This is a genomic window from Salmonella sp. 2018103, assembly GCF_026247685.1.
Classification (GTDB): domain Bacteria; phylum Pseudomonadota; class Gammaproteobacteria; order Enterobacterales; family Enterobacteriaceae; genus Salmonella; species Salmonella enterica.
On the sequence record NZ_CP111029.1, the window covers coordinates 1,606,640 to 1,664,310 of the forward strand.

At 52.4% G+C, this 57,671-nt stretch carries 55 protein-coding genes (2 of these 55 running past the window's edge); 28 read left to right on the top strand and 27 right to left on the bottom strand.

Going from position 1 to position 57,671, the window contains the following annotated elements; genetic code table 11:
• On the bottom strand, positions 1-310 hold the start of the coding sequence (gene yejM / locus OLG56_RS07635) for an LPS biosynthesis-modulating metalloenzyme YejM (RefSeq protein ID WP_001645270.1). 1,451 nt of this gene lie to the left of the window's left edge; 310 of the gene's 1,761 nt are visible here — the first part of the coding sequence; it begins with the start codon at positions 308-310; its stop codon lies off the left edge, out of view.
• A 31-nt stretch (positions 311-341) separates the two neighbouring features.
• On the bottom strand, positions 342-569 hold the full coding sequence (locus OLG56_RS07640) for a YejL family protein (RefSeq protein ID WP_001135904.1): 228 nt from the start codon (positions 567-569) through the stop codon (positions 342-344).
• A gap of 179 nt (positions 570-748) precedes the next feature.
• Here OLG56_RS07640 and yejK point away from each other — a divergent pair, with 179 nt between their 5' ends.
• Both yejK and tnpA read left to right on the top strand, forming a co-directional pair.
• On the top strand, positions 749-1,756 hold the full coding sequence (yejK, locus tag OLG56_RS07645) for a nucleoid-associated protein YejK (RefSeq protein ID WP_000050806.1): 1,008 nt from the start codon (positions 749-751) through the stop codon (positions 1,754-1,756).
• Between the two features lie 249 nt (positions 1,757-2,005).
• Positions 2,006-2,464 carry an IS200/IS605-like element IS200F family transposase gene (gene tnpA / locus OLG56_RS07650; RefSeq protein ID WP_000502119.1) on the top strand — a complete coding sequence of 153 codons (459 nt, stop codon included), beginning with the start codon at positions 2,006-2,008 and terminating at the stop codon, positions 2,462-2,464.
• Positions 2,465-2,587: 123 nt separating this feature from the next.
• On the opposite strand, the gene rplY is transcribed toward tnpA, so the two are convergent.
• Entirely contained in the window at positions 2,588-2,872 is a 285-nt protein-coding gene (gene rplY / locus OLG56_RS07655; RefSeq protein ID WP_000494192.1) for a 50S ribosomal protein L25, read from the bottom strand.
• 124 nt (positions 2,873-2,996) lie between these two features.
• Complete coding sequence (radD, locus tag OLG56_RS07660; RefSeq protein WP_000578121.1) at positions 2,997-4,757, bottom strand: DNA repair helicase RadD; 1,761 nt, start codon at positions 4,755-4,757, stop codon at positions 2,997-2,999.
• A gap of 151 nt (positions 4,758-4,908) precedes the next feature.
• On the opposite strand from radD, the gene rsuA reads away from it, so the two are divergent.
• From rsuA to OLG56_RS07675, 3 genes are all read left to right on the top strand, one after another.
• Positions 4,909-5,604 (top strand): 16S rRNA pseudouridine(516) synthase RsuA, encoded by a 696-nt coding sequence (gene rsuA / locus OLG56_RS07665; protein ID WP_001234836.1) that lies wholly within the window; start codon positions 4,909-4,911, stop codon positions 5,602-5,604.
• Between the two features lie 27 nt (positions 5,605-5,631).
• Complete coding sequence (locus OLG56_RS07670) at positions 5,632-6,822, top strand: Bcr/CflA family multidrug efflux MFS transporter (protein WP_000213344.1); 1,191 nt, start codon at positions 5,632-5,634, stop codon at positions 6,820-6,822.
• Positions 6,823-7,212: 390 nt separating this feature from the next.
• Positions 7,213-7,557, top strand: a complete 345-nt coding sequence (locus OLG56_RS07675) for a YejG family protein (protein ID WP_001094639.1) — start codon at positions 7,213-7,215, stop codon at positions 7,555-7,557.
• A gap of 3 nt (positions 7,558-7,560) precedes the next feature.
• Here OLG56_RS07675 and yejF read toward each other — a convergent pair whose 3' ends face one another.
• The 9 genes from yejF to yeiP all read right to left on the bottom strand — a co-directional run bounded on the left by yejF (position 7,561) and on the right by yeiP (position 18,580).
• Positions 7,561-9,150 carry a microcin C ABC transporter ATP-binding protein YejF gene (yejF, locus tag OLG56_RS07680; RefSeq protein WP_000203619.1) on the bottom strand — a complete coding sequence of 530 codons (1,590 nt, stop codon included), beginning with the start codon at positions 9,148-9,150 and terminating at the stop codon, positions 7,561-7,563.
• A gap of 1 nt (position 9,151) precedes the next feature.
• Positions 9,152-10,177 carry an ABC transporter permease gene (locus OLG56_RS07685; RefSeq protein ID WP_001137748.1) on the bottom strand — a complete coding sequence of 342 codons (1,026 nt, stop codon included), beginning with the start codon at positions 10,175-10,177 and terminating at the stop codon, positions 9,152-9,154.
• Positions 10,177-11,271: a microcin C ABC transporter permease YejB gene (locus tag OLG56_RS07690; RefSeq protein WP_000501623.1), complete on the bottom strand. Its 1,095-nt coding sequence runs from the start codon at positions 11,269-11,271 to the stop codon at positions 10,177-10,179. Before OLG56_RS07690 ends, OLG56_RS07685 begins: the two co-directional genes overlap by 1 nt.
• Positions 11,272-11,280: 9 nt before the next feature.
• Entirely contained in the window at positions 11,281-13,086 is a 1,806-nt protein-coding gene (locus tag OLG56_RS07695) for an extracellular solute-binding protein (RefSeq protein ID WP_000561742.1), read from the bottom strand.
• 106 nt (positions 13,087-13,192) lie between these two features.
• On the bottom strand, positions 13,193-14,749 hold the full coding sequence (locus OLG56_RS07700) for a cyclic di-GMP phosphodiesterase (RefSeq protein ID WP_000957762.1): 1,557 nt from the start codon (positions 14,747-14,749) through the stop codon (positions 13,193-13,195).
• Positions 14,750-15,074: 325 nt separating this feature from the next.
• Positions 15,075-15,647, bottom strand: a complete 573-nt coding sequence (mepS, locus tag OLG56_RS07705; RefSeq protein ID WP_000241015.1) for a bifunctional murein DD-endopeptidase/murein LD-carboxypeptidase — start codon at positions 15,645-15,647, stop codon at positions 15,075-15,077.
• 413 nt (positions 15,648-16,060) lie between these two features.
• Positions 16,061-16,780: a phosphatase PAP2 family protein gene (locus tag OLG56_RS07710; RefSeq protein WP_000178091.1), complete on the bottom strand. Its 720-nt coding sequence runs from the start codon at positions 16,778-16,780 to the stop codon at positions 16,061-16,063.
• Between the two features lie 29 nt (positions 16,781-16,809).
• On the bottom strand, positions 16,810-17,796 hold the full coding sequence (locus OLG56_RS07715; protein WP_023136829.1) for a CobW family GTP-binding protein: 987 nt from the start codon (positions 17,794-17,796) through the stop codon (positions 16,810-16,812).
• A 211-nt stretch (positions 17,797-18,007) separates the two neighbouring features.
• Entirely contained in the window at positions 18,008-18,580 is a 573-nt protein-coding gene (gene yeiP, locus OLG56_RS07720; RefSeq protein ID WP_001136822.1) for an elongation factor P-like protein YeiP, read from the bottom strand.
• A 324-nt stretch (positions 18,581-18,904) separates the two neighbouring features.
• On the opposite strand from yeiP, the gene OLG56_RS07725 reads away from it, so the two are divergent.
• The 3 genes from OLG56_RS07725 to OLG56_RS07735 all read left to right on the top strand — a co-directional run bounded on the left by OLG56_RS07725 (position 18,905) and on the right by OLG56_RS07735 (position 20,336).
• Positions 18,905-19,159 (top strand): YkgJ family cysteine cluster protein, encoded by a 255-nt coding sequence (locus OLG56_RS07725; protein WP_001528509.1) that lies wholly within the window; start codon positions 18,905-18,907, stop codon positions 19,157-19,159.
• Positions 19,160-19,546: 387 nt separating this feature from the next.
• Complete coding sequence (locus OLG56_RS07730) at positions 19,547-19,669, top strand: membrane protein (protein WP_001519564.1); 123 nt, start codon at positions 19,547-19,549, stop codon at positions 19,667-19,669.
• Between the two features lies 1 nt (position 19,670).
• The gene (locus OLG56_RS07735; protein WP_061377517.1) at positions 19,671-20,336 is read left to right on the top strand and encodes a GNVR domain-containing protein; all 666 of its coding nucleotides are present in this window, start codon (positions 19,671-19,673) and stop codon (positions 20,334-20,336) included.
• 64 nt (positions 20,337-20,400) lie between these two features.
• Here OLG56_RS07735 and setB read toward each other — a convergent pair whose 3' ends face one another.
• On the bottom strand, positions 20,401-21,582 hold the full coding sequence (setB, locus tag OLG56_RS07740; protein WP_000551934.1) for a sugar efflux transporter SetB: 1,182 nt from the start codon (positions 21,580-21,582) through the stop codon (positions 20,401-20,403).
• A gap of 368 nt (positions 21,583-21,950) precedes the next feature.
• On the opposite strand from setB, the gene fruB reads away from it, so the two are divergent.
• The 3 genes from fruB to fruA are packed head-to-tail and all read left to right on the top strand — an operon-like array spanning position 21,951 to position 25,718.
• Positions 21,951-23,081 (top strand): fused PTS fructose transporter subunit IIA/HPr protein, encoded by a 1,131-nt coding sequence (gene fruB, locus OLG56_RS07745; RefSeq protein WP_000487287.1) that lies wholly within the window; start codon positions 21,951-21,953, stop codon positions 23,079-23,081.
• Positions 23,081-24,019: a 1-phosphofructokinase gene (gene fruK, locus OLG56_RS07750; RefSeq protein ID WP_000091249.1), complete on the top strand. Its 939-nt coding sequence runs from the start codon at positions 23,081-23,083 to the stop codon at positions 24,017-24,019. Before fruB ends, fruK begins: the two co-directional genes overlap by 1 nt.
• Positions 24,020-24,035: 16 nt before the next feature.
• Positions 24,036-25,718, top strand: coding sequence for a PTS fructose transporter subunit IIBC (gene fruA / locus OLG56_RS07755; RefSeq protein WP_001634697.1), 1,683 nt, complete (start codon positions 24,036-24,038; stop codon positions 25,716-25,718).
• 64 nt (positions 25,719-25,782) lie between these two features.
• Here the strand turns inward: fruA and nfo are convergent, their stop codons facing one another.
• Together nfo and OLG56_RS07765 are read right to left on the bottom strand one after the other, a co-directional pair.
• A complete protein-coding gene (nfo, locus tag OLG56_RS07760) occupies positions 25,783-26,640 on the bottom strand; it encodes a deoxyribonuclease IV (protein WP_000873912.1) in 858 nt (285 codons plus the stop codon).
• A 78-nt stretch (positions 26,641-26,718) separates the two neighbouring features.
• The gene (locus OLG56_RS07765; protein WP_000137966.1) at positions 26,719-27,768 is read right to left on the bottom strand and encodes a YeiH family protein; all 1,050 of its coding nucleotides are present in this window, start codon (positions 27,766-27,768) and stop codon (positions 26,719-26,721) included.
• Positions 27,769-27,888: 120 nt separating this feature from the next.
• Between OLG56_RS07765 and yieE the strand changes: the two genes are divergently transcribed.
• The 3 genes from yieE (at position 27,889) to cirA (ending at position 32,746) form a co-directional block, all read left to right on the top strand.
• Entirely contained in the window at positions 27,889-28,752 is an 864-nt protein-coding gene (gene yieE / locus OLG56_RS07770; RefSeq protein ID WP_000548316.1) for a DNA-binding transcriptional regulator YeiE, read from the top strand.
• Positions 28,753-28,941: 189 nt separating this feature from the next.
• Complete coding sequence (lysP, locus tag OLG56_RS07775) at positions 28,942-30,411, top strand: lysine-specific permease (protein WP_000534999.1); 1,470 nt, start codon at positions 28,942-28,944, stop codon at positions 30,409-30,411.
• A gap of 343 nt (positions 30,412-30,754) precedes the next feature.
• On the top strand, positions 30,755-32,746 hold the full coding sequence (gene cirA, locus OLG56_RS07780; protein ID WP_061377519.1) for a catecholate siderophore receptor CirA: 1,992 nt from the start codon (positions 30,755-30,757) through the stop codon (positions 32,744-32,746).
• 43 nt (positions 32,747-32,789) lie between these two features.
• Here the strand turns inward: cirA and OLG56_RS07785 are convergent, their stop codons facing one another.
• Together OLG56_RS07785 and serB are read right to left on the bottom strand one after the other, a co-directional pair.
• Positions 32,790-34,112, bottom strand: coding sequence for an MFS transporter (locus OLG56_RS07785; RefSeq protein ID WP_000023812.1), 1,323 nt, complete (start codon positions 34,110-34,112; stop codon positions 32,790-32,792).
• Positions 34,113-34,144: 32 nt separating this feature from the next.
• The gene (gene serB / locus OLG56_RS07790; protein ID WP_023262920.1) at positions 34,145-35,032 is read right to left on the bottom strand and encodes a phosphoserine phosphatase SerB; all 888 of its coding nucleotides are present in this window, start codon (positions 35,030-35,032) and stop codon (positions 34,145-34,147) included.
• A gap of 216 nt (positions 35,033-35,248) precedes the next feature.
• On the opposite strand from serB, the gene OLG56_RS07795 reads away from it, so the two are divergent.
• Together OLG56_RS07795 and OLG56_RS07800 are read left to right on the top strand one after the other, a co-directional pair.
• Complete coding sequence (locus OLG56_RS07795) at positions 35,249-36,616, top strand: L-serine ammonia-lyase (protein WP_021000519.1); 1,368 nt, start codon at positions 35,249-35,251, stop codon at positions 36,614-36,616.
• 4 nt (positions 36,617-36,620) lie between these two features.
• Complete coding sequence (locus OLG56_RS07800; protein WP_000876817.1) at positions 36,621-37,010, top strand: helix-turn-helix domain-containing protein; 390 nt, start codon at positions 36,621-36,623, stop codon at positions 37,008-37,010.
• Here the strand turns inward: OLG56_RS07800 and fghA are convergent.
• Entirely contained in the window at positions 36,999-37,856 is an 858-nt protein-coding gene (gene fghA, locus OLG56_RS07805; protein ID WP_000425490.1) for an S-formylglutathione hydrolase, read from the bottom strand. The genes OLG56_RS07800 and fghA overlap by 12 nt on opposite strands.
• Before the next feature lie 329 nt (positions 37,857-38,185).
• On the opposite strand from fghA, the gene folE reads away from it, so the two are divergent.
• From folE to mglC, 6 genes are all read left to right on the top strand, one after another.
• A complete protein-coding gene (gene folE, locus OLG56_RS07810) occupies positions 38,186-38,854 on the top strand; it encodes a GTP cyclohydrolase I FolE (protein ID WP_001139611.1) in 669 nt (222 codons plus the stop codon).
• Positions 38,855-38,868: 14 nt separating this feature from the next.
• Positions 38,869-40,011: a DUF418 domain-containing protein YeiB gene (yeiB, locus tag OLG56_RS07815; RefSeq protein ID WP_001612136.1), complete on the top strand. Its 1,143-nt coding sequence runs from the start codon at positions 38,869-38,871 to the stop codon at positions 40,009-40,011.
• Between the two features lie 149 nt (positions 40,012-40,160).
• Positions 40,161-41,183, top strand: a complete 1,023-nt coding sequence (gene galS / locus OLG56_RS07820) for an HTH-type transcriptional regulator GalS (RefSeq protein ID WP_000628634.1) — start codon at positions 40,161-40,163, stop codon at positions 41,181-41,183.
• Between the two features lie 498 nt (positions 41,184-41,681).
• Positions 41,682-42,680, top strand: a complete 999-nt coding sequence (gene mglB, locus OLG56_RS07825; protein ID WP_001036937.1) for a galactose/glucose ABC transporter substrate-binding protein MglB — start codon at positions 41,682-41,684, stop codon at positions 42,678-42,680.
• Between the two features lie 133 nt (positions 42,681-42,813).
• Positions 42,814-44,334 carry a galactose/methyl galactoside ABC transporter ATP-binding protein MglA gene (mglA, locus tag OLG56_RS07830; protein ID WP_000535914.1) on the top strand — a complete coding sequence of 507 codons (1,521 nt, stop codon included), beginning with the start codon at positions 42,814-42,816 and terminating at the stop codon, positions 44,332-44,334.
• 15 nt (positions 44,335-44,349) lie between these two features.
• Positions 44,350-45,360: a galactose/methyl galactoside ABC transporter permease MglC gene (mglC, locus tag OLG56_RS07835; protein ID WP_001275101.1), complete on the top strand. Its 1,011-nt coding sequence runs from the start codon at positions 44,350-44,352 to the stop codon at positions 45,358-45,360.
• A 74-nt stretch (positions 45,361-45,434) separates the two neighbouring features.
• Here mglC and preA read toward each other — a convergent pair whose 3' ends face one another.
• From preA to OLG56_RS07875, 8 genes are all read right to left on the bottom strand, one after another.
• On the bottom strand, positions 45,435-46,670 hold the full coding sequence (gene preA, locus OLG56_RS07840) for an NAD-dependent dihydropyrimidine dehydrogenase subunit PreA (protein WP_000956092.1): 1,236 nt from the start codon (positions 46,668-46,670) through the stop codon (positions 45,435-45,437).
• Entirely contained in the window at positions 46,664-47,905 is a 1,242-nt protein-coding gene (locus tag OLG56_RS07845) for an NAD(P)-dependent oxidoreductase (RefSeq protein ID WP_001136398.1), read from the bottom strand. Before OLG56_RS07845 ends, preA begins: the two co-directional genes overlap by 7 nt.
• 204 nt (positions 47,906-48,109) lie before the next feature.
• Positions 48,110-48,355 (bottom strand): DUF2542 family protein, encoded by a 246-nt coding sequence (locus tag OLG56_RS07850; RefSeq protein ID WP_000605187.1) that lies wholly within the window; start codon positions 48,353-48,355, stop codon positions 48,110-48,112.
• Positions 48,352-49,071, bottom strand: coding sequence for an outer membrane permeability protein SanA (gene sanA, locus OLG56_RS07855; protein WP_000920081.1), 720 nt, complete (start codon positions 49,069-49,071; stop codon positions 48,352-48,354). The genes OLG56_RS07850 and sanA overlap by 4 nt, the downstream gene beginning before the upstream one ends.
• 176 nt (positions 49,072-49,247) lie before the next feature.
• Entirely contained in the window at positions 49,248-50,132 is an 885-nt protein-coding gene (gene cdd, locus OLG56_RS07860; RefSeq protein ID WP_000553526.1) for a cytidine deaminase, read from the bottom strand.
• 153 nt (positions 50,133-50,285) lie between these two features.
• Positions 50,286-50,981 carry a CidB/LrgB family autolysis modulator gene (locus OLG56_RS07865; protein WP_000989296.1) on the bottom strand — a complete coding sequence of 232 codons (696 nt, stop codon included), beginning with the start codon at positions 50,979-50,981 and terminating at the stop codon, positions 50,286-50,288.
• Positions 50,978-51,376 (bottom strand): CidA/LrgA family protein, encoded by a 399-nt coding sequence (locus OLG56_RS07870; RefSeq protein ID WP_000045719.1) that lies wholly within the window; start codon positions 51,374-51,376, stop codon positions 50,978-50,980. Before OLG56_RS07870 ends, OLG56_RS07865 begins: the two co-directional genes overlap by 4 nt.
• 131 nt (positions 51,377-51,507) lie before the next feature.
• Positions 51,508-52,416, bottom strand: coding sequence for a LysR substrate-binding domain-containing protein (locus tag OLG56_RS07875; protein WP_000024658.1), 909 nt, complete (start codon positions 52,414-52,416; stop codon positions 51,508-51,510).
• A 125-nt stretch (positions 52,417-52,541) separates the two neighbouring features.
• On the opposite strand from OLG56_RS07875, the gene mhbT reads away from it, so the two are divergent.
• The 6 genes from mhbT to dusC all read left to right on the top strand — a co-directional run.
• Positions 52,542-53,900: a 3-hydroxybenzoate transporter MhbT gene (gene mhbT / locus OLG56_RS07880; RefSeq protein WP_000194217.1), complete on the top strand. Its 1,359-nt coding sequence runs from the start codon at positions 52,542-52,544 to the stop codon at positions 53,898-53,900.
• Positions 53,901-53,911: 11 nt separating this feature from the next.
• Positions 53,912-54,949, top strand: coding sequence for a gentisate 1,2-dioxygenase (gtdA, locus tag OLG56_RS07885; RefSeq protein WP_001289857.1), 1,038 nt, complete (start codon positions 53,912-53,914; stop codon positions 54,947-54,949).
• A 15-nt stretch (positions 54,950-54,964) separates the two neighbouring features.
• The gene (locus tag OLG56_RS07890; RefSeq protein WP_000170621.1) at positions 54,965-55,666 is read left to right on the top strand and encodes a fumarylacetoacetate hydrolase family protein; all 702 of its coding nucleotides are present in this window, start codon (positions 54,965-54,967) and stop codon (positions 55,664-55,666) included.
• 8 nt (positions 55,667-55,674) lie between these two features.
• Positions 55,675-56,319: a maleylacetoacetate isomerase gene (gene maiA, locus OLG56_RS07895; RefSeq protein WP_000781183.1), complete on the top strand. Its 645-nt coding sequence runs from the start codon at positions 55,675-55,677 to the stop codon at positions 56,317-56,319.
• A gap of 14 nt (positions 56,320-56,333) precedes the next feature.
• Positions 56,334-57,527, top strand: coding sequence for a 3-hydroxybenzoate 6-monooxygenase (locus OLG56_RS07900; RefSeq protein WP_000150103.1), 1,194 nt, complete (start codon positions 56,334-56,336; stop codon positions 57,525-57,527).
• Positions 57,528-57,635: 108 nt separating this feature from the next.
• On the top strand, positions 57,636-57,671 hold the start of the coding sequence (gene dusC, locus OLG56_RS07905) for a tRNA dihydrouridine(16) synthase DusC (RefSeq protein WP_023212310.1). It continues 903 nt past the right edge of the window; the window shows 36 of its 939 coding nt (coding positions 1-36); its start codon is at positions 57,636-57,638; the stop codon falls past the right edge of the window.

The following is a 57,671-nucleotide window of genomic DNA, read 5'->3' on the forward strand; positions in this document are numbered from 1 at the left end:
CGATAAGCAACAACGTCATACCCGCGGTCGCCAGAATGGCTGATAAAAACCGCATCAGCCGCTGGGACATCACGATAAACGTGAGCGGAAAAAGAATAAGCAAATAGGTGGCGAACACCAGAAAGCTAAAGTGCCCGACAATGCTCAGGTAGGAGTATATGCGACCCGCAAGCGTTGTCGGCCAGTCGGCGACAAACAGGTAACGGCTGCCGAGCAACGTAGCCAACAGTATATTGAACAGAGCGAACCAGTGCCCCCAGCTAACCATCTGGGAGACTTTTTCACGGTAGCGCTGACGATGAGTTACCATACCTGTCGCTTGTTTCTCCGGAGTCGGCTTTTTAGTGCGCGTTGTCTTCGCTAATCGAAGACTGCAAGGCGCGGGCAAAAGAGTTCGCAATCGCCTGGCGCTGAGCCGGCGCAACGCTGGTGTTGATAAGGTTGGTGACCATATTTCCCAGCACCATCAGGGAAAGATCGGTCGGCGCCTTATGTTTTTCCAGTACACTGAGCAGTTCGCTCAGCAGTTGTTCAACATGTTCATCACTATAGCGGGAGAGTTGTGGCATAAATCAAAATCTGTTTGTTCATGAAAGGGCAACATATTACCGTAGCAACAGTTTTTTTTCTGCATTTTTATCCCCTAAATCATTCGCGTTACGGATAACGCCTGAAATGGCAGGGCGATTGCTTGCGTCTTCCGGCAGGCGGTGGTTGAATACCGCCCGGTCTTAAAGGAGAGTTTATCATGAGTCTGGATATCAACCAGATTGCCCTGCACCAGCTTATCAAGCGCGATGAGCAAAATCTTGAGCTGGTCTTGCGCGATTCATTGCTGGAGCCGACAACCACCGTTGTCGAGATGGTGGCTGAACTGCATCGGGTCTATAGCGCCAAGAATAAGGCGTATGGCCTGTTTAATGAAGAGAGTGAACTGGCGCAAGCGCTGCGGTTGCAACGTCAGGGGGAAGAAGATTTTCTTGCCTTTAGCCGGGCGGCGACCGGACGCCTGCGTGACGAACTGGCGAAATATCCCTTTGCGGACGGCGGCATTGTATTGTTCTGCCATTATCGTTACCTGGCGGTGGAGTATCTGCTGGTTACGGTACTGAACAACCTGAGCAGTATGCGGGTCAATGAAAATCTGGACATTAACCCGACGCATTATCTTGATATCAATCATGCGGATATCGTGGCGCGTATCGATCTTACCGAGTGGGAAACTAATCCGCAATCGACCCGCTATCTGACGTTCCTGAAAGGTCGGGTAGGGCGCAAGGTCGCTGACTTCTTTATGGATTTCCTCGGCGCCAGCGAAGGGTTGAACGCCAAAGCGCAGAATCGCGGCCTGTTGCAGGCAGTGGATGATTTCACCGCAGAAGCGCAGTTGGATAAAGCAGAACGTCAGAACGTGCGCCAGCAGGTATACAGCTATTGCAACGAGCAATTACAAGCAGGGGAAGAGATTGAGCTGGAATCGCTGTCTAAAGAGCTTTCCGGCGTCAGTGAAGTCAGCTTCAGCGAATTTACCGCCGAAAAAGGCTATGAGCTGGAAGAGAGCTTCCCGGCAGATCGCAGTACGCTACGCCAGTTAACCAAATATGCCGGCAGCGGCGGCGGGTTAACGATTAACTTTGATGCGATGCTGCTGGGCGAGCGGATTTTCTGGGACCCGGCGACCGATACCCTGACTATCAAAGGGACGCCGCCGAATCTGCGCGATCAGTTGCAGCGACGCACGTCGGGCGGGAAATAAAGTCGCTTGCCGGATGGGGGAGGAAACGCCTTATCCGGCAAGTGTGATTCATCTTTACCGCGAACTAAATTCCATAAAAAAACCCCGCCGGGGCGGGGTTTTTCTTGTCTATGGAAAACCCCCAGCTAGGCTGGGGGTTCCGGAAAGCTTTCAGCTTTAAGCCAGTTATTAAAACCCCTTTTGATTTGTTAAAACATCTTGCGGTCTGGCAACTGCAAAAGTTCAACAAGAAATCAAAAGGGGGTCCCAATGGGGGACGAAAAGAGCTTAGCGCACACCCGATGGAACTGTAAATATCACATAGTTTTCGCGCCCAAATACCGAAGACAAGCGTTCTATGGAGAGAAGCGTAGGGCAGTAGGCAGCATATTAAGAAAATTGTGTGAATGGAAAAACGTACGAATTCTGGAAGCGGAATGTTGTGCAGATCATATTCACATGCTTCTGGAGATCCCGCCGAAGATGAGTGTGTCGAGCTTCATGGGATATCTGAAGGGTAAAAGTAGTCTGATGCTTTACGAGCAGTTTGGGGATCTAAAATTCAAATACAGGAACAGGGAGTTCTGGTGCAGAGGGTACTATGTCGATACGGTGGGTAAGAACACGGCGAAGATACAGGACTACATAAAGCACCAGCTTGAAGAGGATAAAATGGGTGAGCAATTATCGATCCCTTATCCGGGCAGCCCGTTTACGGGCCGTAAGTAACGAAGTTTGATGCAAATGTCAGATCGTATGCGCCTGTTAGGGCGCGGCTGGTAAGAGAGCCTTACAGGCGCATCTGAAAAACCTCCGGCTATGCCGGAGGATATTTATTCAACTTCCAGGTGATTACGCGCGAACGAAGTCGATGTGAGTCAGCTTCGGTTTGTAAGCGTGACGCTGTACAGCCTGAGCTTTAACTTTTACTTCTTTACCGTCAACAACGAGGGTCAGAACTTCGCTGTAGAATTCAGCTTTAGCTTGCATGTTCATCACCTGGTCGTGGTCCAGTTCGATAGCAATCGGGGCTTCAGAACCGCCGTAGATGATTGCCGGGAACTTGTTAGCGGCGCGCAGGCGGCGGCTCGCACCCTTACCCTGCTCTTTACGTACTTCTGCGTTGATAGTAAACATTTAAATCTCTCTTTAATAATTCCTGCTACAGGCGACCCAGCAACAGGTAAGTGATCTGCTTTGCGTATGCAAAGGCGGGCGGGATTCTATACTCAAATCGCCGTTACATCAATGAAAAGTACAATTAACCACGTAATTCGTGCGCCCGGCGGAAGCGGCCTTCATAGTCGAACACTTTTTCACGCACCTGCCAGTACTGGCCTTTCATCCGCGCGACCACAAAATCGGGATGCCGCAACAGCGCCTGCTGCGCGACAATATCCGCCGCCGTGATCCAGCGTAAAGGAACGCCAGGCGTGCGCGTATGCGGGCGAATAAATAGCTGTTCGAAAGCGGTACGCTGGGCGGGCGTGTGCAAGCGGAAGCGCTCACTGACATCCGCGCCGTCCTCGTCATAGTAAGTGATTTTCAGCCATTCGCCTTTCTCATCCTGCCCATGCTGCATCGTCATTCCGCTACAGCGCAGGACTAACGCATCCTTGAGCCTGAGCGCCGCTTTTAACATATCGTCCGGGTCGACCAGAATGGCGTCACATTCCCGGCAGCGTCGGGCGGCAATATCGTTTTCGGCATTACACTGCGGGCAGTTTTTGAAGCGAAAGCGAAAATCGCACTGCTCGCGATGGCCGTCGTCATCCTCAAACCAGCCCTGGCAGCGACGGCCAAAGTGTTCAATCAGCGTGCCGTCGGCAGTGGTTTTCCCCCAGAAGGTGTTGGCAAAGCCGCAGGCCGGGCAAAATACCTGGACAGGGACGTTATCGCTTTTTCCCTTCGGGCTACCGACCTCCGGGGCATACAGGTCGTGCGGGTTGCCTGCGTAATCAAGAATCAGGCAATCGGTCTTTCCCGGCGCAAGGCGCAGACCACGCCCGACAATTTGTTGGTAAAGACTAACTGACTCGGTGGGACGTAGAATCGCGATGAGATCAACGTGTGGGGCGTCAAAGCCGGTGGTCAGCACCGAGACGTTAACCAGATAGCGAAAACGCTGCGCCTTGAAATTATCAATCAGCGCGTCGCGCTCGGGCCCTGGCGTATCGCCGGTAATCAGCGCCGCGTCGTCCGCCGGAAGCAGACCGACAATCTCTTTCGCATGTTCGACCGTGGCGGCGAAAATCATCACGCCTTTGCGCGTTTGCGCAAATTCCATAATCTGGCTGATGATGTGCGGCGTAATCCGCTGCTGCTTTTTCAGCTCGCGGTTCAGGTCGGCTTCGCTGAACAGCCCATTGCTTTGGGCCTGCAGGCGGCTGAAATCGTATTGGACCACTGGCATATCAAGCCGCTCAGGCGGCGTCAGATAGCCGTGTTTAATCATATAGCGCAGCGGCAGTTCATAAATACAGTCGCGAAACAGAGCGTTGTCGTTGCCGCGCACCATACCGTGATAATGAAATTGATAAATCCAGCCTTTTCCGAGGCGGAAGGGCGTGGCGGTGAGCCCAAGCAGACGTAAGTGAGGATTAACTTTACTCAGGTGAGTGAGGATTTGCTGATACTGACTGTCTTCATCGTCACCGATGCGGTGGCATTCATCGACAATCAACAGCGAAAACTCCTCCTGGAAGGCGTCAAGATTACGCGCCACCGACTGTACGCTGCCGAACACGACTTTGCCCTGACTCTCTTTACGTTTGAGTCCGGCGGCGAAAATATCCGCTTCCAGCCCCAGCGCGCAATATTTGGCGTGGTTCTGCGCGACCAACTCTTTCACATGCGCCAGCACCAGTACCCGTCCGCGGGCGACGCGCGCCAGTTCGGCGATCACCAGGCTTTTACCTGCGCCGGTCGGCAGAACAATCACGGCGGGCGTACGGTGGCGGCGAAAGTGGCTGAGCGTGGCGTCTACGGCTTCTTGCTGGTAGGGGCGGAGTGTAAAAATCATGGTCTCACTACGTTAAACGGTTCCGGGAATAGTATGCCATGAATCATTTCCCTTGAGGGATATAGTTAGCCCGCTATACTGAGCGGATAGCAATTCCCTTTTTTCGGGTAGAATGCCCGATTTCCGTATTATTACAGGCTAAATCACACACATGCGACTTGATAAATTTATCGCTCAGCAGCTTGGCGTCAGCCGCGCTATTGCCGGGCGTGAAATTCGTGGTAACCGCGTTACCGTCGATGGCGACATCATTAAAAATGCGGCCTTCAAACTGCTCCCGGAACATGCGGTTGCGTATGACGGCAATCCCTTAGCGCAGCAACACGGGCCACGCTATTTTATGCTTAACAAGCCGCAGGGATACGTTTGTTCAACCGATGATCCCGATCATCCAACGGTGCTGTATTTCCTGGATGAGCCGGTGGCGTATAAGCTGCATGCCGCAGGACGTCTGGATATCGATACTACCGGTCTGGTGTTAATGACAGATGACGGTCAGTGGTCGCACCGTATTACGTCGCCGCGCCATCACTGTGAAAAAACCTATCTGGTGACCCTGGAGTCGCCGGTGGCCGACGATACGGCAGCGCAATTTGCGAAAGGCGTGCAGTTGCATAATGAAAAAGATCTCACTAAACCCGCTACGCTGGAGGTGATAACGCCTGTGCAGGTCCGTCTGACCATCAGCGAAGGCCGTTATCATCAGGTGAAGCGGATGTTTGCCGCAGTAGGCAATCGCGTTGTGGAACTGCACCGCGAACGGATTGGCGCCATTACGCTGGATGAGAATCTGGCTCCCGGCGAGTACCGCCCGTTGACTGAAGAAGAAATCGCCAGCGTCGGCTAACTATCTCGTTAAATTCAGGAGTTCGATGTGACCACCCGGCAGCACTCTTCCTTTGCCATTGTCTTTATTCTTGGCCTGTTGGCCATGTTAATGCCGCTGTCGATTGATATGTATCTTCCAGCGCTGCCGGTGATTTCTGCGCAATTCGGCGTGCCTGCCGGTAGCGCGCAGATGACGCTCAGTACCTATATTCTGGGGTTTGCGCTGGGTCAGCTTATCTATGGACCGATGGCAGATAGCCTCGGGCGTAAGCCGGTCATCCTGGGCGGGACGCTGGTATTTGCCGCTGCGGCGGTCGCCTGTGCGTTGGCGCAGACTATCGATCAACTGATCGTGATGCGTTTCTTTCACGGTTTGGCGGCCGCAGCGGCAAGCGTCGTCATCAATGCGCTGATGCGGGATATTTATCCAAAGGAAGAGTTTTCGCGCATGATGTCATTTGTCATGCTGGTCACTACGATAGCGCCGTTAATGGCGCCCATTGTCGGCGGCTGGGTGTTGGTATGGTTAAGCTGGCACTATATCTTCTGGATACTGGCCATTGCGGCGATTCTGGCGTCAGTCATGATCTTTGCTTTGATTAAAGAGACGCTGCCCATTGAGCGGCGTCAGCCTTTTCATATTCGTACCACAATAGGTAACTTTGCCGCGTTGTTTCGCCACAAACGCGTACTGAGCTATATGCTGGCGAGCGGGTTTAGTTTTGCCGGTATGTTCTCTTTTTTGAGCGCGGGGCCGTTTGTTTATATCGAAATTAATCATGTTCCGCCGCAGGATTTCGGCTACTACTTCGCGTTGAACATCGTATTTCTGTTTGTGATGACGATTATCAACAGCCGTTTTGTCAGACGGGTAGGGGCGCTAAACATGTTTCGGGCCGGGCTATGGATTCAGTTTGCGATGGCGGTGTGGATGGTTTTCAGCGCGCTGATGGGCATTGGATTCTGGGCGCTGGTGGTCGGCGTTGCGGCGTTTGTCGGCTGTGTGTCGATGGTTTCGTCCAATGCGATGGCGGTCATTTTGGATGAGTTTCCGCATATGGCCGGAACGGCGTCTTCGTTGGCGGGCACTTTCCGCTTTGGTATTGGCGCTATCGTCGGCGCGTTGCTGTCGCTGGCTACCTTTACCAGTGCGTGGCCGATGATCTGGTCGATTGCGCTTTGCGCCGCCTGTTCCATTCTGTTTTATCTCTACGCCAGCCGTCCCAAAAAACGGTGACGGGCGCGCTGTCCCTCAATGGCGACTGAGAATGCGCAGGCGGCGTTGGGGGACGCTATCCGCTACACGATGGCAAAGCCAAACGGCTTTCATAGTTGATGCATATCAATTACCAATTCATCATTTTCCTCATTTATGTTTATTTTATGTAAAATCCATTTATGTAAAAAGTCACATCATTGTAGTTAAAAAGGTTGAGTTAGATCGCAGAAACGGGTACATATAGCCCGCCGCTATCTCCGCGTCGGTAAAACTATTTTAACTCCCGCTTGCTGTAGAGCCACTGACGGAGAGAAGGGCGTTAGCAATCTGTTTAAGGACGGGTTGTCAATGATGTGTTAATATAAATGTAATTAAATTGTGAAGTAATTGTGCTTCCGGGGAAAGAAAGTGAATACATTACAGCTCTCAATTGTTCACCGTCTGCCGCAAAACTATCGCTGGTCGGCGGGTTTTGCGGGGTCAAAGGTTGAACCGATTCCGCAAAACGGGCAGAGCACCGAGAATAGTCTGGTGGCGCTTAAACTGTTGAGTCCGGCAGGCGATAGCGCGTGGTCAGTGATGCATAAGCTCAGCCAGGCGCTAAGCGATATTGAAGTTCCTTGCTCCGTGCTGGAGTGCGAAGGGGAACCGTGCCTGTTCGTTAATCGTCAGGATGAGTTTGCCGCCACCTGTCGGCTGAAAAATTTCGGCGTAGCGATAGCGGAACCTTTTTCTAACAATAATCCTTTTTAGGCGTCAGCTTAACGCGAGTAGCTGACGTGTATAGGCCTGTTGCGGTGCGGTAAACACGCGCTCGCATTGCCCCTGTTCAACCACCTCCCCCTGTCGCAGCACGATAACCTGATGGCACAGCGCGCGTACTACATGCAGATCGTGGCTAATGAAGATATAGGCCAGACGGTGCTTTTGCTGGAGCGATTTCAGGAGGGCAAGAATCTGCGCCTGAACGGTTTTATCCAGCGATGAGGTCGGTTCATCCAGAATAATAAGCGAAGGTTTTAAAATCAGTGCCCTGGCGACGGCGATACGTTGACGCTGGCCGCCGGAAAACTCAGCGGGGTAACGATGCCGCGTTTCCGGGTCCAGGCCGACTTCCATCATGACCGCTTTCACCTGCTGTTCGCGCTGCGCGCCTGAAAGCGTAGGCTGGTGGACGCGCAGGCCTTCTTCGATAATTTGCAAGACGTTTAAACGCGGGTTTAGCGATGAGTTCGGGTCCTGGAATACGACCTGGATACGGTGGCGAACAGGTAAAAGCTGGCGGCGGTTTAACGTATCCAGCGATTGACCGTCAAACACGATGCGGCCTTCGGAGCGGATAAGCCGTAACAGCGCCAGACCGGTGGTACTTTTTCCCGATCCTGACTCGCCGACCAGACCCAGCGTTTCGCCTGGATGCAGGGTGAAACTGATATTGTTAACCACCACATTATGATCCACGACGCGCTTCAGAATGCCTTTGCGGATCGGGAAGGCGACGCGCAGCCTGTCCACCTCCAGCAACGGCGTCTGCCCGGCGGGGAGCGGAACCGGATCGCCTGTGGGTTCGCTGTTGAGTAGTTTTTGCGTGTACGGATGGGTCGGCGCGGAGAGCAGCGTGTCGGCGCGTTGGTTCTCTACGCACTTGCCGTGTTGCATTACCGCCACCGAATCCGCCAGTTTTTTTACAATGCTGAGGTTATGGGTGATAAACAGCAATCCCATATTGAGCTCGCGCTGGAGTTCCCGCAGTAGAGATAAAATCTGCGCCTGTACGGAGACGTCGAGGGCGGTGGTCGGCTCATCGGCGATCAGTAATTCCGGCCGTGTTAACAGCGCCATGGCTATCATGACGCGCTGGCGTTCGCCGCCGGAAAGCTGATGCGGATAATCGCGCAGACGCTGGCTCGCCTGGCGGATACCGACCCGATCCAGACAACCGATCATCTCCGCCCTTGCCGCCTCCCGACGCATTCCCCGATGGAGCGACAGCACTTCATAGAGCTGTTTTTCCAGCGTATGCAGCGGGTTAAGTGAAACCATCGGTTCCTGAAAAATCATGGCGATTTTATTGCCGCGTACGCCGCGTAGCGTCTGCTCGCTGGCATGAAGCAATGATTCGCCGTGAAAGCGAATATCGCCGGAGAGGTAGACGGCGGGAGGGGTAGGCAAAAGACGCAGAATGGAAAGCGCCGTCACGCTTTTTCCTGACCCGGACTCGCCGACCAGCGCCAGCGTTTCCCCGGCGTTCACCTGTAACGAAATGGCGTTAACGACAGGGCGCACGTGCTGTTGCTGACGGAAACCTACCGATAAATTTTCAATCGCAAGCAATGGAGATGTCATCTTATACCGCCTTAGCAGGATCAAAGGCGTCGCGTACCGCTTCGCCGATAAAAATCAGCAGCGATAGCAGAATGGCGACAGACAGAAAGGCGGCGATCCCCAGCCAGGGAGCCTGTAAGTTGTTTTTCCCCTGTAAAAGAAGTTCGCCGAGAGAAGGGGAGCCAAGCGGTAGACCAAATCCCAGAAAATCCAGCGACGTCAGGGTGGTGATGGAGCTACATAAAATGAACGGTAAAAATGTCAGGGTAGCGACCATCGCATTAGGCAACATATGGCGCAGGATAATGTCACGATCGCTGACGCCAAGCGCCTGCGCGGCGCGGATATAGTCAAAATTGCGGGTCCGTAAAAACTCGGCGCGCACCACGCCCACCAGACTCATCCAGCCAAACAGTACGGTTATGGCCAGCAGCCACCAGAAGTTAGGCTGCACTACGCTGGAAAGTAAAATAATCAGAAACAGGGTCGGCATCCCCGACCAGACTTCGATGAGACGTTGCCCCCATAAATCGACTTTGCCGCCATAATAGCCCTGTAGCGCGCCCGCCAGTACGCCCATGACGCTGGAGCAAATCGTTAACATCAGGCCGAATAAAATAGAAATGCGGGTGCCGTACAGGATGCGGGCGAAAACGTCGCCGCCATTCGCATCGGTGCCCAGCCAGTTTTTCGCCGAAGGCGGGGAGGGGAAAGGCTGCGTGGTGGCAAAATTAATGGTATTGGCGCCAAAGCGTACGGGGGCCCACAACACCCAGCCCCGATTCTCAAGCTGCCGTTGTAGCCAGGGGTCCTGATAATCTGCCGTTGTCGCCAGCGGGCCGCCGAAATCGCGCTCGCTGTAATTTTTTACCAACGGAAAATACCACTGGCCTTCATAGCGCACCAGCAATGGCTTATCGTTAGCAATCAGTTCCGCGCATAAGCTCAGGCTGAACACGATCAGGAAAATCCATAGTGACCAATAGCCCCGGCGATTATGGCGGAAACGCGCCCAGCGGGCCTGATTGACCGGGCTTAATCGCGGCATTATCGTCCCTCAAAATCAATGCGTGGATCGACCAGCGTATAGCTGATATCGCTCAGGATATTCAGTAATAAGCCAATCAGGGTAAAGATATAAAGCGTGCCGAACATCACCGGATAGTCGCGCGAAACAGTTGCTTCATAACCCAGCAGCCCCAGGCCGTTGAGTGAGAACATGACTTCAATTAGCAGCGAGCCGGTGAAAAACATACTGATAAAAGTGGCGGGAAACCCGGCGATCACCAGCAGCATGGCGTTACGAAAAACATGTTTCCAGAGAATGTTTTTTTCACTCACGCCTTTAGCGCGAGCGGTAACGACATACTGTTTACGCACCTCGTCGAGAAACGAATTTTTCGTCAGCATCGTCAGGGCGGCAAAACCGCCGATGACGGTCGCCAACACAGGCAGCGTAATATGCCACAAATAATCGGTGATTTTTTGGTACCACGGTAATGTGTCAAAGTTGGCGGAGACCAGGCCACGTAGCGGAAAAATATCGTAGTAGCTGCCGCCGGCAAAAAAGACGATTAATAAAATAGCGAACAGAAAGGCGGGGATCGCATAACCAATAATGATAAACGCGCTGCTCCACACATCAAAGCGACTGCCGTTATGGACGGCTTTGCGAATCCCCAGCGGGATAGACACCAGATAAATAATCAGCGTGCTCCATAATCCCAGGGTAATGGAGACGGGAAGGCTGTCTTTGATTAGCGTCAGTACGGATGCGCTGCGAAACAGACTGTCGCCGAAGTCAAAAGAGAGATAGTCCCGTAGCATCTTGAAATAACGCTCATGCAGCGGTTTGTCGAAGCCGTAGCGATGGGTGATCTCCGCGATCACCTCCGGATCGAGTCCCCGGCCGCCGCGATAATGGCTGTCGCTGATATTGCCGACGCCGGTTTGCGCATGACTGGCGCGAACGCCTTCGCCGCTGGCGCCGGGCAACGCGCCGCCCTGACCAAATTCAATCGCGGCAATCGCTTGATCGACAGGGCCGCCGGGAGCGATCTGCACGATAAAAAAGTTAATGGTAATAATGGCCCATAGCGTGGGGATCACCAGTAACAGACGGCGGATAAGATAGGCGCCCATTGATTCTTACTACCTCCTGGCTGCCGGTAGTTTGGCGGCTTTGTTGACATCATACCACCAGGTATCTAACCCGATGGTATATACCGGGCGAATCGCCGGATGGGAGAATTTATCCCACCAGGCGAGCCTGTCTTGCGCCATATACCACATCGGCAGCATGTAATAGTTCCAGGTCAGCACGCGATCCAGCGCCCGTCCCAGCGGCACCAGTTTCGCTTTATCACCCTGCGCTGCGATAATTTGCGCGATCAGTTTATCCACCACCGGGCTTTGTACGCCGGGAGCGTTATAACTGGAGTCAATGTATTCCGACGCCCATGAGATTTGTAGATCGGAGCTGGGCCAGGGCATCGCCCGCCATAGCCTCGGCATCATGTCATAGTCGCGGCTACGCATCCGGTTGGTGAGTTGAGAATTATCAACCTGACGGATAGTCATCGTAATGCCCAGACGCTGAAGATTATGCTGGAAGGGCAGAACCCACTGGCTATTACTGCTGGCAGGAAGGAGAAGTTCAAACGTCAGAGGCTTACCGGTGACGCTATTGACCCGTTGCTGTCCGTTGATCACCCATCCGGCCTGCGTCAACAAGGCGTCAGCTTTAAGAAGATTTTCGCGATCGTAGCCGTCGCCGTTAGAGACCGGCGGCTGATAGATCTGAGTGAAGACTTCAGGAGGAAGATCTTTTTTCATCGGCGCGAGTAATACCAGCTCATCGGCGTCAGGATAATTTCTGGCGGCGTACTCGGTATTCTGGAAGTAACTGTTGGTTCGGCTCCAGGCATTATAGAACAGCGCTTTATTCATCCACTCAAAATCGAAAGCCAGGGTGACAGCTTCACGTACCCGCCGGTCTTTAAATACCGGGCGCTGAATATTAAAGGCCAGCCAGCGTGTGTCCTGCGCCGACTCGTTTTTCTGCTCTTCTTTAATGATGTAATGATTATCGAAATTTTTACCGATGTAGCGCGTTGCCCAGTTTTTAGCGTCGTTTTCCAGCCGTAGATCAAATGCGCCCGCTTTAAACGCCTCGAAAGCGACATTGTCATCAAGGTAGTAATCGTAGCGGATAGTGTCGAGGTTAAAACGTCCACGATTGACCGGCAGATTAGCCGCCCAGTAGTTTTTGACGCGTGAATAGACAATGTACTGGCCCATTTTCCACTGAGTAATCCGGTATGGCCCGCTGGCTAAGGGCGGCGTTGAAAGCGGATCGCTGAGTTTGTGATTTTTCCAGAATTTTTCGGGCATGATCGGTAGTGAAAACAGACTAAGCATGTCTTCTTTACCAGGCTTCGCCAGCTCAATTCGCACGGTTAAAGGCGCAATCGCCTTCACGGTAGTACCTTTATAGACCAGACGGAACTGCGGTACGCCTTCGGTCATAAACTTATGAAAGGTAAAGGCCACATCGCGGGCGGTAATGGGCGTGCCATCGTGAAAACGAGCACGGGGATTAATCGAGATTTCCACCCAGGAATAGTCGGCGGCATAGCGGGCATGGTCGGCAATCAGCGGATAATAGCTTCCGGGTTCATCATCCGAGGTGGTAAAAAGCGTATCGTAAAGGGCTTCGGTACGTACGCCGGGATTGCCGCGCAGCGAATAGCGATTGAAATTATCGAACGTACCAATGGCGGAAAGCGTCATCTGACCGCCTTTCGGCGCAGCAGGATTCACATAATCAAAGTGATCAAAGTTAAAAGCATACTTAGGTTCGCCGAGTACGGCGAAAGCGTAGCTTTCTTTGATTTCCTGGGCCTGGGCGCCAGCGCTAACCAGTGCGACAAGCAGAAGCATTACGCGCGCAATCATCTGAAGGCGGTTTCCTTATCGTATTGCCCGCTGCAAACCGGCAGGCGTTTCGCTGAATAATAAGTGACGTTGCGTCTGATGTGAATCCGTTAAAACCGTAAGGGGACTACCATTCAGGCACGGAAGGCGCCGACATCCACAGCACGAAATCTTTTAGGGGTAAAGGACGGCTAATCCAGTACCCCTGCAAGTAATTAACCCCATGATCGCGTAGCCAACGGGCCTGCTCCGGCGTTTCAACGCCCTCGGCCACCGTCAGCATATTCAGGCGTCTGGAAAGCGTCAGCACGGTATCCAGAACCGGAGACGTGACGGTTTCCGTGCCGATCGCCTGGATAAAGCCGCGATCGATTTTCAGATAATCTAAAGTAAATCGCTCCAGATAAATCAGGGCGCTATGGCCTGTACCGAAATCATCTATAGCGATTTCAAACCCGGCGGAATGCAGCCATTCGAACAGTTTGGCCGCTTCATACTGCTGGAGCATATCGCGTTCAGTGATTTCCAGCACGATATGAAAATGGTGCGCGGGCAGGGCGTCCCTGAGCCGGTGCATATCCTCTTTAAAACTGTCGCTGTGCAGATGTTCCGGCGCGATGTTAATGCCAAATTTGGCACCGACGGGCATCACCTTCTGTAGCGTGGGCGCGTCGCGGGCGATCAGCTCGAACAGATGCTGCGTTAACGGTACGATAAGTTGCTGCGCTTCGGCATAGTGGATAAAGGCATCCGGCGGAATCTCTCCTGCCGTAGGGTGACGCCAGCGCAGTAAGACTTCAAGCCCGGTGACGTTCAGCGTACGAGTATCGACGACGGGCTGATAAACCACATAAAACTGCTCGTGTTTGATCGCCGTTAAAATCTCTTTGCCCGGTCGCGTCCTGAGGGCATAGATAAAGTAACAGATAAACCCCGCTACGATGCCGCTAATGCAGCCCAGCATCAACGCATACCATAAGTCATTGTAGGTCCAGCTATCGGCATAAAGCTGTATTTTAAGCGGCAGGCCGTTGATAGTTGTCTGTCGTGATGGCGAACCCGGCAGCTCCGCGACGGTCAGCAGACGCGAAGAAAAAGTCGACAGCGCGGTATTGCCGACAATCAGCGCGATGCCGTTAAAATCGTCCTGGCGCGTGGTATAGAGTAAGTAGGGCGTCAGGTTAATATTCAGCGATGTGAATACGCCGCTGTCATTTAATAATGGGTTCCGATACCAAATCACCATTGTCGGTTTGTTGGGCATCATTGGCGTGCCGGGCAGAATCGCCATAGCAACGTCTTTGCGGATATCTATATCCGGTACCAGTTGCTGAAGCGGCATATTCATGGCGCCAGTGGCGGAAGAGCAAAACACTTTTTTATCTTTAATCAATAAGAAGGCGCGGACATTAAGGCTAAAAGCGGCTCTTGAGGTAAGTTCTGCGCCAACCTGCTGACAGGTGTTGATCGTCAACGGCTGAAGAATATCGGTGGTGGCTTTCAGGTCGGCGAAATAGCTGGCCAGGTAATGTTGTACATCAGAAAGGAGCGTATTGTATTTAACATCCCGTTTATGCCACGACAGGAAAAATTGCAGGCTACCAATAAGTAATGCTGCTGCCATCCCCGTAATGATACAGGTAAGCAGGATTTTCCGACCGGAAGAGGAGTCGCGTGTAAGCATAATTCCTGGTGTGACCTGAAAAGGCGGATGCCGGTTAATCTGGTTGATTTATAAGACTATAGCCTGGATTACCCCGGATAGTCATGCTTTTCTGTGATGCGCAGGAAAGCGTATTGTCGCAGTAGGCGTTGGGGGAAACGACCTGAATGCCTGATGGCACTATGTTTATCAGGCCTACGTTCGTGTGTGGTAGGCTGGATAAGAGGCCACACGTCGCTATTCGGCAAAACGGGTTCAGAAGGGATAATAAGCAAAAGCACTGCCGAAGCAGTGCTTTTTATGTCGTCTCATCAGGTAAGCCAAGGGAGGTGCTGCCTGATGAAGATTAACTGCGGCTCAGAACTCGACGTGCTTCATTGTAGCGTTTTTTCCAGTACGGTTCGTTCATACTGGAGATAATGACGCCGCTACTGGTAGACGCATGGACAAACTGGTTATTGCCGATATAAATACCGACATGACGACCAGTGGAACCGGCGCGGAACAGAACCAGATCGCCCGTACGCAGGTTATTGCGTGAAACCGCTTTGCCCATTTCCTGCTGTTCATAGGTTGAACGCGGAAGCTCTAAACCAAACTGTTCACGGAAGGTGCGCTGTACAAAGCTGGAACAGTCGACGCCTTTCTTGGTGCTGCCGCCCAGGCGGTAACGCACGCCTTTCCAGTCAGCATACTGATCCATAATCCGCGACTTAACGTCGAGGTTACGCACCATATTTTCAAATTCATCCTGAGAGGCTTGCAGTGAAGAGCTATCGCTATTGCCCACAGCATGCGTCTCAGAATGCATATTCTTTGCGGTATTGGTGGTTGTGCTACAAGCAGAAAGCAGAACCGCAACTGCAATCGCAGGAATCCCGCGCAAAATATATCTCAAAATCGGTTGAGATTTGACCATGTTGTTTGTTTTCCCTTGAAGTCCTTAACGATAAATATCGTTATAAAAATGCCAAACGTGATGAGACTAATTACCTGCACAGCTTGAGACAATTCTTTGTGCACAAATCTGTGGCGGAACGCACAAATTTATTCGCAATGAGAATAATTATCTGGCGAGGCAAAACGAGTTTGAGATTACCCGATTGTTGCTGTCATTGCGAGCGATTTCGCGTGATTTTTTATAAGAATTTATGATACGAAAAGTGAACTATCAGCACGGGTCAAATTAAGCGCAAATCGTTTAAAAATCGTGCAACCTGTTCATTTTGCAGAGGAATAATATGACCGAAAAATGATGGGCTGGGGGAATATCATCATAAATTACCTTCAACGATGTAAAACTATCGCTGAAGGTAATGTTAATTACATGGGTTATTTGTTTAAAATTTGTTTATTTCCGCCCGGGAGATAATTCTCAAAAAGCGCTATCGCCCGGTCGCTGAGCGGGGTCATCAGCCACCAGGGGAGGCCAATCAAAATAACCGTGAGCGACCCGACCACAATATCGGTGAACCAGTGAGCGCCAATCATAACGCGCGGAAACGCGAAAACCACAAATATAATAAGGGCGATAATCCCCGCCGTTTTGCCGAAATAACGCAGCATAAAGGCGGAAAATATCAGCAGCATCATACCGTGATCGCCTGGGAAACTGTCTTTTGACGCGTCTTTTGTCGGGATGTGCAGCAACTCGCTGACGCGATAAATATGCTCAAAAGAGAGCGTTGGGCTGGCGCGCTTGACGGGGATCAGCGCCTGACCGAGTTGGTTAAGCACCACCGCTGTTAGCAGCATGACCAATCCGATTATCACAATGCGCCGCCGACCCGACGCGTCTTCTTTTAGCCAGAAACTGAGCATCAGTCCGCCCATCGCCAGCAGCGAACACCCATCAAACGCCCGATTATTGGTAATAGCGACCCACCAGAGGAACGCGTGGCTTTCCACCAGTTTCTGGTTAAAGAAGTGGAATATGCCGGAATCAATGGTGAACCAGAAACCGTGATTGACGGGGAGATACCATGACAAAAACAGCGCCAGACCGGCGGCATTAAGCAGAATTATCAAGGAATAGCGGGTTTTCATCGTCATTTCGCCATAGTTTTTAAACGGTGGCAACCTTACGCGTGCGTCGCTAAACGAAGCTTCAACAAGGCCGTCTGTAACGTATTCCAGTCGGTTTCTGTGCTTGAGATAAGTTCAACCCGGCTATCCGGCGGCGCGACACTCTGTGTTTCGATGTGCAGGTCATCGCCCTGGCGATTGATGCGTACCAGCCCCTCTTGTATGCGCATAACGCCTTTCACCCGACCCACCGGCGCCAGACGAGCCCATTCGAGGAGGCCAATGGTGTCAAACACGGTATCGGCATCGAAAATCCAGCCGCAGGCCTGATGACCTTGTCCGCTATTGAGGCTGCGTCGCCAGCGCTGCTGTGCGGGCAGATTTAGCGCGGCGAGTCCTTTTTTACTGGCATGAGTGTGAGAATGCGCGGTGCTGGCTGGCAGTTCCGCCAGATTTTGTCGCGGTAAATCCAGAAGCTTACCGTCTATCTGTCCATGTTCGGCATGAATCAGTTGGCGATCGCCGCCGTACTGTCGCCACCACTGTTGCAGGGCGGCATCGCTCTGCGCCGTGGCGCGATCGGTTTTATTGGCGATGATAATATCGGCTGAGGCGAGCTGATCGCGGAAATTTTCATTGGCGACGCTCTGTTGGTCCAGTAGCAGGCGAGGGTCAAGGATGCAGAGCGTAGCGCGTAAATCAATCCACGGCTCATAAACCGGCGCAGTTAATAAATCCAGAATCTGTTTTGGGTGCCCCAGTCCGGTTGGTTCAATCAGCAACCGGTCAGGTTTGCCCTGGCGTAGCAGCGTGTTGAGCCCCACCTGCATAGGCAATCCGTTGACGCAGCACATGCAGCCGCCGGGGATCTCTTTTAGCAGTGCGCCGCTGTCGGCAAGCAGCGCGCCGTCAATACCCACTTCGCCAAATTCATTGACCAGGACGGCCCACTTTTCAGCCGGATCTTTATGGGCTAATAAATGAAGGATAGAGGTGGTTTTTCCGCTACCGAGAAATCCAGTAATAAGATTGGTTTTGGTCACGTCAGCTCCAGAATATTGATACAACATAACAACTTTAATAATCCTGGCGAATAAACGTGAAAAAGAGAAGCGCTGAGTTGACGAAGTCGTGCTTCTGCCATCTTAAGAGCAGAAAATGTTAAATTTTTAACGTTTCTCTTTCCTGGCGCAGAACAGTCAATAAAGAAAAGGGTCAGGCTGCGCCCCAGGACGCAGCCGAAAAATGCGAAACTTAATCCGCGCGCCCCATATAACGGCGCTCTTCGATATGAATGCGGATTTTCTCACCTGCGCTCAGGTATTCGGGAACCTGAATCACCAGACCGGTGCTTAATGTCGCGGGTTTGTTACGTGCGCTGGCGGACGCTCCTTTAATACCCGGCGCGGTTTCGACGATTTCCAGATCCACGGTCTGCGGAAGCTCTAGCGCCAGCAGTTGGCCGTCCCAGGTCAGAACCTGCATATCCGGCATTCCGCCTTCAGGCATAAACAGCAACTCTTCTTCAATCTGATCTTTGGTGAAGGTATACGGCGTATAGTCTTCTTTATCCATGAACACATATTCGTTGCCATCGACATAAGAAAAGTCAACGCCGCGACGGCTCAGGGTGACGGTATCAACGATATCGTCGCCTTTGAAACGTTCTTCCACTTTCAGACCGGTGCGGACATCAGAAAAACGCATTTTATACAGTGTGGCGGCGCCACGGGCGGTAGGCGACTGAATGTCGATATCTTTCACAATCAGCAATTTGCCGTTGTAGTTCAGTACCATACCTTTTTTGATTTCGTTCGCTCTTGGCATCGAGGAGATCCTGTTGTAGAGATTATCTAAAATATCGCGTAAAACTACTCGCGGCGGGCCGTCCAGGCAAGTGGAATTGTCACTTTTGCTGGTGCAAAAAAGGTGATACTGTTCGCCCGCTTTCCGCCCCGCGTTCAACGAGAATAGGCGATGGCATGTCGCCTGGAGGGGGGAAGTGTGCTGTGTTGTCCCTTCTGTTTCCAGCCTTGTCTTCGGAATGTCTGAGGGCAGGCCTGATCATGATGACGTCCACATTTTAAATCTGGATTTTTCTTTGGACAAATTCTGTTATCTTTCATTTGGTTATAAATAGAGGGGCTGAGCATGGACTGTCGTAGCGGTTGTGGCGCTTGCTGTATTGCGCCTTCAATTTCGTCGCCGATACCCGGAATGCCGAATGGCAAGCCGATGAATACCAGATGCGCGCAGCTTTCGGAAGATAACTTGTGCCTTATCTTTGGCTCGCCTTTACGCCCAAAAGTGTGCTCTGGTTTGCAACCGACAGGGGACATGTGTTTAACGACCCGGGAAGAGGCCATTATTTATTTGCTGGAACTCGAACAGAAAACTTTACCATGAGCTAAGCCGCTTTTGATAAATGCGTAGGGGCTTATGTTATATCCCGAAATAGTCTGCAAAAGCTGCGCCTCAAATTACCTCCTTTTACCATTAAATAGCGTAATACATGATTACCTTATTTCGTGGCTTCTGAAGCGGTAGATGCCGCCGCCCAACCCCGTTGGTGCCTGAATGTGTACCGAACAAACCGTCACATAAAACAAAAACGATCAATTTTATTTATATGATAGCTTTTATCTATTAAAAAGAGGAATTTTGATCGATTTTAATTATTTATAACGATCGATATCATGAATTTGATAGTTTATATCTATCATTGATGTATTTACCGATCGATATAACCAGTGTGAATGTGTTGTTATTTTCCTTTAAAATACTCGAATTCTTATGTGTGGGTTTTATCTTATGAAGAAATATACGTTCGCAGCCAGGGCGTTTATTTTTACGCTGGTGTTGCTTTTTGTTATTTCAGTATTCGGGTTGACTATTAGCGTTTTAAAAGGGATGTGAAATGCGGGGAGAAAATAGTGAAATTGATTTAGTCGACGTTTCCTTATTCCTTATAAGAAAATGGCTAAGTATCATGATCGCTACCTTTATTTTTGTTGCCATTGGCTATGTTTTTGTGAGCGTGCAGCATGATACAAAGGTTGTGAGTATGACAATCAAACCTAATCTGGATACGCCTGCTACCTATGCGTTATGTGGCTATACTAATGATATTCAATGTAAAACAACGGTTATCCTTAACCAGCTTAGCCGTTTCTTGCCTGCGGACTATAAAAATAAAATAAGTTTTGACGCGAAAAATCAGCTTGTCCTTTTTAAGGCGCAGGGGGGGGAAGAAAGCGTCAATAATATTATTTCCACCCTGAAAAATAGTGTCGATAAAATGGCAGCATGGTATATCGATGATGGTGACATTAAACGTTATGGCGTGCATAAAAATATGTTAAAAACGGAAACATATGCAAAGCTATCATTGTTGTCGGAGGCGGTTAAAAATAATGCTAACATTGAAGTGATAGATGTTGCTGTAACACCAAAATATAAGATGCGGCTGGTGTTGGTCCTTTGCGGGCTGATGGGCGTAATTTTCTCAATAACCGGTCTTTTATGTAAGAGGGCGCTTACAGAATATCTTATTGAGAAAAAGACAATGAATGACCGCGCATGAACATTGCGCAGAGATAAACTCTGCGCTGAAATGTGTCGAAGAGTAAAAGTATCAGGCTTGCAAGTTAAACATCTTTAATACGCGCCAGGCAGAACATGGTGGCGACAATCATAACTAACGCAAACCAGAAGACCGCATGATAATTCCAGATTTCTGCAGCGATTCCCGCCAGCGAACCGGCAATGATCCAGCCGACGCGAATGGTATTGGTATACAGCGTGGTGGCTGAACCCGCCTGGCCTGGCATCAGATCCTGAAAATAGAGCATGCCAATCCCGCCAAGAATGCCGATGTAAATCGCGTTCAGCAACTGCAAGCCGAGCAACGTCGCCGGTGCGTGCGCCAGCAACATACCCGCATAAAAGCACAGTCCGGCGACAACGGCGATGCACATTAACAGGCGTTTTCCCAACCGTTTGGCGAAGTAACCTGCAATCAGCATTGTGGGAATCTCCAGCCCGGCGGCGGTGCCCATCATCACGCCTGCAAGTTTTTCCGGAAGATGCAGCTCATTGATGATAAACAGCGGCATATTAATGATATACAGGCTGTTAGTTCCCCACATTAACGTACAGATGACAAACAGCAACAGCGTATCGCGGCGATTACGACGCGGTGCTTCCAGCGTGCCGGTTGCCAGCGGCGCATCTTTGCGCATTGACGGTAAAAAGAACCACACCATGACGCCGCAGACGATAAAAGCTACCGCCGCGCTCAAATACATCACCGTAAAGCTAAAACCCATCGCCAGCGCATAGGCCAGCGGCGGCCCAATGACCCAGGCCAATGAGACCTGGGCGCGGAGGATTGAGCTGAACATCACCGCTTCACGACCTGTACGATCGGCATGTTCACGGGCCAGCGCAAACATCTGCGGGTTGGCGGTAGAGCCGAAGCTACTGAGAAAGACGCCGATGAACAGCAAAATAAAGTAGTTGCGGTTCCAGGCAAACAACACGCAGGCCAACATGCCCAGCACGCAACAGAAAACGATCAGTTTTTTGCGATCGCCTTTTTTATCTGAGCGACCCGCCAGAAACTGGCTCACGATAATGCCGATAACCGCGCTGCCGGTAAAAAAGAATCCCACCATGCCGGGACGGGCGTGAACCTCATCCGTCAGAAAAATACTGAGCGTCGGCGTCTGTAACGCACCGGCAATACCGGTGAGAAAAGCGACGATCAAAAAGGCGGTAGACGTCAGGTCAAATGATTTAGGCGCAGCGGCGGCGGGACTGTTGTGCATGTTTCTATATCAGTGGTGTGAAGAGAGGCGGAGTTTACGCTGCCCGTCAGAAAATAAACAGGCGTCTGAATCAAAATCGACACGAAAAATCAAAATAGCATTCCAATTTGTTACCAGGGTGTGCTGACGCAAGCTGAAAGAAAAAAGCTGAAGCCTTTTATGCGTCAGCTATTGAGGGTCTGTTGGAGAAAAAATGTGCTTCACCTCAAAAAATTGCTACAAAACCGGTAACTTTTCTTGCGTGCTGAAGCAGAAAGATCCAGACTTCTTGAAACGTTTCAGCGCGATCTGGTTTTTTTGATAACTCAGATTGGCGCTTTTTTTCTCATAGTGGCTGAATCGTTTCAATTCAGCAGGAGAGGAGACACATGTTCCAGTTATCGGTTCAGGACATTCATCCGGGCGAGCAGGCCGGAAATAAAGAAGAGGCCATTCGGCAAATCGCCGCCGCGTTAGCGCAGGCGGGGAATGTGGCGGGCGGCTATGTTGACGGTATGCTGGCGCGCGAACAGCAAACCTCGACCTTTCTTGGCAATGGTATTGCGATTCCCCATGGCACAACAGACACGCGCGATCAGGTGCTGAAAACCGGCGTCCAGGTCTTTCAATTCCCGCAGGGCGTTACCTGGGGAGAAGGCCAGGTCGCCTATGTGGCGATTGGTATTGCCGCCAGTTCGGACGAACACCTCGGCCTGCTGCGTCAGTTGACGCATGTGCTGAGCGATGACTCCGTGGCTGAACAGCTGAAATCCGCGACAACGGCGGAAGAGCTGCGCGCATTGCTGATGGGCGAGAAGCAAAGTGAACAATTAAAACTTGATAACGAGACGATGACGCTGGATGTCATCGCCAGCTCGCTGGTCACATTGCAGGCGCTAAATGCGGCGCGTCTGAAAGAGGCGGGAGCGGTTGATGCGGCATTCGTCGCAAAAACGATTAACGACAGTCCGATGAATCTGGGACAAGGTATCTGGCTGAACGACAGCGCGGAAGGCAATTTGCGCAGCGCTGTTGCGGTAAGCCGTGCGACTCAGGCGTTTGACGTAGAGGGTGAAAAAGCAGCCTTATTAGTCACTGTCGCGATGAACGACGAGCAGCCGATTGCCGTGCTAAAACGCCTCGGCGACCTGTTGCTGAACAATAAAGCCGATCGTCTGCTGAGCGCCGACGCCGCGACGCTGCTGGCGTTGCTGACCAGTGATGATGCGCTGACGGATGACGTACTGAGCGCGGAATTTGTAGTGCGTAATGAGCATGGTCTCCATGCCCGTCCGGGCACCATGCTGGTGAATACGATTAAACAATTTAACAGTGAAATTACCGTGACAAACCTTGATGGAACCGGCAAACCGGCAAACGGACGTAGTCTGATGAAAGTGGTGGCATTAGGCGTGAAGAAAGGCCATCGTCTGCGCTTTACCGCGCAGGGTGAAGATGCTGAACAGGCGCTGAAAGCGATTGGCGATGCGATCGCCGCCGGTCTCGGGGAGGGCGCATAATGAGCAGGCGTGTTGCCACCATTACCCTTAATCCGGCTTACGATCTGGTTGGGTTTTGCCCTGAAATCGAACGCGGCGAAGTGAACCTGGTGAAAACCACGGGTCTGCACGCGGCGGGCAAAGGCATTAACGTTGCCAAGGTGCTGAAAGACTTAGGCATCGACGTCACCGTCGGCGGTTTTCTCGGTAAAGATAACCAGGACGGTTTTCAGCAATTGTTCAGCGAACTGGGCATCGCTAACCGCTTTCAGGTGGTTCAGGGCCGGACCCGCATCAACGTGAAGCTGACGGAAAAAGATGGCGAAGTGACCGACTTCAACTTTTCCGGCTTTGACGTGACCCCCGCAGACTGGGAACGCTTTGTTAACGACTCCCTGAGCTGGCTGGGTCAGTTCGATATGGTCTGCGTCAGCGGTAGCTTACCGGCTGGCGTGAGTCCGGAAGCGTTCACCGACTGGATGACGCGTCTGCGCAGCCAGTGTCCATGCATTATCTTTGATAGTAGCCGTGAAGCGTTAGTCGCCGGTCTTAAAGCTGCGCCGTGGCTGGTGAAACCGAATCGCCGCGAACTGGAAATTTGGGCGGGTCGTAAGCTCCCGGAAATGAAAGATGTGATTGATGCGGCGCACGCGTTACGCGAACAGGGTATCGCCCATGTGGTGATTTCGCTGGGGGCGGAAGGCGCGCTGTGGGTTAACGCCTCAGGAGAATGGATCGCTAAACCACCGGCAGTTGACGTGGTAAGTACCGTCGGCGCAGGCGATTCCATGGTTGGCGGATTGATTTACGGCCTGCTGATGCGCGAGTCCAGCGAACATACGCTGCGTCTGGCGACGGCGGTTGCCGCGCTGGCGGTCAGCCAGAGCAATGTGGGTATTACCGATCGTCCTCAGTTGGCCGCAATGATGGCGCGTGTCGACTTACAACCGTTTAACTGACAGCAGGAGAGGCATAATGAAAACGCTGCTGATAATTGACGCTAATCTCGGCCAGGCTCGCGCTTACATGGCGAAAACCCTGCTTGGAGCGGCGGCGCATAAAGCAAATCTGGAAATTATCGACAATCCGAATGATGCTGAACTGGCGATCGTGCTGGGCGAATCTCTGCCGAACGACAATGCTCTGAACGGCAAAAAGGTTTGGCTGGGGGATATTGGTCGCGCCGTCGCGCATCCGGAACTGTTTCTGAGTGAAGCCAAAAGCCATGCGACCCCTTACAGCGCTGCGGCTGCTCCTGCGGCGAGCGGCGGTCCGAAACGCGTGGTCGCGGTAACGGCCTGCCCGACCGGCGTCGCTCATACTTTTATGGCGGCTGAAGCCATTGAAACAGAAGCGAAAAAACGCGGCTGGTGGGTAAAAGTCGAAACGCGCGGCTCCGTGGGGGCCGGCAATGCCATCACCCCGGAAGAGGTGGCGGAAGCGGATTTAGTGATTGTGGCGGCGGATATCGAAGTGGATCTGGCGAAGTTTGCCGGTCTCCCGATGTACCGCACGTCGACCGGCCTGGCGCTGAAAAAGACGGCGCAGGAGCTGGATAAAGCCGTAGCGGAAGCGACGCCGTATCAACCGGCGGGTAAGGCATCGCAAGCGGCGACCGAAGGGAAGAAAGAGAGCGCTGGCGCATACCGGCATCTGTTGACGGGCGTTTCTTACATGCTGCCTATGGTGGTTGCCGGGGGACTGTGTATTGCGCTTTCCTTCGCCTTTGGTATTGAAGCCTTTAAGGTGCCGGACACGTTGGCGGCGGCGCTGATGCAGATTGGCGGCGGTTCGGCGTTTGCGCTGATGGTGCCGGTACTGGCGGGCTATATCGCTTTCTCCATCGCGGATCGCCCAGGCCTTACGCCAGGTCTGATTGGCGGTATGCTGGCGGTTAGCACCGGTTCCGGTTTTATCGGCGGGATCATTGCTGGCTTCCTTGCCGGGTATATGGCGAAGCTTATCAGTACCAAACTGAAACTTCCGCAAAGTATGGAAGCGCTGAAGCCAATCCTGATCATCCCGTTAATTTCCAGTCTGGTGGTGGGGCTGGCGATGATTTACCTGATCGGTAAACCGGTTGCCGGGATTCTGGAAGGGCTCACCCACTGGCTGCAAACCATGGGGACGGCAAACGCGGTGCTGTTGGGCGCGATTCTCGGCGGGATGATGTGTACCGACATGGGCGGCCCGGTGAACAAAGCGGCGTATGCGTTTGGCGTTGGTCTGCTGAGTACGCAAACTTACGCGCCGATGGCGGCGATCATGGCCGCAGGTATGGTACCGCCGTTAGCGCTGGGTCTGGCGACGATGGTGGCGCGTCGTAAGTTTGACAAAGCGCAGCAGGAAGGCGGTAAAGCGGCGTTGGTGCTGGGGCTGTGCTTTATCACTGAAGGTGCTATTCCGTTTGCGGCGCGCGACCCGATGCGTGTACTGCCGTGCTGTATCGTTGGCGGCGCGTTGACCGGGGCTATTTCTATGGCGGTAGGCGCAAAATTGATGGCGCCGCATGGCGGTCTGTTTGTTCTGCTTATCCCAGGCGCAATTACGCCGGTATTGGGATACCTGCTGGCAATTGTGGCCGGTACGCTGGTGGCAGGGCTGGCTTATGCCGTCCTGAAACGTCCGGAGACGGAAGTCGCGGCAAAAGCGGCGTAAGAGAAACACGCTAAAAAAGGCAGAGCGCGCTCTGCCTTTTTTATTGCCTGAAGAACATTGAGCGTCAGGCCACCGCTTCGGCAATTTGCTGGGCTTTTAACCACGCAATCTCTTCCGCCCAGATATCAGGATTGATGGTCTCCAGTATCAGCGGAATACCGTCAAAACGCGCATCCTGCATAATCCAACGAAACGCATCGTGGCCGATATTGCCTTCACCCAGACTGTGATGGCGGTCAACGCGGCTACCGAAGGCGCTTTTGGCGTCGTTCAGGTGCATTCCGCGCAAATACTGAAATCCGACAATTTTCCCGAATCCGGCGAACGTTTTTTCGCACGCCTCTGGCGTACGCAGATCATATCCGGCGGCAAAGGCATGGCAGGTATCGATACAGACGCCAACGCGCGACTTATCTTCCACGCCGTCGATGATGGCGGCTAACTGTTCAAACTCAAACCCCAGATTACTGCCCTGACCGGCTGTATTTTCGATAACCGCCGTAACGCCCTCGGTCTGCGCGAGGGCAATATTGATGGATTCCGCGATCCGCGCCAGGCAATCCTCCTGTGCAATCTGCATCAAATGGCTACCGGGATGAAAATTAAGCAAGGTTAAGCCGAGTTGTTCACAGCGTTGCATTTCATCGAGAAAGGCATCACGTGATTTTTCCAGTGCTTCACTGACCGGATGGCCCAGATTAATCAGGTAACTATCGTGGGGAAGAATTTGCGCCGCCGAGAAATGATACTTTTCACAGGCGATTTTAAAGTCATCAATGACCTGGGGAGTAAGGGGGGCGGCACGCCACTGACGCTGGTTTTTTGTGAAAAGCGCAAAGGCCGTTGCGCCAATTTCAGCCGCGCGGGCAGGGGCGTTAGCCAGACCGCCAGCAGCGCTGACGTGCGCTCCGATGTATTTCATAAAAGACTCCTGTTAAACCCGCTAACGGTTCATTACGAACGCTATGATAACGGGTTAACAGGCGTGAAACGTAATAATTTATGCGATAAGGCTATGGATTAGGACGTTAATGGCGCCACCGCCAATAATCAGCCAGGCGAATAATGCCAGCGCCATCAGCAGCGGTTTCGCCCCCGCTTTTTTCAATGCGCTAACGTGAGTGGTCAGACCCAACGCCGCCATCGCCATCGCCAGCAGTACCGTGTCCAGCGTCACCAGCATATCCACCACGGCTTTCGGCAGCAGGTGGAAAGAGTTGAAGATCGCCACTACGATGAAGAAAATAGCAAACCACGGAATGGTAATTTTGCTTTTTTCCGCGCCGGTCGCCGGGGAAAGCTGTTTAACGCGTGCTGCCAGAATGATCAGGAACGGCGCCAGCATCATGACACGCAGCATCTTAGCGATAACTGCCGCATTTTCTGCATCCGGGCTAACGGCGTGACCCGCTGCGACCACTTGCGCGACTTCATGCATGGTTGAGCCGATATAGATGCCGTAAGTTTCCGGGCTGAACCAGTGCGCCAGCAGCGGATACATTGCCGGGTAAAGGAAAATAGCGATGGTGCCGAAAATAACGACAGTCGCGACGGCTACAGTAACCTTACTGGCTTCCGCTTTTACCACCGGTTCTGTCGCCAGTACCGCCGCCGCGCCGCAGATACTGCTACCGGCGCCAATCAGCCAACTGGTGTGCCTGTCCAGACCAAAGACTTTTTGGCCTAAGAAGCAGGCCAGCATGAACGTGCTGGAAAGCGTTAATACGTCAATCACAATACCGCTAATGCCCACATCGGCGATTTGTGAAAAGGTAAGGCGGAAGCCGTAAAGGATAATCCCTAAACGCAGCAGATGTTGTTTTGCAAACAGCACGCCGCCGTCGCATTGTTTCCATATTTGTGGATAGACGGTATTCCCGATAACCATACCCAGCAGGATAGCCAGGGTCAGGGCGCTGAACCCCGCGCCTGCAACGGCAGGGATAGCGCCGCCCCACAGGGCGACTCCTGTAATGACGGCGCTCAGAGCGAGCCCCGGTATAAAATGCCACATTGTACGACGATGATTCTGCAAGGTGAGTTCTGTCATAACCTTCTCCTGTATATGGACAATAAGGTTACGGTGATCTGGTTTAAAAATAAAATTGATTATATATTTATAATTAATCTTTATAAGTGGTAAGTGAAACGCTATCGGTGGGATACGACTATGCATATTACGCTACGACAACTTGAAGTGTTTGCTGAAGTACTGAAAAGCGGTTCAACAACCCAGGCGTCGGTCATGCTGTCATTATCGCAGTCCGCCGTTAGCGCCGCGCTCACCGATCTGGAAGGTCAGCTCGGCGTACAGTTGTTTGATCGGGTGGGGAAACGGCTGGTGGTCAACGAACATGGGCGCTTGTTATACCCGCGCGCGCTGGCATTGCTGGAGCAAGCGGTAGAAATTGAGCAGCTATTTCGTGAAGATAACGGCGCGATACGGGTTTATGCCAGTAGCACCATCGGCAATTACATTTTACCCGCCATGATTGCCCGCTATCGCCAGCATTATCCGGCCTTGCCGCTGGAACTCAGCGTGGGAAACAGCCAGGACGTGATTAACGCGGTGCTGGATTTTCGGGTTGATATCGGCCTGATTGAAGGACCATGTCACAGTACAGAGATTATCTCTGAGCCGTGGCTGGAAGATGAGCTGGTGGTCTTTGCCGCGCCGTCCTCGCCGCTGACGCAGGGGCCGGTGACGCTGGAACAGCTTGCGGCATCCCCATGGATTTTACGCGAGCGCGGTTCCGGTACGCGGGAAATTGTCGATTATTTGCTGTTGTCGCATTTGCCGCGCTTTCATATGGCGATGGAGTTGGGGAATTCAGAAGCGATCAAACATGCGGTGCGTCACGGACTGGGGATAAGCTGTTTATCGCGCCGGGTGATTGCTGAACAACTCCAGGCGGGAACCCTGGGCGAAGTCGCGGTGCCGTTACCGCGCCTGGTGCGCACGTTGTGGCGTGTTCATCATCGGCAGAAACATCTTTCTAACGCGTTGCAGCGTTTTTTGAGTTACTGTGAATAAAGGTGAAGAGGAGGGCTGCCCGGGCGGCATCGCCATTTTTAGTATCCGCTTACGTATACGTTATTCTCTGCTTTACTTATAATCCGTGGCCGGTCATGAAGGTCTCTTATAACCGCGCATTTGTGTCGGAAGGATAGTATTTCGTCTGTTACAATCGCGCCTCATTTTTTAGATGGATAGCATTTTCACATGGGTTCCAAAACTAAAACCACAGAAGCGCCCGCGCTACGTCGCGAATTAAAGGCGCGTCACCTGACGATGATTGCCATTGGCGGCTCCATCGGGACAGGTCTTTTCGTTGCATCTGGTGCGACAATTTCTCAGGCGGGGCCAGGCGGCGCGCTGTTTTCTTATATTCTGATTGGTTTGATGGTCTACTTCCTGATGACCAGTCTTGGCGAGCTGGCGGCCTATATGCCGGTATCTGGCTCGTTTGCGACATATGGTCAGAACTATGTGGAAGAAGGCTTTGGTTTCGCGCTGGGCTGGAACTACTGGTACAACTGGGCGGTGACTATCGCTGTTGACCTGGTTGCCGCACAATTGGTGATGGGCTGGTGGTTCCCGGATACGCCGGGCTGGATCTGGAGCGCGCTATTCCTCTGCGTCATTTTCTTGCTGAACTACATTTCCGTACGCGGTTTTGGCGAGGCGGAGTACTGGTTCTCGTTAATTAAAGTCGCGACCGTTATTATCTTCATCATCGTTGGCGTAGCGATGATTATCGGCATCTTTAAAGGTGTCGAGCCGGTCGGCTGGAGCAACTGGACGACGGGCGATGCGCCTTTTGCTGGCGGTTTTGCGGCAATGATTGGCGTCGCGATGATCGTGGGCTTCTCTTTCCAGGGAACTGAGCTGATTGGTATTGCCGCCGGGGAATCTGAAAACCCGGAGAAGAATATTCCGCGCGCGGTGCGTCAGGTGTTCTGGCGTATTCTGCTGTTTTATGTTTTCGCGATTTTGATTATCAGCCTGATCATTCCTTATACCGATCCAAACCTGCTGCGTAACGACGTCAAAGACATTAGCGTCAGTCCGTTTACCTTAGTGTTCCAGCATGCGGGCTTGTTGTCTGCGGCGGCGATAATGAATGCGGTTATCCTGACGGCGGTACTGTCTGCGGGCAACTCCGGAATGTATGCCTCGACCCGTATGCTCTACACCCTGGCCTGTGACGGTAAGGCCCCGCGTATTTTTGCGAAATTGTCCCGCGGCGGCGTACCGCGCAATGCGCTTTATGCCACCACCGTGATTGCCGGTCTTTGCTTTTTGACCTCAATGTTCGGCAACCAGACGGTCTATCTGTGGCTGTTGAACACCTCCGGTATGACGGGCTTCATCGCCTGGCTGGGGATTGCCATTAGCCATTATCGCTTCCGTCGCGGTTACGTGATACAAGGGTATGATGTGAATGATTTGCCGTACCGTTCCGGGTTCTTCCCGCTGGGGCCGATTTTCGCCTTTGTACTGTGCCTGATTATTACGTTGGGGCAGAACTATGAAGCGTTCCTGAAAGATACCATCGACTGGGGCGGCGTCGCGGCGACCTATATCGGTATTCCGCTGTTCCTGCTTATCTGGTTCGGCTACAAGCTGATAAAAGGCACGCATTTCGTGCGCTATAGCGAAATGCACTTCCCGGAACGCGTTAAAAAGTAACGCGGTATTCTCGTCATGGCCGGATAGGCTTTATGCCGCTATCCGGCACGGACTGCCTGAACCTGACCCTTCTAACCCTCTCATTCGAGAGGGTTTTTTGTTTTTTCTTCATGATTGGTTCAAATGACATAATTATTAACAATTAAATTGATAATTATTATCGTTTGCTTTATCGTTACGCTCGAAATCAGAAAGGATGAAGATTCGGGCGCGACCGTCACTCATGAGCCCGACTCGCCTGCATAAAAAGAGTTCGCCGTGATAACCGTTATCGCAGGCGAAACGTAATGCGTTGTGAGCGATAACCGATTTTTTTGTCGTATTTACCTCATGGAGAAATGGAATGTTTAGGTTTAACCCTTTCGTTCGGGTAGGGCTTTGTATGTCCGCAGTTACGTTGGCCTGGCCGGTTGCCGCGGCAACGGATGATGGTGAAACCATGGTCGTTACCGCGTCCGCCATCGAACAAAATCTGAAAGATGCGCCAGCAAGTATCAGCGTCATTACCCAGCAAGATTTACAGCGCAGGCCCGTGCAAAACCTGAAAGATGTCCTGAAAGAGGTGCCGGGCGTACAGCTCACTAACGAAGGGGATAACCGTAAAGGCGTGAGTATTCGTGGTCTGGACAGCAGTTATACGCTGATCCTGATCGACGGTAAGCGCGTTAACTCCCGTAACGCGGTCTTCCGCCATAATGATTTTGATCTGAACTGGATACCGGTTGACGCTATCGAACGCATTGAAGTGGTGCGTGGCCCCATGTCCTCGCTGTATGGCTCCGATGCGCTGGGCGGCGTGGTCAACATTATCACCAAAAAAATTGGTCAGAAATGGCACGGCAGCGTCACGGTTGATTCCACTATTCAGGAACATCGCGACCGTGGCGATACCTATAACGGCCAGTTCTTTACCAGCGGTCCGCTGATCGACGGCGTGCTGGGAATGAAAGCCTACGGTAGCCTGGCGAAACGCGAAAAAGACGAGCAGCAGAGTTCCGCCACCACCGCTACGGGTGAAACTCCGCGCATTGAAGGATTTACCAGCCGGGATGGAAACGTCGAGTTTGCCTGGACACCAAACGAAAATCATGACGTTACCGCAGGCTACGGTTTTGATCGCCAGGACCGGGACTCCGACTCGCTGGATAAAAACCGTCTGGAACGGCAAAACTATGCGTTGAGCCATAACGGACGTTGGGATCTCGGCAATAGCGAGCTCAAATTCTACGGCGAAAAAGTGGAAAACAAAAACCCCGGCAACAGTAGCCCTATCACGTCAGAAAGCAATTCGATTGACGGGAAATACGTTCTGCCGTTAGCGTCTGTCAACCAGTTCCTCACCTTCGGCGGCGAATGGCGTCACGATAAACTGAGCGATGCGGTCAACCTGACCGGCGGTTCCAGTACTAAAACCTCCGCCAGCCAGTATGCTCTGTTCCTTGAAGATGAGTGGCGCATCTTCGAACCGCTGGCGCTGACCACCGGTATTCGTATGGATGACCATGAAACCTATGGCGATCACTGGAGCCCGCGTGCTTATCTGGTTTATAACGCAACGGATACCCTGACGGTGAAAGGTGGGTGGGCCACGGCCTTTAAAGCGCCGTCGCTATTGCAATTAAGTCCGGACTGGGCGACCAACTCCTGCCGTGGAGGATGCCGCATTATCGGTAGCCCGGATCTGAAACCTGAAACCAGTGAAAGCTGGGAGCTCGGCCTTTATTACCGTGGCGAAGAAGGCATACTGGAGGGTGTGGAAGCGAGCGTTACTACGTTCCGTAACGATGTGGACAATCGCATCAGCATTAGCCGTACCGCTGACGTTAACGCCGCGCCCGGCTATTCCAACTTTGTCGGTTTCGAAACCAACAGTCGGGGACAGCGCGTTCCGGTCTTCCGTTATTACAACGTGAATAAAGCGCGTATTCAGGGTGTGGAAACCGAGTTGAAAGTTCCGTTTAACGAGGCGTGGAAACTGTCGTTGAATTACACCTATAACGACGGACGCGACGTCAGTAATGGCGGGAACAAGCCGCTTTCCGATCTGCCGTTCCACACCGCGAACGGTACGCTGGACTGGAAACCGGCGCAGCTCGAAGACTGGTCATTCTACATATCAGGGAATTATACCGGGCGTAAGCGGGCCGACAGCGCAACGGCGAAAACGCCGGGTGGGTACGTGGTCTGGGATACCGGCGCGGCATGGCAGGCGACGAAAAATGTTAAACTGCGTGCGGGCGTTCTGAACGTGGGCGATAAAGATCTCAAACGCGACGACTACGGTTACACCGAAGACGGACGTCGTTACTTTATGGCGGTGGATTACCGTTTCTGACAGAGACTGGCGACAGCCGCGTTTTGCCGCTGTCGCCAGAATGTTATAACCGATGCAGCCTGGAGAGCAGCGCCAGCGACAGAGTCGTTAACAGAATGGCGATTAACGCATAGATATAAACGCCCGACCACGCCCAGCTATTTTTCACCATAATTACCGGCACACCGGCCATTGCCGCGCCGACATAGCTGAACAATCCCCGAAAGCCGGTAATCGATCCCGCCGCATCCTTATGGGTCACATCCAGACAGCCGACGGCAAAAAGCATATGCGGTCCGTATAAGGCGAAGCCCATGATGGTGAACAGAATCGCGGTGAGGGTGTAAGAGGTATCCTGAACCAGCGGCACCAGCACGATGCATATGCACAGCGCTAACGCGAAGATTAATCCGGTCATCCAGCGGTTACTTTTGAACATAAAGTCAGACAAGTAGCCTGCCAGCAACCCACCTGCCAGTCCGCCCGCCTCAAACCAGGAAATAATCGAGTTCGCTTTTATCAGGCTCCAGCCGTGAACCTGCGAATAGTAAATCTGCGGCCAGTCGTTAAGGATGGTGCGCGCAATATAAACCGACATATCGCCGATAATAATGATCCATACCAGTGGATTGGTCAGGATATATTTCACAAAAATCTGCCAGAAGCTCAGGTTGACCGGGCTGGCCTTGACCTGGGCCAGTTCCGTCGGGTCGTTACGCCACTGCCCCACGTTGGGCAAACCTAACGTACCGGGACGATCTTTAATGGTAAATAGCGCCACTATCCCCATCAGCAGCGAAATGGCGCCGGGAACATAAAACCCCATTTTCCAGCTACCGCTAAAGGCGATAGCAAAACTGGTCAGCAGCGGCGCGAGGCTGCCGCCGATATTGTGCGCCGCTTCAACGATAGCCCACCAGCGTCCCCGTTCGTTTTTCGAAAACCACGAGGCCATAATTTTCGCCATCGGCGGAAAGCTGGTGCCCTGTAATATCGCGTTGAGGCTGTACAGTACGTAGAATGCCGCCACGCTATCGGAAAAGCCGAACAGAATATTTACAATCCCCACGCCAATCAGCACCGGGCCGGTCATGGCTTTCGGGTTAATTTTATCGACCAGCATCCCGCCGACAAACTTCATCGCGCCATAAAGAATGTAAAAAATAGAAGACATAATGGCGAAGTCTTCTGCGGTCAGCGACGTTTGCGTCAGCATGGCCGGCATCGCGGCGGAGAAGTTTTTACGGGTAAGATAAAAGACGGCATAAGAGATAAAGACCGAGGCGATAATCTCAAAACGAAATTTTTTATAGGTCTGGTCTATCTCTTTTTTCTCTTTTACAATCGGCTTATCGGGCTGGCTGAAAATAAATGTTTTTATACTCATTTTAAAATTCCCTTCCGGCGAGGTGAGTCGCGTTATAATTCATCTTCAATAAGAAAAAGAAGCAATTCGAAACCGTGATAATTAATCTGATGGTGGATTTTTTCCCGAACAACCGGCTTCGCTTTCCAGGCAATACCGGTGCCAGCATGTTCTAACATCGGCAGATCGTTGGCGCCATCGCCGCAGGCAATAATATTCTCCGTGGCAATATTTAACCGGGCAGCCAGGTCAACCAGAGTCTGTTTTTTGTTTGCGGCATTCATAATCGGTAAGGTAATGTTATCCGTCAGAACGTTATCGCGTATTTCAACCGTATTCGAAAAGGCATAATCCAGTTGATACCGTTCTTTTAGACGCTGGGTGAATATATCCAGTCCCCCGGAGATAATCGCGGTTTTAAATCCTTTGGCCTTGATGACTGGCAGAATAGTTAACAGGCCTGGCGAAAGGGTCATGCGATCGCATACGGCGTTCAGCACTGCTTTCGGTGTGCCTTTCAACATTCCGATACGTCGGGTAAAACTGGCGTTAAAATCAAGCTTGCCCTCCATCGCCTGTTGGGTAATGGCGGTGATTTGCGTCGACATGCCAAGCGCGCGGGCAATTTCATCCACGCCTTCTTCCGCAATAAATGTCGAGTCCATATCAAACGCGATAATACCGTTAGCAGGCAGTGGCTGCGGCTTAATAAAAAAATCAAACTGCCATTGTAATGAGAGTTCGCGTAAATAGCGATAAAATTCAGGCGTCAGACATTCCGTTGGCAGCGTAAGCTTTAAATAAGCGGTATTGATAAGCGCGGCATAACGTTTATCAAATAATAGCGGAAACGGCATGGTGACGGCATCAAATAACGTTTCCTGTAATTTTTTCTGAAATGTATCGATATCCTGTGTGGTAATAAAATAAATAATGCTCATATGATAACTCCCTTAATTTACGGGTATTATAATGGCTCTTTTGCGGCGTGGAATCTTGTGCTATCACAGATATCACAGCCAGAAAAGGGCTAAAAAAGCGTTGTTTTTGATACCAGGTAAAGTTCAGACACAAAAGGTATCACTTTTGATATGCCAACTGTGCGAGGATGTTATTTATTACTGAACGCGAATGACACTGAAAGGATTGATATAACGATGGAGAGTTGCCTTGATATATTCAAAATAGTAATAGGTCCATCCAGCTCACGTACCGTAGGGCCGATGCGCGCCGCCTGTCACTTTATTTCATTGCTCAGAGAACAAGAGACGTTGCCGCTAATTCGGGAAATTGAAATCGAGCTGTATGGCGCGTTATCGTTAAGCCGCAAGTGCCACAATGTGGATACCGCCCTTTATCTTGGGCTGCTGGGTTGCCAGCCGGAGAATGTCGATCTCCGTTCGCATATGGCGGTGATTAAGCGTGCGGAAAATGAAAACAAAATCGAACTCCCGCTCTCCGACGCGGGCGGAATCACGATAAAAGTCAAGATTATCGCCAATCACCAGGCGCATCCAGGCCATCCTTATGCCATGACGTTTCGCGCCAGAGATGATTATTTCACGGTGTATGAAGAGACCTGGTTTTCGACCGGCGCCGGGCAGGTCCGCAAACATGGCGAGCCGCTGACGCCATCGCTTCCTTTGCGTACAGTGTCGCCCTTTGAATTTAGTCATGCCGCGCAGTTGCTGGCGCTATGTCGGCGTAACGGCCTGTCCGTGGCGGCGCTGATGATGAAAAATGAGCTGTGCCGCCACTCGCCACAGACGTTGCAGAATTATCTGGCGCAAATATGGGACGTGATGCAGCAGGCGGTTTATCGCGGCCTGCATACTGAGGGGGTATTACCCGGTCCCTATCAGGTACCGCGGCGCGCCTGTGCGTTACATAAGACGTTACAGGCTAACCGTTCCGCCAGCGATTTTTTAACCGCGCTGAACTGGGTCAATGCCTTCGCGATTGCGGTAAGCGAAGAAAATGCCAGCGGCGGACAGATTGTTACCGCGCCAACCAATGGCGCGTGCGGCATCATTCCGGCAGCGCTCTGCTGGTATGATAAATTTGTCACGCCGCTGGAGCCCGGTGCTCTGACCCGTTTCTTCCTGACCGCCGCCGCTATCGCGATGTTGTTTAAACAAAACGCCTCTATTCTGGGATCTGAAGTTGGCTGTCAGGGGGAAATCGGCGTGGCGTGCTCAATGGCGGCGGCGGGCCTGGCTGAACTGATGGGCGCATCCGTGGAGCAAACGCTGAGCGCCGCTGAAATTGCCATGGAACATCATCTGGGATTGACCTGCGATCCGCTGGGCGGGCAGGTACAAATTCCCTGCATAGAGAGAAACGCCATCTCTGCCGTGAAAGCGATAAACGCGGCGACGATGGCGATGAGTCGCGTAAGCGAACCCTGTATTTCGCTCGATGAGATCATTGCTGCGATGTACGAAACCGGTAAAGACATGAGCGCTAAATACCGTGAAACGTATCATGGTTCGCTGGGGAAAATTCAGCCGCGCAAGAGAGGGTAACAGCGTGAAATACAATACGATGAATAACGACGAGATTATCCTGTCGTTGTGCGCTCGCTTAAAGGAGACGCGTCTGTCTCTTTCGATGACCCAGCAGCAGCTTGCCGATCGCGCGCACGTTGGCATCGCCACCATCAAGCGTATCGAGAAGGGGGGAGGGCTCAATCTTGATACGTTAATTTCTCTCCTGCGGGCGCTGGATAAGTTGCATAATCTTGATGCGGTGCTGTTTGAATCCGAGCTGCGTAATTTTCACGAAAGTTATGAAGGCGGAGAGGGCAGCGGCCGCCTTCAGGTACGCCAGCAGGCCGCGGATTTAAATAATAAATCTTCCGCGCCGCAGTCGGAGGAGGTGAATTACAGCGCGGCGCTGGAAAATTCATTATGTTGGTGACGTCTCACGCTCGCCCCGTAAATACCGGGCATGAAAGCGCAGATGGTCCTCGATGAAGGACGCAATAAAATAATAGCTATGATCGTAACCGGGCTGGATTCGTAGCGTCATCGGCCAGGCGGTTTGCCGCGCGGCTTCCGCCAGTACGGCGGGCTGAAGCTGATCGGCGAGGAACTGATCGCTGTCGCCCTGATCGATGAGCACAGGAATGGCGTCCTGCGGCTGGCTGGCCAGCATTAATTCGCAGCTATCCCACTCAGTCCAGGCTGATTCATCTTCGCCGAGATAAGCGGTAAGCGCTTTGATTCCCCACGGCACGCGGCTGGGGTTGACGATGGGCGCAAAAGCAGAGACGCTGGTATATTTGCCCGGATTTTTCAGCGCCATGATTAACGCGCCGTGGCCGCCCATCGAGTGCCCGCTGATGGCGCAACGGTCGCTGACGTTAAACTGTGTCTGGATGAGCGCCGGAAGCTCATCGCGCAGGTAATCGTACATGCGATAATGGCTGGCCCAGGGCGGCTGTGTGGCATTGAGATAAAACCCGGCACCGTGGCCTAAATCGTATCCGCTATCGTCGGCGACCTGTTCACCGCGTGGACTGGTATCCGGCATCACCAATACAATGCCCAGTTCTGCTGCGATACGCTGCGCGCCTGCTTTGGTGGTAAAGTTCTCATCATTGCAGGTCAACCCGGACAACCAGTACAGTACCGGAGGCGGTTCATTATCCTGAGTCGGCGGAAGAAAAATGCTGAATGTCATGGCGCAGTTTAGCGTGGCGGCATGATGACGCCAGCGCTGCTGCCAGCCGCCAAAACATCGGTGCTCTTCGAGCATTTCCATGCGGGGGCTCCTTTTATAGTGAACCTGATAAGGTATGCAGATTCTTCATAATACAGATTATTCACCGCGTTGTGAGTAACTTTCACTTCCGTAATACATAAACATGCTTCATCATTTAAATAACGTTGCGTTAACAAATATGCCCTTTGTCCTGCCAGCATTCTCGCACCGGAAAAGATGTCATGAAAGGCAGCGACAATTTCAACAATTATGGGCGTGAATACTGGATTATGTGCGCTACCTCACGCACAATAATCACACTGTCACAATATTGACAAACTTTGCCCCATGCAGGGCAGAGGCGCCACACCTGCAGGAGAACACGATTAATGCCATCACTCAGTAAAGAAGCGGCCCTGGTTCATGACGCGCTGGTTGCCCGGGGGCTGGAAACGCCGCTGCGCCCGCCTATGGATGAACTGGATAATGAAACGCGAAAAAGCCTTATCGCAGGGCATATGACTGAGATTATGCAGTTGCTGAATCTCGATTTGAGCGATGACAGTCTGATGGAAACGCCGCATCGTATCGCTAAGATGTACGTTGACGAGATTTTCGCCGGCCTCGACTACGCCAATTTCCCGAAAATTACCCTCATTGAAAATAAAATGAAGGTGGATGAAATGGTCACCGTCCGCGATATCACGCTGACCAGCACCTGTGAACATCACTTCGTGACCATTGATGGCAAAGCGACCGTCGCGTATATCCCCAAAGATTCCGTGATCGGCCTGTCGAAAATTAACCGTATCGTGCAATTCTTCGCCCAGCGTCCGCAGGTTCAGGAACGTTTGACCCAACAAATTCTGACGGCGCTGCAAACCTTGCTCGGCACCAATAATGTAGCGGTATCGATTGATGCGGTGCATTACTGCGTGAAAGCGCGCGGTATTCGTGACGCAACCAGCGCCACGACGACGACATCGCTGGGCGGATTGTTTAAGTCCAGCCAGAATACGCGCCAGGAGTTTCTGCGTGCCGTTCGCCATCATCCATGATTAAGGCGGAGACGATGGAGCGTAATGTCACGCTGGATTTTGTACGTGGCGTCGCCATCCTCGGTATCCTGCTTCTTAACATTAGCGCCTTTGGATTGCCGAAGGCGGCTTATCTCAATCCCGCCTGGTACGGCGCGATCGTTCCCGAAGACGCCTGGTCCTGGGCGATTCTCGATATTGTGGCGCAGGCTAAGTTTCTTACGCTGTTCGCGTTGTTGTTTGGCGCGGGGCTACAAATGCTGCTTCCGCGTGGTAAACAGTGGATTCAGTCGCGCTTAACGCTATTGGTACTGTTAGGTTTTATCCATGCGTTATTCTTTTGGGACGGCGACATTCTGCTGGCCTACGGTCTGGTCGGGTTAATTTGCTGGCGACTGGTACGCGACGCGCCTTCGGTAAAAAGCCTGTTCAATACCGGCATACTCCTTTATCTGGTCGGGATTGGCGTGCTACTGCTGCTGGGCGTGGTATCGAGTAGCGAAACCAGCCGCGCCTGGACGCCGGATGCGTCGGCAATATTGTATGAAAAATACTGGAAGCTGAACGGCGGCATGGAGGCTATCAGCAACCGGGCAGAGATGCTGTCGAATAGTTTACTGGCGCTCGGCGCGCAGTATGGCTGGCAACTGGCGGGTATGATGCTGCTGGGCGCCGCGCTAATGCGTAGCGGCTGGCTGAAAGGTCAGTACAGTCTGCGGCACTATCGCCGTACCGGGATTCTGCTGGTGGCGTTAGGGCTAATGATCAACCTGCCTGCGGTCATCTTACAATGGCGGCTGGACTGGGCGTACCGCTGGTGCGCCTTCTTATTGCAGGCGCCGCGCGAACTGAGCGCGCCGTTGCAAACGCTGGGCTATGCCGCGCTGATGTTTGGCTTCTGGCCGCAGCTTAGCCGATGCAGACTGACGCTTGCCATTGCCTGCGTAGGGCGAATGGCGCTGACCAATTATCTGCTGCAGACGATCATCTGTACCACACTGTTTTATCAGTTTGGCTTATTTATGAAATTCAATCGACTGGAACTCTTGTTCTTTGTCGTTCCGGTATGGGCAATAAACCTTCTCTTTTCCGTCATCTGGCTACGTTTCTGGCGACAGGGACCGGTCGAGTGGTTATGGCGTCAACTCACGTTGCGCGCGTCAGGATCGCTCAGATAACGATCTGGATCACATTCATTAACAAAATGGCTGTAACCGTTTCCATCCCTGTGATGTTTCTCACGCAGCCCTGGGCAGGGTGCTGACAAAATAGCCGCCTGCTAACGGGGCATTTGTGAGCATTTTTGAACTCAAACAGGGCAGTGAATATGATCACCATTCGTGATGTAGCGCGCCAGGCTGGCGTGTCTGTAGCGACCGTTTCCCGCGTACTGAATAACAGCGCGTTGGTCAGTCCCGACACCCGTGACGCCGTTATGCAGGCCGTCACCCTGCTGGGATATCGGCCAAATGCGAATGCGCAAGCGCTGGCCACCCAGGTGAGCGATACCATCGGTGTCGTGGTCATGGATGTTTCCGATGCCTTTTTCGGCGCTCTGGTGAAAGCCGTAGATCTGGTCGCGCAGCAGCACCAGAAATATGTTCTCATTGGCAACAGTTATCATGAGGCGGAAAAAGAGCGTCATGCGATTGAAGTCTTGATCCGTCAGCGTTGTAACGCATTGATTGTTCACTCAAAAGCCTTAACCGATCGCGAGCTGAGCGACTTTATGGATCAGATCCCTGGTATGGTGCTGATTAACCGTATCGTGCCGGGTTATGCGCACCGTTGTGTCTGTCTCGACAATGTGAGCGGTGCCAGAATGGCGACCCGAATGTTGCTGAATAATGGACATCAACGCATCGGCTACCTGGCCTCCAGCCACCGTATTGAAGATGACGCGATGCGCAGAGAAGGGTGGTTACACGCGCTGCAAGAGCAGGGGGTTGCTGCGTCGGAGAGCTGGATTGGCACCGGCACGCCGGATATGCAGGGCGGCGAGTCGGCAATGGTTGAGTTGCTGGGACGCAATCTGCAACTGACGGCGGTATTTGCCTATAACGATAACATGGCGGCGGGCGCGCTGACGGCGTTAAAAGATAACGGCATCGCCATTCCCTTGCATCTGTCTGTCATCGGTTTCGATGATATCCCTATTGCTCGTTATACCGATCCTCAGCTGACTACCGTGCGCTATCCTATTGCTTCTATGGCGAAAATCGCGACCGAGCTGGCGTTACAGGGGGCCGCAGGCACCCTGGATATCACGGCGACGCACTGCTTCATGCCGACACTGGTGCGGCGCCATTCGGTGGCGTGGCGACAGAATGCGGTACTGATCACTAACTGATTACGCACCGCATGTAACCGTTTTCAATCTGTGAGTAAATTCACAGTTTATTAACATTGTGATAGCTATGATGACAACGTTTGTCGCACTGTAACTAATGTGTAACAGTTAGTTGTCAGTTTTGCTGGGGTATTTCGCTTATAAAAACCGTTAACACAATATCCCGCGACTACCGGACAAAAATAAAGAGTTGAATAAGAGCCTATCCCATTAGGGCTATTTTACTTGCCATTTTGGACCTGGGCAGTGCTCGCCAAAACGCGTTAGCGTTTTGAACGCCGCTAGCGGCGGCCCGAAGGGCGAGCGTAGCGAGTCAAACCTCACGTACTACGTGTACGCTCCGGTTTTTGCGCGCTGTCCGTGTCCAAACTGGCTGCGCCAATAACGCCTGGTGGGATAGGCTCTAAATACGCTTCGGCGTTCAGTAACACGCGTTAACGTGCTGAACAGCCGGGCATTTTTTTACGCTATACCCTACATAATAAAACCGGAGCTACCATGAATAAGAAGGTACTGACCCTTTCTGCCGTGATGGCAAGTCTGTTATTCGGCGCGCACGCGCACGCGGCTGATACTCGTATTGGCGTGACGATTTATAAATATGACGATAACTTTATGTCCGTGGTGCGTAAGGCTATTGAAAAAGATGGCAAATCCGCGCCGGATGTTCAGCTACTGATGAATGACTCGCAAAACGATCAGTCCAAACAGAATGATCAAATTGACGTTTTATTGGCGAAAGGGGTTAAAGCTCTGGCGATTAACCTGGTCGACCCGGCAGCCGCCGGTACGGTGATTGAGAAAGCGCGCGGGCAAAATGTGCCGGTGGTGTTCTTTAACAAAGAGCCTTCCCGCAAAGCGCTGGACAGCTATGACAAGGCGTATTATGTCGGGACTGACTCTAAAGAATCCGGTGTGATTCAGGGCGACTTGATTGCCAAACACTGGCAGGCGAATCAGGGTTGGGATCTGAATAAAGACGGTAAAATTCAGTATGTTCTGCTGAAAGGCGAGCCGGGGCACCCGGATGCGGAAGCCCGTACGACGTATGTGGTGAAAGAGTTAAATGCTAAAGGTATTCAGACCGAGCAACTGGCGTTAGACACCGCCATGTGGGATACCGCGCAGGCAAAAGATAAGATGGATGCCTGGCTGTCTGGCCCGAACGCTAACAAGATTGAAGTGGTTATCGCGAATAACGATGCGATGGCGATGGGCGCGGTAGAGGCGCTGAAAGCGCATAATAAATCGTCGATTCCGGTCTTTGGCGTCGATGCGTTACCGGAAGCTTTGGCGCTGGTGAAATCGGGCGCGATGGCCGGTACGGTACTGAATGACGCCAACAATCAGGCGAAAGCGACATTCGATCTGGCGAAAAACCTCGCCGAAGGCAAGGGCGCGGCTGACGGCACCAACTGGAAGATTGAGAATAAAATCGTGCGCGTGCCTTATGTCGGCGTGGACAAAGACAATCTGAGCGAATTTACCCAAAAATAACTTTTCCGTCTGTGGGCGCAATTTTGTTGCGCCCTGAAACCGTGGAAGGGTGACGCGCCGCGGACCGGATAACGTATTTCTTTTGCCATCCGGCGCGGATAGTCATAATTAAAAAGGCCGACAGGGTATCATTATGGGCAGCACGATCTCTCCGTCGTCGGGTGAATATTTGTTGGAAATGCGTGGCATTAACAAATCATTTCCCGGCGTGAAAGCGCTTGATAATGTCAACTTAAACGTTCGTCCGCACTCTATTCATGCATTAATGGGCGAAAACGGCGCAGGCAAATCAACATTATTAAAATGTCTTTTCGGTATTTATCAAAAAGATTCCGGCAGCATTGTATTTCAGGGGAAAGAAGTGGACTTCCATTCGGCGAAAGAAGCGCTGGAGAATGGGATTTCGATGGTACACCAGGAGTTAAACCTGGTATTACAACGTTCGGTCATGGATAACATGTGGCTGGGGCGTTATCCCACCAAAGGTATGTTTGTCGACCAGGATAAAATGTACCAGGATACCAAAGCGATATTTGATGAGCTGGATATCGATATTGACCCGCGCGCGCGCGTGGGAACGTTATCCGTTTCGCAAATGCAGATGATCGAAATTGCGAAGGCGTTTTCCTATAACGCTAAGATCGTTATTATGGATGAACCGACCTCATCGTTAACTGAGAAAGAGGTTAATCATCTGTTCACCATTATTCGCAAGCTGAAAGAACGCGGCTGCGGTATTGTTTATATCTCGCATAAAATGGAAGAAATTTTTCAATTGTGCGATGAAATTACTATTTTGCGCGACGGTCAGTGGATTGCCACCCAGCCGCTGGAAGGGCTGGATATGGATAAGATCATTGCGATGATGGTCGGGCGATCCCTGAACCAGCGCTTCCCGGATAAAGAAAATAAGCCGGGCGACGTGATTCTGGAGGTACGTAACCTGACCTCGCTGCGCCAGCCTTCCATTCGCGATGTCTCCTTTGATTTGCACAAGGGCGAAATTCTGGGCATTGCCGGCCTGGTTGGGGCAAAGCGTACCGATATCGTCGAAACGCTGTTTGGCATTCGTGAGAAGTCGTCCGGGACAATCACTTTACATGGCAAGAAAATTAATAATCACACTGCGAACGAAGCGATTAACCACGGTTTTGCGCTGGTGACGGAAGAACGTCGTTCCACCGGAATTTACGCCTATCTGGATATCGGATTTAACTCATTAATTTCGAATATCCGTAATTATAAAAATAAAGTGGGGTTATTGGATAATTCCCGGATGAAAAGCGACACCCAATGGGTCATTGACTCCATGCGGGTAAAAACGCCGGGGCATCGCACGCAAATTGGTTCGCTTTCCGGCGGCAATCAGCAAAAGGTGATCATTGGTCGTTGGCTATTAACGCAGCCGGAAATATTAATGCTGGATGAACCGACCCGTGGCATTGATGTCGGCGCAAAGTTTGAAATTTATCAGCTTATTGCGGAACTGGCGAAAAAAGGCAAGGGGATCATCATTATCTCTTCTGAAATGCCGGAGCTGTTAGGGATTACCGATCGTATCCTGGTGATGAGTAACGGTCTCGTTTCCGGCATTGTCGATACTAAAACAACAACGCAAAACGAAATTTTGCGTCTTGCTTCTTTGCACCTTTAAGATCAGGGGCTCCTTATGAGTGCGTTAAACAAGAAAAGCTTTTTGACCTGGCTGAAAGAGGGCGGAATTTACGTCGTTCTTTTAGTGTTGCTGGCGATTATTATTTTCCAGGACCCGACTTTTTTAAGTTTGCTGAATTTAAGTAATATTCTGACGCAATCTTCGGTACGTATTATTATCGCGCTGGGCGTGGCGGGACTCATCGTCACCCAGGGGACAGACCTGTCGGCGGGGCGTCAGGTAGGGCTGGCGGCGGTCGTGGCGGCCACATTACTGCAATCAATGGAAAACGCCAATAAAGTGTTTCCGGAAATGGCGACCATGCCGATTGCGCTGGTCATCCTGATTGTCTGCGCGATTGGCGCGGTGATTGGCCTGGTGAACGGCATCATTATTGCTTACCTGAACGTGACACCGTTTATTACCACGCTTGGCACGATGATTATCGTTTATGGGATCAACTCCCTTTACTATGACTTTGTCGGCGCTTCGCCCATTTCCGGCTTTGACAGCGGCTTTTCCACCTTTGCGCAGGGCTTTGTGGCGATGGGCAGTTTCCGGCTCTCCTACATCACTTTTTACGCCCTGATTGCGGTAGCGTTTGTCTGGGTGCTGTGGAATAAGACCCGTTTTGGTAAAAACATTTTTGCTATTGGCGGCAACCCGGAAGCGGCAAAAGTTTCTGGAGTAAACGTGGCGCTGAACCTGCTGATGATTTATGCGCTCTCCGGCGTGTTTTATGCCTTCGGCGGCTTACTGGAAGCAGGGCGTATTGGTTCTGCCACCAACAACCTCGGCTTTATGTATGAACTGGATGCGATTGCCGCGTGCGTTGTCGGGGGCGTATCGTTTAGCGGCGGAGTGGGTACGGTCTTCGGCGTGGTGACCGGCGTCATTATCTTTACCGTCATCAACTACGGCCTGACCTATATCGGGGTAAACCCGTACTGGCAGTACATTATCAAAGGCGGCATTATCATTTTCGCCGTGGCGCTGGACTCGCTGAAATACGCGCGTAAGAAGTAGTTTTCCAGACCTGTTGCCTTGCTTATCAGATAACCCGGCGCAGCGAAACTGCGCGCCGGGCTTCATACCGCGAGCTACAGCGTTAACGCGTGCTCTTTTTCGCCTTTTTTAAATTTGACCTCGCCTAAATCAATACAGGCGACCGGGCAGACATGACCGCACAGCAGACAACCGACGCATTTTTCCGTATTGCAATGCGGCGTGCGGCTGTGTTCATCCCACTCCATCGCCTGATGGCCGCCGTCATAGCAGGAGATATAGCAACGTCCGCAGCCGACGCATTTCTCCTGATTAATCCGCGGATAGACGATATAGCTGCGATCCAGGTCTTCCGCCGGGATAATATTGCCATTCGCCAGCCCGATCATCTCCTGTAATGAGGCAAATCCCTGATCGGCCAGATAGTGGCTGAGGCCGCTCGCCATATCTTCTACAATGCGGTAACCGTATTGCATAATGGCTGTCGTCACCTGTAGGGTCGCCGCGCCCAGCAGCAGAAATTCGGCAGCGTCTTCCCAGGTTTCAATGCCGCCGATACCGCTAATCGGGAAATCGCGCAGTTCAGGGTGCATTCGCAACTGCTGGATAAAACGCAGCGCAATGGGTTTCACCGCTTTTCCTGAATAACCGGAGATGCTGGATTTACCGTTAACCACCGGCATCCCGATTTTGCGGTTCAGGTCGATGTTAGTAATGGATTTCACGGTGTTGATGGTGGCGATACCGTCGGCTCCGCCGCGTTTGGCGGCCAGCGCGACTTCGCACATATCGCCAATATTCGGCGTCATTTTCGCCAGCATTGGCAAAGATGAACCGTGTTTTACGGCGCGACAGTATTTTTCAACCAGCTCCGGGCTTTGCCCTACATCGCTTCCCATGGCGTGCGAGGTCATCTGCGGGCAAGAGAAGTTACACTCAATCATATCTGCGCCGGCTTCTTCAACCAGACGCGCCAGTTCCTGCCACTGCTGCTCATTTTCCCCCATGATGGAAGCAATCAGCACCTTATCCGGATAATCCTGTTTTAGCCGTCGAATGGCGGCCAGATTCTCTTCCAGCGGATGTTCAGCAATTTGCTCCATGTTTTTGAAACCAATAAAACCGGTATCTTCTTTCGTCAGGTGATCAAAACGTGGAGAGACTTCGTTGGCAATAAAAAAACCAATGGTTTTAAAAACGATCCCGCCCCAGCCGGTATCATAGGCTTTGGCGCACATCTCATAACAGTTGCCTACCGGAGAAGAAGAAAGACAAAACGGATTGGGAAACTTAACGCCGCAAAAGGTAACAGACAAATCTTTTGTTAACATGAGCAGGCCTCCTCTAAATAATGATGAATAGCCTGAGCGGCTTCTTTTCCGGTTTTTACCGCATAAACGACGGTCTTATCGCCTTTAACAATATCGCCAGCGGCAAAGATCGCCGGGTCGTCGGTTTGATAATTGTGCGTGTCGATAATATTATGCTGCGCTTTTATCTCCGCAAAGGTATCCAGTCGCGCGTGCTGCCCCACGGCCAAAATAATATTTTCCGCTTCCAGCGTCAGTTCTCCTGAGTGGCGTACATGGTGGAAGGTCACTTTATTTCCGCTGACGGCGACAGGCGTAAAACCATCAATAATCGATACGCCTAATGCCTGCGTGCTGGTAAATTCTTTTTCGCTGGCGGGGAATTCGGCTAATTCTTCCCGCGCCACGCAGGTGACGGAAGGACAGCCGAGAATTTTTAACGTACTGGCGACATCCATCGCTACGTCGCCGCCGCCAATAATTAATGCGCTACGCGGAACGCTAATATCGCCGTCGGCCTGACGGGCGCGCTGTAAAAAATCAACGGCAATCTCTACGTGACTGGCTTGCTCAAATAACGGTAAATCAGATCCATAGGACATCCCGATGGTCATCAGCACGGCGCGATATTCGGCTTTGAGTTGCGCAAGCGATAGCGACCCGCCCACGTCACAATTACATTTAATATTGACGCCCATTTCTACAATGCGGGCAATTTCCTGATCGAGTACGCTTTGCGGCAGACGAAATGCCGGGATGCCGTGACGCAGCCATCCGCCGGGCTGCGGCTGTTTTTCGTAAATGGTGACGTCATAGCCTAAATGCGTTAGCGTCACGCTTGCCTGCAAACCTGCCGGACCCGCGCCAATAATCGCGACTTTCCCGCGTGTTTTACTCCCGGGCTGATAAATCTGCATGGCAGTCTGCTGTTCAAAATCGGTAATAAAACGTTGCAGGCGTGCAATATCAATAGGTTTATCTATTCCGGAACGTGTACATCCGCGCTGGCACAATTTTTCCGTCGGACAGACTCTGGCGCAGACGGCGCCAAGCGCGTTATTTTCCCGGATAGTTTCCGCTGCGCCTTTAAAATTGCGAAAGTAAATAGAACGAATAAATTTCCCCGGATCGGTTTGCGCCGGGCAAGCCTGACTACAGGGCGCATCGTGACATAATAAACAACGGGAAGCCTCTTTTATTGCCAGTAATGGCGTAAAACCAGGCGTGAGTTCATCCAGATAATTTTGTTGCGGCATATAATCTTCCTTAATGCTTGAATAAATTAAGGCGAAACGCAAATAACGCGTTTTAATGATCCAAAATCTACCGCCAGCCTAAGCATTGAAAGAAGGGTATTCTGTGAAAGAATTCACAAAAAAATGAAACCAGAATGCAAAACAGCATTTGTTCCTTATATCATAATAATAACTATTCTCAATTTTAAAGGAGTAATAAATAGATTAACGATAAAAAAGAAGATAAATAATCATTCCAGTAAATAAAAAACCGCAACCGGTATAAAGAAAAAGATAAGACCAATATTGTACGGGATCGGCATGGCGATAAACATAAACCGGTTTTCGCGCATTTTTGACAACTTTATCTACCGCGCCGGTTCGCCAGCCTTTCCAGGCCTCACGGAAGCAAAAAAGCGGGAGTAGCAGAAAGGCTAATATGACAAATATCGTCTGTACATCCATGATCATTTCCCTTTTTTCTTTTCCAGTTCAAGCAATTGTTCCGGCGTAACGGCCGGATACCCCTGGGCGTCATTCGGCACCTGATGCTGCGTGGGAATAGGTACCAGCGGGCCTAAAAAACGCGGTTCGCGTTTAAAAATATAGAGATCCGCCAGCGCGCTAAAGCGGGCGCCAAATTCGCGCAGGCGCACTGTCAGCATATTTTTGGGCGAAGGTACCGCGTAACACTGCGCCTGAATGCCCATATGCAACGCAATAAACAAGGCGCGTTCGCAGTGGAAGCGCTGAGTGATGATAATAAAGTCGTTGGTATCAAACACTTTGCGGGTACGCACAATGGAGTCAAGCGTACGGAAGCCAGCGTAATCAAGCACAATGTCCGCAGGATCGACGCCCGCCGCGATAAGGTCTTTGCGCATGGTCATCGGTTCGTTATAGCTTTGCAGGGCATTGTCGCCGCTGAGCAGCAGGTAATTGACTTTACCGCTATTGTAAGCGTTTAACGCGCCCTGGATACGATAACGATAGTACTGATTAATGACACCCTTGCGATAGTATTTGGCTGTCCCTAACACGACGCCAACCTGGCGGTAGGGGAGATCCTGTAGCTCGTCATAGATATAGGGCGCTGTTTTCCAGCTCATCCACCGATCGAGGCCAAGCACCGTCAACAGCAGCAAGCCTACCAGGACCAACAGGCTGTAAAACACGCGCTTTAACATGCAGGAAACTCGATACCAGGATGAAAGTACGATCAGGCTACTGTACCCGAAGACGTAGCGCAAGAAACCGCCGTCTGATTGCGGAGATTTTCAGCATGATTTCCCTTGTATCGGGTCGCGGGAGAGGAGAGTCAGGCCGGATAAGACGCCAGGGCGTCGCTATCCGGCACATTTGCTTAGCCGAGAAGCACGCGGTCAATATTATGGCAACCTAACGCTTTCAGCGTTGCGGCGGTGGCATCCCATTGAATTAATGCCGCATCGCCTTTTTCCGCCAGAATCGCGCGCTGAATATCCGCATAGTCATAGCCATTGAGACTCAGCAGGTTTAGCGCGCCTTGCAGTGGGGGAAGCGTAGGGTTAAAGGCGGCGTTTTCCGCATAGCTGCCGGTGAAAATACGGCCATCTTTACATTCCAGCGCCACGCCGCTCGGTGAGTGGCTATAAGGCATATGGCTCTTATTGGCTGCCGTAATCGCCGCTTGCGTTAGCGTATCGCCCGTTAACGTAAAGCCATGATCCTGCTCGTCCATCAGCAGCGTTTTGATCTCCAGATCTTTTGGCCCGAAAGCGTCAGGCAGATAATCGCGTAACGTATGCGGCGCGCGGCCCGGCAGATGAATGCGCAGATCCAGACCGCTGTTCAGCTCGTTCATAAACTGGCGACAGTGGCCGCAAGGCGTGTAGTTAACGGTGACGGCGGCGAGCCCTTTTTCGCCGCGTAGCCAGGCATGGCTAATCGCGCTTTGTTCAGCATGCACAGTTTGTTGCATGGTGGCGCCCAGGAACTCCATATTCGCGCCGAAATACCAGTTGCCGCTGACGCCGCGCGCAATCGCGCCGACGTTAAAATGGGACAAATCGGTACGGGCGCAGGCCGCCGCCAGAGGTAACAGTGCGAAAGCCAGCGCGTCTTCGTCCAGTCCCGCCGTATTTTTAAGCGTCGAGACCTGCTCTGCGGTTAGCATGGCGGGAAAATGGTGGTCCGCCAGGATAGGGGCCAGCGCTGATTGCAAATTATCCGCAAGCTGGGCAAAAGCAGTTTGAAAACGTGGATGCATGGCGTTGCCTCATAACAATGTAATGGAACCGTAGTTTACGGGCCTGCTATGTCTTAATATGTGATCTAAATCTCATTGCTTATGCAACTTGTGAAACTTAAATGAAAAATGCGCGACGTATCGCAAATTTTAACCCGGTCTTTTGTCCCGTCGTTAGCGCATTACCGCCAGAATGAGCGGAAACAAAAAGGGCGCTACCAGCGAGGTAATAATGCCGCAGATCACCAGCGCCAGGGAGCTAAACGCGCCTTCCTGGTAATCCAGCTCGGCGCAGCGCGCAGTACCGAGCGCATGTGAGGCGGTCCCCATTGCCAGCCCGCGTGCGGCCTTAGTACGGATGTGCATCGCGTTTAACAGCGTGTGGCCAAACACCGCGCCCAGAATACCGACAAAAATTACGCATACCGCGCTGATCGCAGGGATGCCGCCGATGCTGCCGCCCACCGCCATCGCGATAGGCGTAGTCACGGATTTAGGCAGTACCGATGCCGCGATTTCAGGCGTTGCGCCCATCAGCAAGGCAACGGATGTCCCGGTAATCATCGCTACCAGACTGCCGACAAAACAGATGCTAATAATGGATTTCCAACGCGCGCGAATCTGGTGCAACTGTTCATAAAGGGGATAGGCCAGCGCCACCACCGCCGGTTGCAGCAGATCGTTAAGTACTTCGCTGCCTTTGAAGTAGTGCTCGTAGGGAATACCGGTCAGCAACAGAAAAGGAATAATGACTACCATTGCCACCAGCAGCGGATTCAGCAACGGCATTTTAAAATGCGCCGCCAGTCTGCGGGCGGCGAAAAATACCGCCAGCGTCAGCGGTAACGACCACCAGATATATGTCATCATTTTTTCGTTCCCTTCTGCCCAACCACTTTACGCTCACCGTGTATCAGATGTGAACTCCAGCTTACGACCACAAAAACGACCAGCGTACTGATAGCGCAAGAGACCACCACCGGGCCGAATTGCGCGCGCAGTAAGTCAAAATATTGCATGACCCCAACGCCAATCGGCACAAACAGCAACGCCATATAACGAATCAGCACATAACAGCCGGGGTTAACCCACTTTGCCGGCAGAATTTGCAGCGCCAGCAACACAAACAGAATTAACATCCCGATAATGCTGCCGGGAATAGTGATAGGAAGCAGTGATGCAAGAAAAATGCCTGCGTACAAACAGGCATAAATCAATACAAAAGCGCGTATATATTGCCAGATAATATTCAGTGACTTACTCATGTTTAAAGCCCTTGATGAGATGGATTCATCATACAATTAAACGTTAAAACGTGCTACCGATCACATCATGAATTCTTAGCATAGTGGGTATAGACAGCAGGAACATCGGGCAATGCCCCTGGTCGGCGGCGTTAAACCTGGGCTAAAAAATACAAAAAGCGACTCAGGGCCAAAGACGGCGTCTCATTCTTACGCCAGAACATCCCTACGCTGCCTTTTTGCTCAATTTTTGGCAAGTTTAAAATCGCCAGTTGCCCCTGGCTGGCATAGCGTTGCGCCAGCCGTAAAGAAAGAATAGAGATCATATCGCTGCTTTGCAGCAAATTGGTGCTGACGTTCATTGACGCCGATTCAATAGTGTTTTCCGGGAGCATGACGCCGTTATCGACGAGGGCGTTATCAATACTGATGCGAATAGGGGTGCCGGTTGGCCAGACTATCCACCGCCAGTGCGCCAGATCGCTCCAGGCGATCTGCGCTCGCGCGGCCAGCGGATGGTGCGGACGCGCCACAAAGCAGACCGGTTCGGTATAAAGTACCTGATAATTAAGCGGCAGTTGCAGGGCGCGGCCGCCGACACGCCCTACCACCACATCCACCTGACCGGCAAGCAAATCGTGCAGCAGCGGCGTCATTACCTTCTCTTCAATATTCAGATGCAGCGTCGGCATTTCGTTAAGCAGGCTCAGAATCGCCTGTGATACGCAGTCAGTCGCCACGGGCGAACAGCCGATCTTCAGGCTGCCAACCAGGCCGCCCTGCTTGAAACGGGCGATTTCATACTGTGAACGCTCCAGATCGTTAATTAGGCGCTGGGCGTGCTGGAGCAGTAATTTACCGCCTTCCGAGGGCCGTAGCCCTTTACTGTGGCGCTCAAAAAGCGTGATGCCTATCTCATCTTCGAGTTGAGATAACCACTTCGATAGCGCCGGCTGGGAGATATTCATCATCCGGGCGACGTGCGTCAGGTTGCCCTGTTCGCCCAGCGCAACCAGCGTTTGCAGGTGATGTAATTTCAATTTCTGCGCCCAGTTCGCCATTCGCTATAACCTCCAGGTTATGTCTCTGCCTGAAAAGCCATTGTACATTTTATCGCTCACTCTACAAACTCGTAACATAGCAAACATAAAAACAACATCTATCTCCCTGCACTGAGGCATTAGCTATGACTCAACGACGTGATCTACAAGCCCTTATTGATGCCGCGCCCGTCGGCAAAATGCAGTGGCGCGTTATCATCTGCTGTTTTCTGGTGGTTATGCTCGATGGTTTCGACACCGCCGCGATTGGCTTCATCGCCCCGGATATTCGTACCCACTGGCAGCTAAGCGCCAGCGAACTTGCGCCGCTGTTTGGCGCAGGGCTGCTGGGGCTTACGGCCGGCGCGCTGCTATGCGGGCCGCTGGCGGATCGCTTTGGCCGCAAGCGGGTCATTGAGCTTTGCGTGGCGCTATTCGGCGCATTGAGCCTGCTTTCCGCTTTCTCGCCGGATATAGAAACCCTGGTGTTGCTGCGCTTCTTAACCGGTCTGGGACTGGGTGGAGCGATGCCGAATACCATCACCATGACGTCGGAATACCTTCCCGCTCGTCGACGCGGAGCGCTGGTCACGCTGATGTTCTGCGGTTTTACCCTGGGGTCGGCGATGGGTGGGATTGTGAGCGCGCAACTGGTGCCGCTGATTGGCTGGCACGGAATTCTGGCGCTAGGCGGCATCTTGCCTTTGATGCTGTTTTTCGGCCTGTTGTTCGCGCTGCCGGAATCTCCCCGCTGGCAGGTACGTCGCCAACTACCGCAAGCCGTTGTCGCCCGGACGGTCAGCGCCATTACCGGCGAGCGCTATCACGATACGCACTTCTTTCTGCATGAGACGGCAGCCGTCGCCAAAGGCAGTATTCGCCAGCTTTTTGCCGGGCGACAGCTTGTCATTACCCTGATGTTATGGGTGGTGTTCTTTATGAGCCTGCTCATTATCTATCTGCTTTCCAGCTGGATGCCGACGTTACTTAACCATCGCGGTATTGATCTGCAACAGGCGTCGTGGGTGACTGCCGCATTCCAGGTTGGCGGCACGCTTGGCGCGCTGTTACTCGGCGTGTTGATGGACCGGCTTAACCCGTTCCGGGTACTGGCGGTGAGCTATGCGCTGGGCGCGGTTTGCATTGTCATGATAGGCCTGAGCGAAAACGGCCTTTGGCTGATGGCGCTGGCGATTTTTGGTACCGGCATCGGTATTAGCGGTTCCCAGGTAGGGCTGAATGCTCTGACGGCGACGCTGTACCCCACCCAAAGCCGGGCGACGGGCGTGAGCTGGTCGAACGCCATTGGACGCTGCGGGGCGATTGTCGGTTCGCTCTCCGGCGGCATGATGATGGCCCTCAATTTCTCTTTCGATACGTTGTTTTTTGTCATTGCTATTCCGGCGGCTATCAGCGCGGTAATGCTTACCCTGCTGACGGTGGTTGTCCGCCTTTCGATTTCTGTACCTGACGACCTGCCGCGTGCCAGCGTCGTAAACGAATAAGGAGAATCTCCATGTCTGAAATAAATCAGAACGTAAAAGATAGCCGTCAGCAGTATTACCAGCATATTTCCGGGCAGAATCTGACGCCGCTGTGGGAATCGTTACATCACCTGGTACCGCAGACGCCAAACGCCAACTGCGCGCCGGCCTACTGGAATTATCAGGAAATTCGTCCGCTACTGATGGAAAGCGGCAATGTCATTGGCGCGAAAGAGGCGATCCGCCGGGTGCTGGTGCTGGAAAATCCGGCATTGCGCGGTCAGTCGTCGATCACGGCGACCTTATATGCTGGTTTACAGCTGATCCTGCCCGGCGAAGTCGCGCCGAGTCATCGCCATAACCAGTCGGCGCTGCGTTTTATCGTCGAAGGTAAAGGCGCATTTACCGCGGTGGACGGCGAGCGCACGCCAATGCATACCGGCGATTTTATCCTGACGCCGCAGTGGCGCTGGCACGATCATGGTAATCCGGGGTCAGAGCCGGTGGTATGGCTGGATGGTCTGGATCTGCCGTTAGTCAACCTCCTGGGCTGTGGGTTTGCGGAAGACTATCCCGAAGATCAGCAGCCGGTAACGCGAAAAGAGGGCGATTATCTGCCGCGCTATGCAGCGAATATGCTGCCGCTGCGCCACCAGCGCGGGAATTCGTCGCCGATTTTCAACTACCGTTACGACCGCAGTCGCGAGGCGCTGCACGATCTGACCCGTATGGGCGATCCGGATGAGTGGGAAGGTTACAAGCTGCGTTACGTTAATCCCGTCACCGGCGGTTATCCGATGCCGTCAATGGGCGCGTTCCTGCAACTGCTGCCAAAAGGCTTTGCCTCGCGTGTGGCGCGGAGCACCGACAGCACTATCTACCACGTCGTTGAAGGGGCAGGGCAGGTCACTATCGGCAACGAAACTTTTCATTTTTCCGCAAAAGACATTTTTGTGGCGCCGACCTGGCATGAGGTGTCGTTTCGCAGCAGTGAAGACACGGTGTTATTCAGCTTTTCGGACAAGCCGGTTCAGGAAGCCCTGGGGCTGTTCCGCGAAGCACGTTATTAATTAGGGAGAGAGAACATGACCAAATATGTATTCCAGCCGCAGGCCCCGGTGACAGTACCAGTGGCGGGTAGTGATGAGCAGTTTCCGGTACGTCGCGTTTACTGCGTGGGTCGCAACTATGCCGCCCATGCCCGTGAAATGGGCTTTGATCCCGATCGCGAACCGCCGTTCTTCTTTTGTAAACCAGCGGACGCTGTCGTCCCGGTAGCGGCGGGGGATACCCTGGAACTGCCGTATCCGGCGCAGACCGATAACTACCATTATGAAATTGAGCTGGTGGTGGCGATTGGTAAAAAGGGGAGCGATATCCCGCTGGAAAAAGCCCATGAATATGTCTGGGGATACGCCACCGGTCTGGACATGACGCGTCGCGATCGTCAGATGGAAATGCGTCAGATGGGACGCCCGTGGGAAATTGGCAAAGCGTTCGATCTCTCCGCGCCCATTGCGCCATTACACAAAGCCGCTGAAACGCATAATGTGGATAACGCCCCTATTTGGCTACAGGTTAACGGCGAAGACCATCAGCGCAGCGATATTCGTCATCTGATTTGGTCGGTGAATGAAACCATCAGCTATTTGTCCGGCTTCTTTGAATTGCAGCCAGGCGATTTGATTTTCACCGGTACGCCAGAGGGGGTGGGCGCAGTGGTGAAAGGGGATGTCATCACCGGGAACGTAGAAGGTCTGACGCCGATTGCTGTGAAAATTGTCTGAGGTGAACGATGAAGCTGTACAGTTTCTTTAATAGTTCGGCGTCTTATCGTGTACGTATTGCGCTGGCGTTAAAGGGGATTGATTACCAGACGGTGGGCGTCAATATTCGTATCGGCCAGCAGAATGCGCTGGCCTACCGACGGATGAATCCGGTAGGCCTGGTGCCGACGCTGGTCACTGATGACGGCGAATCGTTGGGGCAATCACTGGCCATCGTCGACTGGCTGGACCGACATTTTCCGCAAACGCCGCTGCTGCCGACGAGCGACCCGGCGCGCAGCCAGGCGCTGGAAATTGTCTACGCTATCGCCTGCGATATACACCCAATCAATAACATGCGCGTGTTGCGCTACCTGACCGATGAGCTGAAGGTTAGCGAAGAGGATAAAAAACGCTGGTACGCCCACTGGATACAGCAAGGGTTAAGCGCGGTAGAGCAGCTATTGCGTAAAAGTCAGTCCGGACGATTCTGCGTGGGCGACGCGCCAGGCCTTGCGGACTGCTGCCTGATTCCGCAGTGGGCGAATGCGCTCAGGATGGGCTGCGATTTATCAGGCTATCCGCGCTGTAAAGCCGTTTATGACGCCTGCGTACAGCTACCGGCGTTTATTGCCGCCGCGCCGGAAAATCAACAAGATAAAATCCCGGCCTGAAAAGGAGAATGACCATGACTCACGTGACAAGCGCAATTATTGTAGGTGGCGGAATCGGCGGCGCGGCGACCGCGCTGTCGCTGGCGCGCCAGGGAATAAAAGTCATGCTGTTGGAAAAAGCGCACGAAATTGGCGAGATTGGCGCGGGTATTCAGCTTGGGCCGAACGCTTTTTCGGCGCTGGATAGTCTCGGTGTGGGCGATGTTGCCCGCCAGCGTGCGGTGTTTACCGATCACATTACCATGATGGATGCCGTGAATGCCGAAGAAGTGGTATGCATTGAAACCGGACAGGCGTTCCGCGACCATTTTGGCGGGCCGTATGCGGTAATTCACCGGGTAGATATTCATGCAACGGTATGGGAAGCGGTGCTGACGCACCCTGGCGTGGAGTATCGTACCTCGACCCATATTGTCGATATCCGCCAGACGCCGGATGACGTTACGGTGTTTGATGAGCAGGGAAATAGCTGGACGGCGGATATTCTCGTGGGCTGCGACGGCGTTAAATCGGTCGTGCGGCAAAGTTTACTCGGCGATGCGCCGCGCGTAACGGGGCATGTAGTTTATCGGGCGGTGATTGATTGCGACGATATGCCGGACGATTTACGTATTAACGCACCGGTGCTGTGGGCAGGCCCGCATTGTCACCTGGTCCATTATCCGCTGCGCGGAGGCCAACAGTACAATCTGGTGGTGACATTCCACAGCCGCCAGCAAGAAGAGTGGGGCGTGAAAGACGGCAGTAAAGAAGAGGTGCTCTCTTATTTTGCCGGTATTCATCCCCGCCCGCGCCAGATGCTGGATAAGCCGACCTCCTGGCGCCGCTGGTCGACCGCCGATCGCGAGCCGGTCGCGAAATGGGGAACCGAGCGTATCACTCTGGTGGGCGACGCCGCGCATCCGGTGGCGCAATATATGGCCCAGGGGGCCTGTATGGCGCTGGAAGACGCCGTCACGCTGGGCAAAGCGCTGGAACGCTGCGACGGCGACGCGCAGCAGGCATTTGCGCTGTATGAGTCGGTGCGTATTCCCCGCACGGCGCGTATCGTCTGGTCTACCCGCGAGATGGGGCGTCTCTATCACGCCGCCGGGGTGGAGCGTCAGGTACGTAATCTGTTGTGGAAAGGAAAATCGCAGGAGGCGTTTTATCGCGGTATCGAATGGCTGTACGGCTGGAAAGAAGATAACTGTCTTGAGCCGCGTTGAGCGCTTTACGTGACGTAGCGTGGCGTTTGCGCCGCCACCCGGCAAAAAGTTTTGCTCATCGCAGAGAGGCGTTATGATAGCGCCTCTTTTTTTGCTGTGGATACCGATATGCGTGTTTTACTGGCGCCGATGGAAGGCGTGCTC

Excerpts from the sequence above, each read along its gene's own strand:
- OLG56_RS07640 (WP_001135904.1), bottom strand. The coding sequence starts at position 569 with ATGCCACAACTCTCCCGCTATAGTGATGAACATGTTGAACAACTGCTG.
- yejK (WP_000050806.1), top strand. The coding sequence starts at position 749 with ATGAGTCTGGATATCAACCAGATTGCCCTGCACCAGCTTATCAAGCGC.
- tnpA (WP_000502119.1), top strand. The coding sequence starts at position 2,006 with ATGGGGGACGAAAAGAGCTTAGCGCACACCCGATGGAACTGTAAATAT.
- rplY (WP_000494192.1), bottom strand. The coding sequence starts at position 2,872 with ATGTTTACTATCAACGCAGAAGTACGTAAAGAGCAGGGTAAGGGTGCG.
- radD (WP_000578121.1), bottom strand. The coding sequence starts at position 4,757 with ATGATTTTTACACTCCGCCCCTACCAGCAAGAAGCCGTAGACGCCACG.
- rsuA (WP_001234836.1), top strand. The coding sequence starts at position 4,909 with ATGCGACTTGATAAATTTATCGCTCAGCAGCTTGGCGTCAGCCGCGCT.
- yejF (WP_000203619.1), bottom strand. The coding sequence starts at position 9,150 with ATGACATCTCCATTGCTTGCGATTGAAAATTTATCGGTAGGTTTCCGT.
- OLG56_RS07685 (WP_001137748.1), bottom strand. The coding sequence starts at position 10,177 with ATGCCGCGATTAAGCCCGGTCAATCAGGCCCGCTGGGCGCGTTTCCGC.
- OLG56_RS07690 (WP_000501623.1), bottom strand. The coding sequence starts at position 11,271 with ATGGGCGCCTATCTTATCCGCCGTCTGTTACTGGTGATCCCCACGCTA.
- OLG56_RS07695 (WP_000561742.1), bottom strand. The coding sequence starts at position 13,086 with ATGATTGCGCGCGTAATGCTTCTGCTTGTCGCACTGGTTAGCGCTGGC.
- OLG56_RS07700 (WP_000957762.1), bottom strand. The coding sequence starts at position 14,749 with ATGCTTACACGCGACTCCTCTTCCGGTCGGAAAATCCTGCTTACCTGT.
- mepS (WP_000241015.1), bottom strand. The coding sequence starts at position 15,647 with ATGGTCAAATCTCAACCGATTTTGAGATATATTTTGCGCGGGATTCCT.
- OLG56_RS07710 (WP_000178091.1), bottom strand. The coding sequence starts at position 16,780 with ATGACGATGAAAACCCGCTATTCCTTGATAATTCTGCTTAATGCCGCC.
- yeiP (WP_001136822.1), bottom strand. The coding sequence starts at position 18,580 with ATGCCAAGAGCGAACGAAATCAAAAAAGGTATGGTACTGAACTACAAC.
- OLG56_RS07725 (WP_001528509.1), top strand. The coding sequence starts at position 18,905 with ATGGACTGTCGTAGCGGTTGTGGCGCTTGCTGTATTGCGCCTTCAATT.
- OLG56_RS07730 (WP_001519564.1), top strand. The coding sequence starts at position 19,547 with ATGTGTGGGTTTTATCTTATGAAGAAATATACGTTCGCAGCCAGGGCG.
- OLG56_RS07735 (WP_061377517.1), top strand. The coding sequence starts at position 19,671 with ATGCGGGGAGAAAATAGTGAAATTGATTTAGTCGACGTTTCCTTATTC.
- setB (WP_000551934.1), bottom strand. The coding sequence starts at position 21,582 with ATGCACAACAGTCCCGCCGCCGCTGCGCCTAAATCATTTGACCTGACG.
- fruB (WP_000487287.1), top strand. The coding sequence starts at position 21,951 with ATGTTCCAGTTATCGGTTCAGGACATTCATCCGGGCGAGCAGGCCGGA.
- fruK (WP_000091249.1), top strand. The coding sequence starts at position 23,081 with ATGAGCAGGCGTGTTGCCACCATTACCCTTAATCCGGCTTACGATCTG.
- fruA (WP_001634697.1), top strand. The coding sequence starts at position 24,036 with ATGAAAACGCTGCTGATAATTGACGCTAATCTCGGCCAGGCTCGCGCT.
- nfo (WP_000873912.1), bottom strand. The coding sequence starts at position 26,640 with ATGAAATACATCGGAGCGCACGTCAGCGCTGCTGGCGGTCTGGCTAAC.
- OLG56_RS07765 (WP_000137966.1), bottom strand. The coding sequence starts at position 27,768 with ATGACAGAACTCACCTTGCAGAATCATCGTCGTACAATGTGGCATTTT.
- yieE (WP_000548316.1), top strand. The coding sequence starts at position 27,889 with ATGCATATTACGCTACGACAACTTGAAGTGTTTGCTGAAGTACTGAAA.
- lysP (WP_000534999.1), top strand. The coding sequence starts at position 28,942 with ATGGGTTCCAAAACTAAAACCACAGAAGCGCCCGCGCTACGTCGCGAA.
- cirA (WP_061377519.1), top strand. The coding sequence starts at position 30,755 with ATGTTTAGGTTTAACCCTTTCGTTCGGGTAGGGCTTTGTATGTCCGCA.
- OLG56_RS07785 (WP_000023812.1), bottom strand. The coding sequence starts at position 34,112 with ATGAGTATAAAAACATTTATTTTCAGCCAGCCCGATAAGCCGATTGTA.
- serB (WP_023262920.1), bottom strand. The coding sequence starts at position 35,032 with ATGAGCATTATTTATTTTATTACCACACAGGATATCGATACATTTCAG.
- OLG56_RS07795 (WP_021000519.1), top strand. The coding sequence starts at position 35,249 with ATGGAGAGTTGCCTTGATATATTCAAAATAGTAATAGGTCCATCCAGC.
- fghA (WP_000425490.1), bottom strand. The coding sequence starts at position 37,856 with ATGGAAATGCTCGAAGAGCACCGATGTTTTGGCGGCTGGCAGCAGCGC.
- folE (WP_001139611.1), top strand. The coding sequence starts at position 38,186 with ATGCCATCACTCAGTAAAGAAGCGGCCCTGGTTCATGACGCGCTGGTT.
- yeiB (WP_001612136.1), top strand. The coding sequence starts at position 38,869 with ATGGAGCGTAATGTCACGCTGGATTTTGTACGTGGCGTCGCCATCCTC.
- galS (WP_000628634.1), top strand. The coding sequence starts at position 40,161 with ATGATCACCATTCGTGATGTAGCGCGCCAGGCTGGCGTGTCTGTAGCG.
- mglB (WP_001036937.1), top strand. The coding sequence starts at position 41,682 with ATGAATAAGAAGGTACTGACCCTTTCTGCCGTGATGGCAAGTCTGTTA.
- mglA (WP_000535914.1), top strand. The coding sequence starts at position 42,814 with ATGGGCAGCACGATCTCTCCGTCGTCGGGTGAATATTTGTTGGAAATG.
- mglC (WP_001275101.1), top strand. The coding sequence starts at position 44,350 with ATGAGTGCGTTAAACAAGAAAAGCTTTTTGACCTGGCTGAAAGAGGGC.
- preA (WP_000956092.1), bottom strand. The coding sequence starts at position 46,670 with ATGTTAACAAAAGATTTGTCTGTTACCTTTTGCGGCGTTAAGTTTCCC.
- OLG56_RS07845 (WP_001136398.1), bottom strand. The coding sequence starts at position 47,905 with ATGCCGCAACAAAATTATCTGGATGAACTCACGCCTGGTTTTACGCCA.
- OLG56_RS07850 (WP_000605187.1), bottom strand. The coding sequence starts at position 48,355 with ATGATCATGGATGTACAGACGATATTTGTCATATTAGCCTTTCTGCTA.
- sanA (WP_000920081.1), bottom strand. The coding sequence starts at position 49,071 with ATGTTAAAGCGCGTGTTTTACAGCCTGTTGGTCCTGGTAGGCTTGCTG.
- cdd (WP_000553526.1), bottom strand. The coding sequence starts at position 50,132 with ATGCATCCACGTTTTCAAACTGCTTTTGCCCAGCTTGCGGATAATTTG.
- OLG56_RS07865 (WP_000989296.1), bottom strand. The coding sequence starts at position 50,981 with ATGATGACATATATCTGGTGGTCGTTACCGCTGACGCTGGCGGTATTT.
- OLG56_RS07870 (WP_000045719.1), bottom strand. The coding sequence starts at position 51,376 with ATGAGTAAGTCACTGAATATTATCTGGCAATATATACGCGCTTTTGTA.
- OLG56_RS07875 (WP_000024658.1), bottom strand. The coding sequence starts at position 52,416 with ATGGCGAACTGGGCGCAGAAATTGAAATTACATCACCTGCAAACGCTG.
- mhbT (WP_000194217.1), top strand. The coding sequence starts at position 52,542 with ATGACTCAACGACGTGATCTACAAGCCCTTATTGATGCCGCGCCCGTC.
- gtdA (WP_001289857.1), top strand. The coding sequence starts at position 53,912 with ATGTCTGAAATAAATCAGAACGTAAAAGATAGCCGTCAGCAGTATTAC.
- OLG56_RS07890 (WP_000170621.1), top strand. The coding sequence starts at position 54,965 with ATGACCAAATATGTATTCCAGCCGCAGGCCCCGGTGACAGTACCAGTG.
- maiA (WP_000781183.1), top strand. The coding sequence starts at position 55,675 with ATGAAGCTGTACAGTTTCTTTAATAGTTCGGCGTCTTATCGTGTACGT.
- OLG56_RS07900 (WP_000150103.1), top strand. The coding sequence starts at position 56,334 with ATGACTCACGTGACAAGCGCAATTATTGTAGGTGGCGGAATCGGCGGC.